Source organism: Neisseria sp. CP9 (genome assembly GCF_047758525.1).
Classification (GTDB): domain Bacteria; phylum Pseudomonadota; class Gammaproteobacteria; order Burkholderiales; family Neisseriaceae; genus Neisseria.
On record NZ_CP180502.1, the window covers coordinates 2,298,722 to 2,355,317 of the forward strand.

General features: G+C 49.1%; 56 protein-coding genes, 2 tRNA genes and 4 pseudogenes (2 of these 62 cut by a window edge). 34 read left to right on the plus strand and 28 right to left on the minus strand.

Annotated features, from left to right (window positions below):
- Positions 1-11, minus strand: the 5' end (the start) of a protein-coding gene (locus tag ACMYUL_RS11095; RefSeq protein ID WP_415770555.1) for a GlxA family transcriptional regulator. The gene continues 976 nt to the left of window position 1, outside the view; only the first 11 of its 987 coding nucleotides appear in the window; its start codon is at positions 9-11; its stop codon lies off the left edge, out of view.
- A gap of 97 nt (positions 12-108) precedes the next feature.
- Between ACMYUL_RS11095 and ACMYUL_RS11100 the strand changes: the two genes are divergently transcribed.
- Positions 109-960, plus strand: coding sequence for an MBL fold metallo-hydrolase (locus tag ACMYUL_RS11100; protein WP_415770557.1), 852 nt, complete (start codon positions 109-111; stop codon positions 958-960).
- A 120-nt stretch (positions 961-1,080) separates the two neighbouring features.
- On the opposite strand, the gene ACMYUL_RS11105 is transcribed toward ACMYUL_RS11100, so the two are convergent.
- The 5 genes from ACMYUL_RS11105 to ACMYUL_RS11125 form a co-directional block, all read right to left on the minus strand.
- The gene (locus tag ACMYUL_RS11105; RefSeq protein WP_070513808.1) at positions 1,081-2,160 is read right to left on the minus strand and encodes a hypothetical protein; all 1,080 of its coding nucleotides are present in this window, start codon (positions 2,158-2,160) and stop codon (positions 1,081-1,083) included.
- A gap of 21 nt (positions 2,161-2,181) precedes the next feature.
- Positions 2,182-2,628, minus strand: coding sequence for a hypothetical protein (locus ACMYUL_RS11110; RefSeq protein ID WP_019271077.1), 447 nt, complete (start codon positions 2,626-2,628; stop codon positions 2,182-2,184).
- Positions 2,629-2,719: 91 nt separating this feature from the next.
- Positions 2,720-3,661 carry a dicarboxylate transporter/tellurite-resistance protein TehA gene (gene tehA, locus ACMYUL_RS11115; RefSeq protein ID WP_415770560.1) on the minus strand — a complete coding sequence of 314 codons (942 nt, stop codon included), beginning with the start codon at positions 3,659-3,661 and terminating at the stop codon, positions 2,720-2,722.
- Between the two features lie 208 nt (positions 3,662-3,869).
- Positions 3,870-4,097 carry a hypothetical protein gene (locus tag ACMYUL_RS11120; protein ID WP_308021591.1) on the minus strand — a complete coding sequence of 76 codons (228 nt, stop codon included), beginning with the start codon at positions 4,095-4,097 and terminating at the stop codon, positions 3,870-3,872.
- A gap of 185 nt (positions 4,098-4,282) precedes the next feature.
- Positions 4,283-5,761 (minus strand): Lsa family ABC-F type ribosomal protection protein, encoded by a 1,479-nt coding sequence (locus tag ACMYUL_RS11125; RefSeq protein WP_415770562.1) that lies wholly within the window; start codon positions 5,759-5,761, stop codon positions 4,283-4,285.
- 89 nt (positions 5,762-5,850) lie between these two features.
- Here ACMYUL_RS11125 and ACMYUL_RS11130 point away from each other — a divergent pair.
- A pseudogene (locus ACMYUL_RS11130) lies at positions 5,851-5,928 on the plus strand (IS1595 family transposase); the annotation flags it as partial.
- 93 nt (positions 5,929-6,021) lie between these two features.
- Here ACMYUL_RS11130 and ACMYUL_RS11135 read toward each other — a convergent pair.
- From ACMYUL_RS11135 to tgt, 10 genes and pseudogenes are all read right to left on the minus strand, one after another.
- Positions 6,022-6,771: a class I SAM-dependent methyltransferase gene (locus ACMYUL_RS11135; protein ID WP_415770564.1), complete on the minus strand. Its 750-nt coding sequence runs from the start codon at positions 6,769-6,771 to the stop codon at positions 6,022-6,024.
- A gap of 218 nt (positions 6,772-6,989) precedes the next feature.
- On the minus strand, positions 6,990-7,238 hold the full coding sequence (locus tag ACMYUL_RS11140; RefSeq protein WP_101810656.1) for a CsbD family protein: 249 nt from the start codon (positions 7,236-7,238) through the stop codon (positions 6,990-6,992).
- Positions 7,239-7,365: 127 nt separating this feature from the next.
- Entirely contained in the window at positions 7,366-8,895 is a 1,530-nt protein-coding gene (locus ACMYUL_RS11145; RefSeq protein WP_415770566.1) for an ABC transporter permease/substrate-binding protein, read from the minus strand.
- A gap of 140 nt (positions 8,896-9,035) precedes the next feature.
- Positions 9,036-9,231 (minus strand): annotated as a pseudogene (locus ACMYUL_RS11150) (glycine betaine ABC transporter substrate-binding protein); the annotation flags it as partial.
- A gap of 138 nt (positions 9,232-9,369) precedes the next feature.
- On the minus strand, positions 9,370-9,849 hold the full coding sequence (locus tag ACMYUL_RS11155; RefSeq protein WP_415770568.1) for a hypothetical protein: 480 nt from the start codon (positions 9,847-9,849) through the stop codon (positions 9,370-9,372).
- Positions 9,850-9,964: 115 nt separating this feature from the next.
- Complete coding sequence (argS, locus tag ACMYUL_RS11160; RefSeq protein ID WP_415770570.1) at positions 9,965-11,683, minus strand: arginine--tRNA ligase; 1,719 nt, start codon at positions 11,681-11,683, stop codon at positions 9,965-9,967.
- Between the two features lie 141 nt (positions 11,684-11,824).
- The gene (locus ACMYUL_RS11165; protein ID WP_415770572.1) at positions 11,825-12,505 is read right to left on the minus strand and encodes an excalibur calcium-binding domain-containing protein; all 681 of its coding nucleotides are present in this window, start codon (positions 12,503-12,505) and stop codon (positions 11,825-11,827) included.
- 206 nt (positions 12,506-12,711) lie between these two features.
- Positions 12,712-13,449: a toxin-antitoxin system YwqK family antitoxin gene (locus ACMYUL_RS11170; protein ID WP_003757777.1), complete on the minus strand. Its 738-nt coding sequence runs from the start codon at positions 13,447-13,449 to the stop codon at positions 12,712-12,714.
- Positions 13,450-13,954: 505 nt separating this feature from the next.
- Positions 13,955-14,854, minus strand: a complete 900-nt coding sequence (prmB, locus tag ACMYUL_RS11175) for a 50S ribosomal protein L3 N(5)-glutamine methyltransferase (RefSeq protein ID WP_415770574.1) — start codon at positions 14,852-14,854, stop codon at positions 13,955-13,957.
- A 115-nt stretch (positions 14,855-14,969) separates the two neighbouring features.
- On the minus strand, positions 14,970-16,085 hold the full coding sequence (gene tgt, locus ACMYUL_RS11180; protein WP_415770576.1) for a tRNA guanosine(34) transglycosylase Tgt: 1,116 nt from the start codon (positions 16,083-16,085) through the stop codon (positions 14,970-14,972).
- A 255-nt stretch (positions 16,086-16,340) separates the two neighbouring features.
- Here tgt and ACMYUL_RS11185 point away from each other — a divergent pair.
- The 10 genes from ACMYUL_RS11185 to ACMYUL_RS11230 all read left to right on the plus strand — a co-directional run bounded on the left by ACMYUL_RS11185 (position 16,341) and on the right by ACMYUL_RS11230 (position 24,409).
- Positions 16,341-16,417 (plus strand) — tRNA-Val (locus tag ACMYUL_RS11185).
- Between the two features lie 53 nt (positions 16,418-16,470).
- A complete protein-coding gene (thrS, locus tag ACMYUL_RS11190) occupies positions 16,471-18,384 on the plus strand; it encodes a threonine--tRNA ligase (protein WP_415770578.1) in 1,914 nt (637 codons plus the stop codon).
- A 17-nt stretch (positions 18,385-18,401) separates the two neighbouring features.
- Positions 18,402-18,923: a translation initiation factor IF-3 gene (gene infC, locus ACMYUL_RS11195; protein WP_074895063.1), complete on the plus strand. Its 522-nt coding sequence runs from the start codon at positions 18,402-18,404 to the stop codon at positions 18,921-18,923.
- Between the two features lie 146 nt (positions 18,924-19,069).
- The gene (gene rpmI, locus ACMYUL_RS11200) at positions 19,070-19,267 is read left to right on the plus strand and encodes a 50S ribosomal protein L35 (protein ID WP_002232040.1); all 198 of its coding nucleotides are present in this window, start codon (positions 19,070-19,072) and stop codon (positions 19,265-19,267) included.
- A 12-nt stretch (positions 19,268-19,279) separates the two neighbouring features.
- Positions 19,280-19,639 (plus strand): 50S ribosomal protein L20, encoded by a 360-nt coding sequence (gene rplT / locus ACMYUL_RS11205; protein ID WP_002214103.1) that lies wholly within the window; start codon positions 19,280-19,282, stop codon positions 19,637-19,639.
- 246 nt (positions 19,640-19,885) lie between these two features.
- The gene (pheS, locus tag ACMYUL_RS11210) at positions 19,886-20,878 is read left to right on the plus strand and encodes a phenylalanine--tRNA ligase subunit alpha (RefSeq protein WP_415770580.1); all 993 of its coding nucleotides are present in this window, start codon (positions 19,886-19,888) and stop codon (positions 20,876-20,878) included.
- A 52-nt stretch (positions 20,879-20,930) separates the two neighbouring features.
- The gene (locus tag ACMYUL_RS11215; protein ID WP_342030980.1) at positions 20,931-21,212 is read left to right on the plus strand and encodes a hypothetical protein; all 282 of its coding nucleotides are present in this window, start codon (positions 20,931-20,933) and stop codon (positions 21,210-21,212) included.
- A gap of 159 nt (positions 21,213-21,371) precedes the next feature.
- Positions 21,372-23,735, plus strand: coding sequence for a phenylalanine--tRNA ligase subunit beta (pheT, locus tag ACMYUL_RS11220; protein WP_415770582.1), 2,364 nt, complete (start codon positions 21,372-21,374; stop codon positions 23,733-23,735).
- Positions 23,736-23,808: 73 nt separating this feature from the next.
- On the plus strand, positions 23,809-24,111 hold the full coding sequence (locus ACMYUL_RS11225; RefSeq protein ID WP_003675494.1) for an integration host factor subunit alpha: 303 nt from the start codon (positions 23,809-23,811) through the stop codon (positions 24,109-24,111).
- Entirely contained in the window at positions 24,095-24,409 is a 315-nt protein-coding gene (locus ACMYUL_RS11230; protein WP_003757803.1) for a hypothetical protein, read from the plus strand. The genes ACMYUL_RS11225 and ACMYUL_RS11230 overlap by 17 nt, the downstream gene beginning before the upstream one ends.
- Positions 24,410-24,958: 549 nt before the next feature.
- Here ACMYUL_RS11230 and ACMYUL_RS11235 read toward each other — a convergent pair.
- From ACMYUL_RS11235 to ACMYUL_RS11255, 5 genes are all read right to left on the minus strand, one after another.
- The gene (locus tag ACMYUL_RS11235) at positions 24,959-25,345 is read right to left on the minus strand and encodes a hypothetical protein (protein ID WP_415770584.1); all 387 of its coding nucleotides are present in this window, start codon (positions 25,343-25,345) and stop codon (positions 24,959-24,961) included.
- Between the two features lie 226 nt (positions 25,346-25,571).
- Complete coding sequence (locus tag ACMYUL_RS11240; RefSeq protein ID WP_415770586.1) at positions 25,572-25,904, minus strand: hypothetical protein; 333 nt, start codon at positions 25,902-25,904, stop codon at positions 25,572-25,574.
- Positions 25,905-26,103: 199 nt separating this feature from the next.
- Positions 26,104-26,475 carry a hypothetical protein gene (locus tag ACMYUL_RS11245; protein WP_036529395.1) on the minus strand — a complete coding sequence of 124 codons (372 nt, stop codon included), beginning with the start codon at positions 26,473-26,475 and terminating at the stop codon, positions 26,104-26,106.
- 400 nt (positions 26,476-26,875) lie between these two features.
- On the minus strand, positions 26,876-28,312 hold the full coding sequence (locus ACMYUL_RS11250; RefSeq protein WP_415770588.1) for an NAD-dependent succinate-semialdehyde dehydrogenase: 1,437 nt from the start codon (positions 28,310-28,312) through the stop codon (positions 26,876-26,878).
- Between the two features lie 246 nt (positions 28,313-28,558).
- Positions 28,559-29,354, minus strand: a protein-coding gene (locus ACMYUL_RS11255; RefSeq protein ID WP_415769999.1) for an IS5 family transposase whose coding sequence is annotated in 2 segments (ribosomal slippage) — positions 28,559-28,987 and positions 28,989-29,354 — 795 coding nt in all. Because the reading frame shifts where the segments join, the coding sequence is not laid out codon by codon here.
- A 304-nt stretch (positions 29,355-29,658) separates the two neighbouring features.
- Between ACMYUL_RS11255 and ACMYUL_RS11260 the strand changes: the two genes are divergently transcribed.
- The 6 genes from ACMYUL_RS11260 to rpoD all read left to right on the plus strand — a co-directional run bounded on the left by ACMYUL_RS11260 (position 29,659) and on the right by rpoD (position 39,804).
- Complete coding sequence (locus tag ACMYUL_RS11260) at positions 29,659-32,841, plus strand: TonB-dependent receptor domain-containing protein (protein ID WP_415770590.1); 3,183 nt, start codon at positions 29,659-29,661, stop codon at positions 32,839-32,841.
- A gap of 132 nt (positions 32,842-32,973) precedes the next feature.
- Entirely contained in the window at positions 32,974-33,837 is an 864-nt protein-coding gene (locus ACMYUL_RS11265) for a Slam-dependent surface lipoprotein (RefSeq protein WP_415770592.1), read from the plus strand.
- Between the two features lie 329 nt (positions 33,838-34,166).
- On the plus strand, positions 34,167-35,633 hold the full coding sequence (locus ACMYUL_RS11270; protein ID WP_415770594.1) for a surface lipoprotein assembly modifier: 1,467 nt from the start codon (positions 34,167-34,169) through the stop codon (positions 35,631-35,633).
- 225 nt (positions 35,634-35,858) lie between these two features.
- A complete protein-coding gene (gene dnaG, locus ACMYUL_RS11275; protein WP_049229715.1) occupies positions 35,859-37,631 on the plus strand; it encodes a DNA primase in 1,773 nt (590 codons plus the stop codon).
- Positions 37,632-37,701: 70 nt separating this feature from the next.
- Positions 37,702-37,851 carry an endonuclease gene (locus ACMYUL_RS11280; protein WP_234396172.1) on the plus strand — a complete coding sequence of 50 codons (150 nt, stop codon included), beginning with the start codon at positions 37,702-37,704 and terminating at the stop codon, positions 37,849-37,851.
- A gap of 3 nt (positions 37,852-37,854) precedes the next feature.
- Positions 37,855-39,804: an RNA polymerase sigma factor RpoD gene (rpoD, locus tag ACMYUL_RS11285; RefSeq protein ID WP_070513851.1), complete on the plus strand. Its 1,950-nt coding sequence runs from the start codon at positions 37,855-37,857 to the stop codon at positions 39,802-39,804.
- Positions 39,805-40,331: 527 nt separating this feature from the next.
- Here the strand turns inward: rpoD and truB are convergent.
- The 3 genes from truB to rbfA all read right to left on the minus strand — a co-directional run bounded on the left by truB (position 40,332) and on the right by rbfA (position 42,217).
- Entirely contained in the window at positions 40,332-41,246 is a 915-nt protein-coding gene (truB, locus tag ACMYUL_RS11290) for a tRNA pseudouridine(55) synthase TruB (RefSeq protein ID WP_415770600.1), read from the minus strand.
- A gap of 247 nt (positions 41,247-41,493) precedes the next feature.
- Complete coding sequence (locus tag ACMYUL_RS11295; protein WP_415770602.1) at positions 41,494-41,763, minus strand: hypothetical protein; 270 nt, start codon at positions 41,761-41,763, stop codon at positions 41,494-41,496.
- 82 nt (positions 41,764-41,845) lie between these two features.
- A complete protein-coding gene (gene rbfA, locus ACMYUL_RS11300) occupies positions 41,846-42,217 on the minus strand; it encodes a 30S ribosome-binding factor RbfA (RefSeq protein WP_003685554.1) in 372 nt (123 codons plus the stop codon).
- Positions 42,218-42,335: 118 nt separating this feature from the next.
- Here rbfA and ACMYUL_RS11305 point away from each other — a divergent pair, with 118 nt between their 5' ends.
- The 4 genes and pseudogenes from ACMYUL_RS11305 (at position 42,336) to ACMYUL_RS11320 (ending at position 45,679) form a co-directional block, all read left to right on the plus strand.
- Entirely contained in the window at positions 42,336-43,388 is a 1,053-nt protein-coding gene (locus tag ACMYUL_RS11305; protein WP_415770604.1) for a Gfo/Idh/MocA family oxidoreductase, read from the plus strand.
- 150 nt (positions 43,389-43,538) lie between these two features.
- Positions 43,539-44,165 (plus strand): uracil phosphoribosyltransferase, encoded by a 627-nt coding sequence (gene upp / locus ACMYUL_RS11310; RefSeq protein ID WP_003744890.1) that lies wholly within the window; start codon positions 43,539-43,541, stop codon positions 44,163-44,165.
- A 252-nt stretch (positions 44,166-44,417) separates the two neighbouring features.
- Positions 44,418-44,735, plus strand: a pseudogene (locus ACMYUL_RS11315) (DUF2322 family protein).
- Positions 44,736-44,872: 137 nt separating this feature from the next.
- Positions 44,873-45,679 carry a DUF4198 domain-containing protein gene (locus ACMYUL_RS11320; protein ID WP_415770606.1) on the plus strand — a complete coding sequence of 269 codons (807 nt, stop codon included), beginning with the start codon at positions 44,873-44,875 and terminating at the stop codon, positions 45,677-45,679.
- Positions 45,680-45,773: 94 nt separating this feature from the next.
- On the opposite strand, the gene ACMYUL_RS11325 is transcribed toward ACMYUL_RS11320, so the two are convergent.
- Entirely contained in the window at positions 45,774-46,334 is a 561-nt protein-coding gene (locus ACMYUL_RS11325) for a pseudouridine synthase (protein ID WP_415770608.1), read from the minus strand.
- Positions 46,335-46,499: 165 nt separating this feature from the next.
- On the opposite strand from ACMYUL_RS11325, the gene ACMYUL_RS11330 reads away from it, so the two are divergent.
- Positions 46,500-46,592, plus strand: a tRNA-Ser gene (locus ACMYUL_RS11330).
- A 234-nt stretch (positions 46,593-46,826) separates the two neighbouring features.
- On the opposite strand, the gene ACMYUL_RS11335 is transcribed toward ACMYUL_RS11330, so the two are convergent.
- From ACMYUL_RS11335 to ACMYUL_RS11345, 3 genes are all read right to left on the minus strand, one after another.
- Entirely contained in the window at positions 46,827-47,723 is an 897-nt protein-coding gene (locus ACMYUL_RS11335; RefSeq protein ID WP_415770610.1) for an IS3 family transposase, read from the minus strand.
- Positions 47,627-47,977: a helix-turn-helix domain-containing protein gene (locus ACMYUL_RS11340; RefSeq protein WP_234396225.1), complete on the minus strand. Its 351-nt coding sequence runs from the start codon at positions 47,975-47,977 to the stop codon at positions 47,627-47,629. The genes ACMYUL_RS11335 and ACMYUL_RS11340 overlap by 97 nt, the downstream gene beginning before the upstream one ends.
- A gap of 97 nt (positions 47,978-48,074) precedes the next feature.
- The gene (locus tag ACMYUL_RS11345) at positions 48,075-48,533 is read right to left on the minus strand and encodes a c-type cytochrome (protein WP_415770611.1); all 459 of its coding nucleotides are present in this window, start codon (positions 48,531-48,533) and stop codon (positions 48,075-48,077) included.
- Positions 48,534-48,659: 126 nt separating this feature from the next.
- Between ACMYUL_RS11345 and ACMYUL_RS11350 the strand changes: the two genes are divergently transcribed.
- The 11 genes and pseudogenes from ACMYUL_RS11350 to ACMYUL_RS11400 form a co-directional block, all read left to right on the plus strand.
- Positions 48,660-49,487: an SDR family oxidoreductase gene (locus ACMYUL_RS11350; RefSeq protein WP_415770613.1), complete on the plus strand. Its 828-nt coding sequence runs from the start codon at positions 48,660-48,662 to the stop codon at positions 49,485-49,487.
- Between the two features lie 134 nt (positions 49,488-49,621).
- Complete coding sequence (locus tag ACMYUL_RS11355; protein WP_003744587.1) at positions 49,622-50,098, plus strand: Fur family transcriptional regulator; 477 nt, start codon at positions 49,622-49,624, stop codon at positions 50,096-50,098.
- Positions 50,086-51,015 carry a CobW family GTP-binding protein gene (locus ACMYUL_RS11360; protein WP_019271481.1) on the plus strand — a complete coding sequence of 310 codons (930 nt, stop codon included), beginning with the start codon at positions 50,086-50,088 and terminating at the stop codon, positions 51,013-51,015. Before ACMYUL_RS11355 ends, ACMYUL_RS11360 begins: the two co-directional genes overlap by 13 nt.
- Before the next feature lie 152 nt (positions 51,016-51,167).
- Positions 51,168-51,362 (plus strand): hypothetical protein, encoded by a 195-nt coding sequence (locus tag ACMYUL_RS11365; protein ID WP_415770616.1) that lies wholly within the window; start codon positions 51,168-51,170, stop codon positions 51,360-51,362.
- Positions 51,332-51,508 (plus strand): annotated as a pseudogene (locus ACMYUL_RS11370) (deaminase domain-containing protein); the annotation flags it as partial. The gene ACMYUL_RS11365 and the pseudogene ACMYUL_RS11370, both read left to right, overlap by 31 nt.
- A gap of 4 nt (positions 51,509-51,512) precedes the next feature.
- The gene (locus ACMYUL_RS11375) at positions 51,513-51,896 is read left to right on the plus strand and encodes a hypothetical protein (protein ID WP_039405281.1); all 384 of its coding nucleotides are present in this window, start codon (positions 51,513-51,515) and stop codon (positions 51,894-51,896) included.
- Between the two features lie 146 nt (positions 51,897-52,042).
- Positions 52,043-52,693, plus strand: coding sequence for a DNA repair protein (locus ACMYUL_RS11380; RefSeq protein WP_415770618.1), 651 nt, complete (start codon positions 52,043-52,045; stop codon positions 52,691-52,693).
- A gap of 91 nt (positions 52,694-52,784) precedes the next feature.
- Complete coding sequence (locus ACMYUL_RS11385; protein WP_016687013.1) at positions 52,785-53,837, plus strand: ABC transporter permease subunit; 1,053 nt, start codon at positions 52,785-52,787, stop codon at positions 53,835-53,837.
- A 35-nt stretch (positions 53,838-53,872) separates the two neighbouring features.
- Positions 53,873-54,049: a hypothetical protein gene (locus tag ACMYUL_RS11390; RefSeq protein ID WP_415770621.1), complete on the plus strand. Its 177-nt coding sequence runs from the start codon at positions 53,873-53,875 to the stop codon at positions 54,047-54,049.
- Positions 54,050-54,092: 43 nt separating this feature from the next.
- Complete coding sequence (locus ACMYUL_RS11395) at positions 54,093-55,115, plus strand: ABC transporter permease (RefSeq protein WP_070689051.1); 1,023 nt, start codon at positions 54,093-54,095, stop codon at positions 55,113-55,115.
- A 107-nt stretch (positions 55,116-55,222) separates the two neighbouring features.
- A protein-coding gene (locus ACMYUL_RS11400; protein WP_415770623.1) for a fatty acid--CoA ligase crosses the window boundary here: on the plus strand, positions 55,223-56,596 show its 5' portion. Its footprint extends 168 nt past the window's final position; only the first 1,374 of its 1,542 coding nucleotides appear in the window; it begins with the start codon at positions 55,223-55,225; its stop codon lies off the right edge, out of view.

The window sequence follows — 56,596 nt, forward strand, 5'->3', positions numbered from 1 at the left end:
TCAGACGACATTTTGGCACTATCCTTGCGTTTGTTGGCAATATTGCCTATTTTAGCCGATACACCTGCTGCTTAAAATACGCTCCATGATTTTTTAAGGAGCAACATAATGAAATCCAAGCAATTTATTCTTGCCACTGTTTTGAGCGCGACAGCCTTTTCCGCTTGGGCAGACGATTCATACCAACATATCCGTAACGCTACCGCCAAAGTCGAATATGCGGGGCAGACGTTTTTAATTGACCCGTTTTTCGCCCCCAAGCATTCCATGAACGGCTTTGCCGGCACATTCAATAACCAAGCCAAAATGCCGCTGGTCGGGCTGCCGATGAGCGTGAATAAAATTTTGGACGGTGTGGATGCAGTTATCGTTACCCATACTCACGAAGACCATTGGGACGAAACCGCCGCACGTTCCATTCCGAAAAACCTGCCCGTATATGTGCAGCACCAAGCCGACGCGGCAAAAATCCGCAGCCAAGGCTTTACTGATGTACGCGTGTTGAACGGCAGCACTGTCTTCAACGGCGTAACCATCAGCAAAACCGGCGGCGTACACGGTACCGAAGCCATGTATGCCAACCCGCAGCTAGCCGAAATCTTAGGTGATGCAATGGGTGTGGTATTCCAAAGCAGCGGACATAAAACCGCTTATATTATGGGTGATACTGTGTGGACGGCAGATGTAAACAAAGCATTGAACCGCTACAAACCCGATTATCTGATTATGAACACGGGCTACGCGCTGATTTCAGGCATTTCAGACGGCATTATTATGGGGACGGCTGATGTATTAAAAGCCAGCCAAGTCATGCCTAAAGCCAAAATCATCACCGTACACATGGATACCGTGAATCATACCGCCGTCAGCCGCGCCGATATGCGTAAATTTATACGCGGTCAAGGCATTGAAAGCCGTGTGAACGTTCCGGAAGACGGAGAAATCGTTAAGCTGGATTGATAAACGGCTCATTACCCTAAGCAGCCTGCACCTTGTTTTCAAAGTGCAGGCTGCTTTTGGCTTTCAGGTAGCCTTTTGGCTGTGCAGAAACTTCGTTTTAACTTCGTTGAAGCTGCGCTTTCAGACGACCCCAAAAGCGGCTACCCGTTTCATCGGCCATGATTCGGTTGTCCAAACGCGTTCAAATTCTTCGGCGAAACCGTGTTGCGCGGCGTAGGTTTGCAGTTGTTGCAGCCAGGTTTTCGGGGCGATGTCGGCGGCGGCGCGGGTGGTGTGCAGCAGGTAGGGGCGGGTATCGAAAGCGTGGACGATGTGCTGGCTGACGGCGTTTAAGGCTTGGGGATTGTTGTTGGTTTGTTGGGCGATTTTTTCGTATTGCGACAGGGCGGCGGCTTTTGCGGTTTCACGTTCGGCGGCGGTTTGCCGGCTGTGTCGGGCGGTGGTGGCTTGAATGGCGATGATGGGCGGTAGTTGCCCTTCGGTGAGCGCGGCGGCGAGGCGCAGGTGTCCGTCTAAAATCAGCTGGCGGTTGGATAGGGCAGGGAGTTCGTACACCAAGACGGGCGGCAGTTGGTTTTGCCGTGCGCGTTTGCGCCAATATTTCAGACGACCGTCTTCGGCGTGGTGGGTTTTCAGGGTGATGAAGCGTTCGGCTTGGATGTAGAAATTGTTGTCCAGCGCGTCGAAACGGCTACCTGAAAACAGCCATTGGGCGTAGTTTTTGTCGGTTTCGGGTTGTACTACGGTGGTGTCGTGTCGGCATTCGCCCCATCGCTGCGGCAGGGTTTGGGCAGGGCGGTAGTTGAAATGCCATTCGCCGATGCCGAGCAGCCCTGTGTCGTGGGCGGCGAGTTGTTCGATGAAATATTTGTTCCACAACAGGCCTTGCTCTGCGGCGGGCAGGCGGGCGATATGTTCGTTTACGCGGCTGCCGATGTACCCGACGGGCTGGTATGCCTGCCAGCTTTCGGCGTAGCTGCGGACGAGGTAAACGTCGTATAAATCGTGGCTGAAGAACGACCAGAACACGGGTTCGTCGTGGCAAGTCAGGCTGAGGCTGATACCGTCGGGTGTGTGGAGTTTCAGGCAGCCTTGCGTTTGACGGTCGATATGCAGGGCGAGGCTGTCGGGGGAGGCGGGATTCTGGGTCAGGCTGCTGCTATATTGTTCCAGCGCGGCGGTTAGCGATTGGTAGTGCATGGGGCATCCTTTGAAAGGCGCTCAGCGATAACTGATGACGATCATCGTACTGCCGTCTTTATTGTGGTAGTACGCGCTCGCATTGCCCCATGCAAATCGACGGCATTTGCCTGCTGCCGATGTTTCAATGGAGCAAGGGGCATCGCCCAGCTGCTTATCCAGCCATCGATCAAATTGTTTTCTGCGTTGCAATTCGCGCTCCTCCGACCATGCTGCCCAGCTGTTGTCCTCGCCTATCGGGCAGAAGAATATGGATAAGCGCTCCAGCCGTTGCTGCTCGAACCGGGCGGTAAGGGTGTATTGTTCGGACTGTTTGGTAAATGACAAACCGAAAAATGTTATTCCCGCTTGCAGATGATTCGGGCTGGATTTTGGGAAGCATGCAATCCAGTCATCAAGCGTGGTGCGTGCGCCAATAATATTGCCGTCTGGCAGGATGATGCTGCCGTTTTCAGGGTTTATCTTCATCGGTTTGAATTTCCAAATGTAGTTTTCAGACGACCTAAAACCATGTTCGTATCCATGTCCGTTTTATAACGCCTTTAAGCCGCATGATTTTTTATTTCACCAACAACCGTCCCTGTCTCGCCAAATTCAAAGTAGCCAGCAACAGCAACATAACCAAGCCGGAGCCTGTGGTGGCGAGGAAATAACCTAAAAACAGTAAACGCTCTTCGGCGATCAAATGGAAACCGCAGCCCGTCATTGCCGCCAAACCGAATGAGAAACCCCAAAAACTGGGGCTGAATCCCTGTTCCAGCATCCAAGGCAGAAGGCGCAGCAGTAGCAGGAATTGCAGGCAGCCGTAGCCGATTAAAAGCAGCGAGAAGGTATCGATGTGCCCGCCCGATACGGCAAAATAGGTGCCACAGCCGACAAAAGCGGGCGCAAGTTGAATGCCGACAATACCGCGCACAGGGGCGTTGACGGGTGTACCGGTGCGCAAACGGCTCAATATGGCGGCTTCCAAGCTAAGCCATGAAAACAGTCCCGCGCCCAAAAACAGCCAAGCGTAATCCGATAAACCCAATGCCGCCATTGCGGTCGCGCTGACAAAATTGGTGGCAACGGTGGGCAGGTACACAATCGGCGTGGTGGCATCAAGGGTATGGACACCGCGCCACAAGCCGCCTGTGCGGTACATGGCAAATGCCAACTGCCCCGCTGTTCCCAGAAAAATCAACCCTTTTGCCGGTAGCGTTTGATAGGGTAAGGCTGCCAAACCTGCCAGCATCGTGGTAATCGGAATCGCGCTGATGAAACAGCATTGCACCAAATCCTGCAAATCCTGCAAAAATTCGGGGCGGAAAAAACGGATTTTGATGATGTAGGCAATGACCAGCAGCAGCCAAAGCACAAATGCTGCGGCTAACAGCGTTTCCGCAGCCCAATGCGGCAAAAGCCCGATACGCGCGCCGTAACGCCAAGACAAACCGAGCGCGAAAAGCCCCAACGGCATGCTGAAATAGCTGAGGGGGACGGGAAATTTTCGGGTACTCATGACAATGTGTGTTTTAAGGAAAGGCGGTAGTATAGCCGATTCAAATCGGTAAATGCAGCTTGGGTTGAATCATAATAAAGACGCTAAATCTGTCCGGAGTATCGGATTTCAGCATGAGCCGTATTGGGCATTGATATTCGGATGTTTGAGTTTATAAATGTGGTTTTCAGACGACCTTTTCAGATTTCGAGGTCGTCTGAAAAATATTTCAAACAGGTTTGCGGAAGGTGATGCAGTAAAAGCGGTTGCTCCACAGCAGCCGCGTTTTCTTTTCCTGTACGGTTTCGGGGATGCAGTTTTCAATTTGTGTCAGATCGAAATCGGTGTCTTGGAAATAGCTCCGCGTGAATAGGCTTTTTTTGTATTGTTTCTGGATAAAGTCGGTGGTTTCGTCTGCGATCATGATTTTGGTGTCGAGCTTGGCAACGAGCAGCATTTCGTTGATGGCTTTTTGTTTTGTAACTGCTTGATTTCTTCTTCTGCCATTAAAATTTTTTCATCTATGTTTTTCATTTTCTGTTTTCCTTTCTTTCTGTTTTTTAGCAAAGAAAAAACAGTAAACCTTTTTTGATTTATTGTTTCTGTGTTAGTCTTTTCCTAAACTTTAATTGCTTATTTTATTTATAATTGTATGATTTTATTGACTATATTTTCTACAAATCGCTTATCGTGTTCCACAAATATAAGTGTAGGCTTTGCTTCTCTTATGATTTCCTCAATCTGTATTCTTGATATTACATCTATATAATTTAATGGTTCGTCCCAAACAAATAAATGAGCCGGCTTTGACAAACTTACGGCAATTAAAACTTTCTTTTTTTGTCCATCACTATAATTCTTCATATCCATTTCAAATAATTCTCTTGAAAAATCTAATTTTATAAGAATTGTTTTACACAATGTTTCATCAACATCTTGCTTATGAATATACTCATTTAGGCTACCCGTTAAATCAGATGTATCTTGAGGGATGTACGATATTTCCAAATTACTTGCTAATTTTATCTCACCTGTATAATCGTGATTCAGACCTAATAAAATTTTAATCAAGGTCGATTTTCCACTTCCGTTACTACCATATATGGCTACTATATCGCCTTGTTTTATTTCAAAGCTCACATTACTTAATATCTGTTTTTCCCCATAATATGATGATAAATCACTAACCGATATTAGAGGATTTTTGCGATGATGTAACGGATGCAATAATAGATTTTCCTTTATTTCAATATCTTTTAGTAAATTCTGTTTTTCTTCTATTGCCTGATTTTGTCTATTCTCCAAATTCTTGGATCTTTTCATCATTTTGGCTGCTTTATGACCTATATATCCTTTGTCCGGTTTTACGCCTGATATTTTCACACCATTTTTAGTCTTTTCAATTTTATCAGACCAAATTTTACATTGCCTTGCAGCTTCTTTTAATCGTTTAATATCTTTTCTTAATTTCTCGTTTTTACTGATTTCAAATTGGTCTTTCATCAATTTGTTTTCATACCATGATGTAAAATTTCCTGATTGGACATCAATAGAATTCCTGTTAATAGAAATAACATGATTGATGCAGCCGTCTAAAAAATCCCTATCATGAGATATGAGCAAAAACCCTTTTTTACTTTTCAGATATTCACTTACAATTTTTCTGCCGTGCATATCCAAATGGTTTGTCGGTTCATCAATAAGTAAAAAGCCATCTTCTCTTGTAAACAAAATAGCTAAAAGGATTTTTGTTTGTTCTCCTTTAGAAAGTGTTCCAAATTCCCTATAAACAAGGTTCTCATCTACATTGAGCAAACTAAGTTCTCTAAATAATTTCCATTCTTCCCCATCTGGTATGAGTTCTTTATATAACTCAATCCCTGATTTTAAAGTATCAGTTATATTTGGTGGAAATTTAATGAATTCAATATCCTTGATTATCTTACCCTGATGAGTTTCTTGGTTTAAAAGTAACTTAAATAGCGTTGATTTGCCAATTCCATTTCTTCCTATCAATCCTATTTTCCAGTTTGTCTCAAAGGAAAACGATACATTTTCAAATATAGGTTTTACATAGCCATGATATGAGAAACTGAGGTTTTCAATTTTAATTGTCGACATAAAAATACCTCCTTACATTCCTATTTTATTTAATATTATACAAATTTAAGCCATTTTCTATATCAGCTTTCTATGGCACTTGACAGTTGCCTATAAAATTAAAATGCGAATGTCGGTTTAACTTCGGCACACCGTCCCAACAGCTTAAAATCCTGCGGGATTGGTGTGAATTTAGGGCTAATCCACGTCAGCCCCTTTTATTTTTCAGACGACCTTTTCAGATTTCGAGGTCGTCTGAAAAAGCAAATGCGGCGGCTGTATCAAACAGGTTTGCGGAAGGTAATGCAGTAAAAGCGGTTGTTCCACAGCAGCCGCGTTTTCTTTTCCTGCACGGTTTCGGGGATGCAGTTTTCGATTTGTGTCAGATCGAAATCGGTGTCTTGGAAGTAGTTCCGCGTGAATAGGCTTTTTTTGTATTGTTGTTGGATGAAGTCGGTGGTTTCGTCTGCAATCATGATTTTGGTGCCGGGCTTGGCGACGCGCAGCATTTCGTTGATGGCTTTTTGCTTGTCGCTGAAAAAATTGATGCCGCCCACATGGAATACGACGTCGAACATATTGTCGGCAAAGGGTAAATCTTCAGCGTTGCAGTGTACCAAGTCCAAGCCTGCCGCTTTTTTCTGCCATACGTTGCGGCAGCGTTCCAACATGCCGAGCGACAGGTCGGCACCGGTTAAATCCAGCGCGGCGGGGTCGATGTCGGCGGGCAGGTGGTTTAAATCGGTACCTGTGCCGATGGAGACGTAGAGCGCGGTGCAATCCTGCCGCCATTCCAGTTCGCCCATCAGGCTGCGCCGCATTTCGTTGATGCTGTTGCCGTATCTGAGGCGCGCTATCCAGCGTTCGCCGAAATCGTACCAACGGGCGAGGCGGTTGTACATTTTCATGTATTTGGCGTTTTCGCCCGTTACGTTGTCGGAATCGAGGCACAACAAGATGCCGTCTTGTTCGGGCGGAAGCTGATTTTGCAGGGTGGGTTTGAGTTTTTGGATGAGTTTGGCGGAAGGCATGGTGCTTCTCCTGTCGATGATTAAACTATGCGTATTTCGAGTCGGTTTCGGCAAAAGCGTTAAAGCATTGGATTCATTCATCCAATTTATCCGGCGGGGTCGTCTGAAAGTCTGATGATGGGGAACAAGCGATTTTGGGTGGCTGCGCTGCCTGAAATAAAGGCCGTCTGAAATCGTGTTTCAAACGGCCTTTTGACATAGTTTAAGACAAGGATGGATTAGAACTTGCTTTTGATGTCGTCAATCAGGTGCTCGGCTTTTTCTTTTGCCTCGTCAACCAGATGTCCTGCTTCTTCTTTGCCTTTTTTCAATACGTCGCTTGCTTTTTCCTCAATGTCGGCGGCAACTTCTTTGACTTTGCCGATGCCTTGTTGGATCACGCCTTCTGCTTGGAGTTTGGGATCGTCTAAGAGTTCTCCGGCTTTCTCTTTTACATTACCGCTGATTTGGTCTAATTTACCGCTCATGGTTTATTTCCTTGATGTTTATGTTGATCGAGAAATCACTATAGTCTAATTGGTAGCTTGTTGCAACTCGGAGGTCGTCTGAAAACCCGCTTCAATAAAATGAAAACCGTTTTTCAGACGACCTGAATCATTTGCCCTTATCGTTTATCAAACCGTTTTTCTGCAAATAATCCCGCGCTACGTCCGCCGGTTTTTCTCCGCCCACTTTCACGCGGTAGTTCATTTCGGTCATTTCGGCTTCGCTGATTTTGCCTGTCAGTTTGTTCAATGCGTTCACGATGTCGGGATGCTGTTCGGCAAACTCGGTTTTCATCAGCGGTGCGCCTTGGTAGGAAGGGAAAAGGGCGATGTCGTCTGAAAGGACAGCGAGGCGGTATTGTTTGAGGTCGCTGTCAGTGGAATAGGCTTCAACGAGGTCGATTTTGCCGTTTAGGAGGGCGGTGTAGCGCAGGGCGGGTTCGAGCGTCGAGAGGTGGCTAAACTGTATGCCGTGTTGTTGCAGGCCTTTGTAGCCGTCGGCGCGGTCGGTAAATTCGAGGGTAAAGCCGGCGCGGATTTGGTTTTGCACGCGTTTGAGGTCGGAGATTTTGTGCAGGTTGTGCGCGGCGGCGTAGTCTTGGCTGACGGCGAGGGCGTAGGTGTTTTGGTATGCCATCGGCGGCAGAAAGGTCAGCCGGTGTTGTCGAGCGAGCAGGTCTTTGGCAGTTTGGTAGGTCTGTTCGGGCGAAAGGCGGCGGTTTTGCTGTGCGGCAGGGACTTTGACCAGACTTTCGAGGACGGTACCGGTAAATTCGGGATAAATATCAATTTCGCCGCTGTTTAAGGCGTTGAACAGGAATGAAGTTTTGCCGAAATTGGGTTTAAGCATCACCTGCGCGCGCGGATTATTTTCTTCAATCAACTGTTTGTACATATTGATGAGGATGTCGGGTTCGCTGCCGAGTTTGCCTGCGATGGTGATTTTTTGTGCGGATTGGTTCGTTTGAAAAATCGGTGTCAAACCGATGGCGATAAGGATGGCAAGCAGGGCGGCGGTAATCGGCATTTTGTGCTTGGACTTTTGCAGCATGCCGATGCCGCCGCTGACCAATACGGCGAGCAGGGCGGACAGCAGCGCGCCGGTAAACGTCATCGCCATGTTGTTGCGGTCGATGCCGAGCAAAATCAGGTTGCCCAAGCCGCCCGCACCGATGAGCGCGGCGAGTGTTGCCGTGCCGATAATCAATACGGACGCGGTGCGGATGCCGGAAATCATGGCAGGCAACGCCATCGGCAATTCAATGCGCCACAACGCCTGCCAACGGGACAAGCCGAACGCGGTGTGCGCTTCTTTAATGGCAGGATCGATTTGGCTCAAACCGAGATAGGTGTTCTGAAAAATCGGTAATAGGGCGTAGAGCGTCAGCGCGATCAAAACCGGCGGCGAACCGATGCCGACAAAGGGAATCAGCAAGCCGAGCAGCGCGAGGGACGGGATAGTTTGCAGGATATTGGTTACCTGCAAAACACCTTCCGCCCAACGCCGTTTATTTGCCAGCCACACGGCCAGCGGCACGGCAAGCGCAACGGCGCAAAGCAGGGCAATCAGGGAGAGGCGGAGGTGTTCAAGCGTCGCCTGCCAAAGTTCGGCTGGCGGGACGGGAAGAAAATCAGGCATAAAGAATTGTCGGAATTGAAAATATTTCCAACAGTATAGCCTAAAGGACAAAGAAGATAAAAAGGTCGTCTGAAAACCGGTTTTCATTTTGTTGAAACGGGCTTTCAGACGACCTCAGATGTTATTCCCCGCTCTGTTATCTAGTCGTTTTTCCTTAAATAATCCCGTGCTACGTCCGTCGGTTTTTCTCCGCCTACTTTCACGGTAGTTTATTTCAATCATTTCGATTTTGCTGATTTTGCCTGCCAGTTTGTCTAATGAGTTGACTATGTCGGGATGCTGTTCGGCAAACTCGGTTTTCATCGGCTGCACACCTTGATAGGAGGTAAAGAGGGCTTTTGACCTTTCTTATTCAAACGAAACGGTAATGGAAGACGACGGCTGACAGTATGTTCGTATAAAACGGCATACTCCTGTTGTCGAATAGGTTTGCTCCATACACTGTTGCAGCCATTCCCTGCATTACCCACAAACCTAATTTGGCTGACGGCCTTCACCGGCTTTGGCATCCCAATAGTCGGCCTCCCGTTTATTCTTGGGCGTTTGTTCCGCAGAGAGACTGTAATATTGCCAAAGCCGCTTGGCGGCAGCCGTGTCGCCGTTTTTCGCTTTCTCCCGAAGCAGGTTGATTTGCTGCGGCCGGAGATGGTAGATGCTGCCGGTAGATACGGGGGTATCGGGATTGTAGCGTTCTTCGTCCAATACTTGTTGTAGGCGGGGAGAGAGGGCGATACCCTGCCGTTTCAGTTTATATGCCCACGCGGCGGCATCGTGATAACGGTAAGCGGCCAGGTGTTCTTCGGCATAGGTCAACAATTCTTCATTGGTCGGCACGGTATCGGATGCCGTTTGCGGATGTTCTTGGGAAGCGGGTCGGTTATCGGGCATGGTGGGATTTTCCCGGCAGGAGGTAATGAGTAATAAGGCGACGAGGAGAGCCGGTAGGCGTTTCATGATTTTTCGCTCCGATAAAAAGTTTGGAAAGACAACCTGCAGGCGGAAAGGAAGCCGATAAACGGAGGTCGTCTGAAAATCCGTTTTCAGACGACCTTTGCTTATGGGAAATGATTTACATCACATCCAACACATCAATGCCCAGCAAGCCCAAGCCTTGTTTCAGCGTGTCGCCAGTGAGTTTCGCCAGTTGCAGGCGGCTGTTGCGGGTTGCGCCTTCGGCTTTGAGTATCGGGCAGGCTTCGTAGAAGCGGCTGAACAGGGTGGCGGTTTGGTAGAGATAGGCGGCGAGGTAGTGCGGATACGCGGTATCTGCCACGCTTTGCAGCACGTCTTCGAATTTCAGCAGCTCGGCGGCAAGCTGTTTTTCCAGCGGTTCGGTCAAAACGGTTGGCGCGGCCACGTCCCATTCGCCTGCTTTGCGGAACACGCTTTGCACGCGGGTGTAGGCGTATTGCAGGTAGGGGGCGGTGTTGCCTTCAAACGAGAGCATGGCGTCCCAGTCGAACACATAATCGCTGGTGCGGTTTTTGCTCAAATCGGCGTATTTGACCGCGCCGATGCCGACGGTTTTGCCGATTTTAGCGGCTTCATCCGCGCCCAATTCGGGGTTTTTCTCTTTCACCAAAGCCGTGGCGCGCTCGACGGCTTCGGTCAGCAGGTCAACCAGTTTTACAGTGTCGCCGCTGCGCGTTTTGAACGGTTTGCCGTCTTTGCCCATCATGGTGCCGAAGCCGATAAACTCGGCTTTTGCATCTTCCGGCAGATAGCCTGCTTTGCGGGAAGTGGTGAAAAGTTGTTCGAAGTGCAAGGCTTGGCGGTGGTCGACGACGTACAGCAGGCGGTCGGCTTTCAGACGACCTATGCGGTAGCGCAGGCACGCCAAATCAGTGGAGGCGTAGAGGAAGCCGCCGCCTTGTTTTTGCACGATAAATGCGGCGGGTTCGCCTTCTTTATTTTTAAACTCGTCCAAGAACACGACTTTCGCGCCGTCGTCTTCAACAGCCAGACCTTTTTGAACCAAATCATCGACAACGGGCTGCAAATCGTCGTTGTATTTCGATTCGCCCGCCACGTCCTCAGGACGCAGCTTCAAGCCCAACGTGTCATAAACGGCTTGGGCGTGCGAGAGCGAAATATCGACAAACTGTTTCCACAACGCCAACACGGTTTCATCGCCGCCTTGCAGCTTCACAACGTATTCACGTGCGGTGTCGGCAAAGGCGGGGTCTTCGTCAAAGCGCACTTTGGCTGCGCGGTAAAACTGCTCCAAGTCCGCCAGCTCGAACGCGGCGTTGTCTTTTTGCTGCTCGACCAGATAAGCGACCAACATGCCGAACTGCGTACCCCAGTCGCCGACGTGGTTTTGGCGGATGACGGTGTTGCCCATGAATTCCAATACGCGCGAAATGCTGTCGCCGATGATGCTGGAACGCAGATGACCGACGTGCATCTCTTTCGCCAGATTGGGCGAGGAATAGTCGATGACGACAGTTTGCGGTTTGTCGGTTTTTGCCACGCCGAAACGCGCGTCATTCAAGGCCGCATGAATATTTTGGGCGAGAAATTCAGGACGCAGGCGCAGGTTGATAAAGCCGGGGCCGGCCACTTCCGCGCTTTCAATCACGGCGTTGTCCGCCAATGTTTCGGCAACCTTTTGCGCCAATTCGCGCGGATTTTGTTTGGCTTTTTTCGCCGCACCCATCACGCCGTTGATTTGGAAATCGCCGTGTTCGGCGTTTTTGGTCGGCTGCAAAACAACGGGGCTGTCGGCGATACCTGCGGCGGCAAAGGCGGCGGCGGCTTCGCGTTCGACGGTTTGATGTAGGTTCATGAAGTTCGGTCTCTTGGTTAAATTCAAATCAGGCGGTATTTTAAAAGAATTTGGGGTGTTGAAACAGGGCTAAGGTGAAAGGTCGTCTGAAAACCTTGGATTTGGGTTTTCAGACGACCTTTTGCGCAGAAAAGAGATAGGTTAATGCCAGCGGCTGTCGTTTTCACATGGAATACCGTCATGATCGCCGTCCATTTTGGTATTCGGACAGAATTTAACGAAGAATTCTGCCTCACTTAAGGAAGTCATTTGGGAACAATATTGACGACCATCGCATTTGAATTCGTTTTTTGATGTTGAAGAGACAGAGGAGTGATCAGATTTTTGGGTGTCCGTAGATTTATGTTTAGCATTTGTACGACCACGGCTGTTTACTGCATCCAACCACTCTTCGCGTTCGGCTTTTATTTTGGCTGCAACTTCTTCCACCATCGTCTTCGGCGGTGCGGCCGCTGCCGCTTGCGCCTGTTGCTGGTATTTCTGCCAGTAATCCCAGCCAAACCATCCGCCGGCGGCAAGCAGGGCGATGATGGGGATAATCAGCAAGAGCTTGGAAAAGGTTTTTTTATACGGTTCGGGTTCGGTGTCGAAAAAGTCGAATTCATCGACACAGTCAAGGGAGAAGCAGATATTTTCGGCTTCGTCGCGTCCGCGTCTGCCTTTGACGATGTCGAATGAGACGCGTTGGCCTTCGGCAGGCGGACGTGTCAGTGTGGTAAAGGCGGAAAGTGGGGCGAATACTTCTGTACCCATGCTTTCTTCGCGGATAGCTCCAAATTGGCGGGTGTCATTCCAGCGTGTAATCGTACCGTAATAGCGCATAGTTTTATGTAATTTGAATAGTTGTTGTTTGGGTTGTATTTTAAACGAAATCTGCAAAGGAGCAAGGGGGAGCTGTTGATATTTAAATGTAAATTCTGTGGCATTGGGAACGGCAGGTTTCAGACGACCTTTGTCGGGCCGGCATGATTCGGTGGGGAGAGTGATGTTTTAAACAAAAAAAGGAAACATATCGTTTCCCTTTTCTGTTATTCAATAACGTAACCTTCTTTGTCCCAATTTGTCTTTTTCACTATTTGATCATTGGCGTAAACTGTTTCAGACTTTTTGGCTCCGTCGTCATACCATTCCAGAACAACGCCGTTGCGTTTGCCGTTGGTAATGGTAATTTCAGAAAGGGCGCGGCCGTTTTCGTCCCAACTCATGATTTCGGTCGGTTTGTCGTTGACCATGGTCATTTCGGTTTTCGGGCTGCCGTTGGGATACCATTGCTTCCAGTAGCCGTTTGCCTTGTCATGTTTGAACTGGATTTCGCTTTCTTTCGTGCCGTTGCGGTAATAGCGTGAGCCGACGCCTTCGCTCAAGCCGTTCAGATAGGGCATGACCGCCGATTTTTTACCGTTGGGGTACCAGTTGGTCCATTCGCCGTTCGGCTTGCCGTTGCGGTAGCTGCCGATCATTTTCTTTTGCCCGTTGAAATGCCAGAGCGTCAAAGTACCGTTGTTGAGGACGGGAACGAAGGTTTTGATCTGCGCCGCCGGTATTTCATACGGGTCGGAATATTTTTTCATGGACGGATAGTAAAAGTCCTGCACTTGCGCTACGCCGGATTCGACGGTGTATTGGCGGACGTAAGCTACCGATGACATTGTGGCGGTAATTTTGCCGTTTTGATTGAAATAAACGGAGTGGGTTTGTGCCGAAGCTTGAAGCGACGCGCCAAGCAGGATGCAGGCGGTCAGGCTGTTTGTCCAAAAGTGGTTCATTGTCTGATTGTTCCGATGTGGCGGAGGTGTAAATAATAGGTATTTAGTTGAGTCGTCAAGTCGATAATATTTGAATAAAGCATATTCCGGCTGTTATTCGTCATTATAATCCATCAGGTCATGCGGGTTAAATATAATATTTTTATGAATGCTTATTGAAATACAGACAATAAATATAAGAAATGGTTCCGATTGGAATATTGAATTTGTGTATAGGGAGGTCGTCTGAAAACAGATTAAACGGATATGTTCAACGTTAATAATATAGTGGATTAACTTTAAACCAGTACGGCGTTGCCTTGCCTTAGCTCAAAGAGAACGATTCTCTAAGGTGCTGAAGCACCAAGTGAATCGGTTCCGTACTATCTGTACTGTCTGCGGCTTCGTCGCCTTGTCCTGATTTAAAGTTAATCCACTATAATGGTTTGGGGCGAGCGCAATCATGAAAATACGGCCGAAAACCTATATGCAGAAGATTTTCGACCGTATCAAAATCAGCAAGGGATTATTCCAATCCCAACAATTGCTCGCGGGTCAGCAAGAATACGAATCCGTCGCCGCCGCTGGTTTCCAGCCAAGTGAACGGCAATTCGGGATAGGCGGCTTCCAATACGTCGCGGTTGTGTCCGATTTCGATCAGCAATACGCCTTTGGGGTTCAGGTATTTGGCGGCGTGCAGCAGGATTTGGCGGGTGGCGTCCAAACCGTCTTCGCCGCTGCCCAAGGCGAGTTCGGGTTCGTGCAGGTATTCGTCGGGCAACATATCGACCGATTCGGCATCGACATAAGGCGGGTTGGAAACGATCAGGTCGTATGTGCCTTCCAAACCTTCGAACAAATCGGTGTGAATCAGGTTGATACGGTCTTCCAATCCATAATCTTCGATGTTGATGGCGGCTACTTCCAGCGCATCCAAGCTCAAATCGACGGCGTCAATTTCAGCGGCGGGGTAGTGGTGTGCCATTTGAATGGCGAGGCAGCCGCTGCCGGTACACAAATCCAATGCGCGGTGAACCAATTCGGGGTGTTCTATCCAAGGGGTAAGGTTGTCGCCGAGTAGTTCGTAAATAAACGAACGCGGTACGATGACGCGTTCGTCAACATAAAAATCGAAATCGCCTTGCCATGCCTGATGGGTGAGGTAGGCGGCGGGAATGTGTTCGACTGCGCGGCGTTCCAGCACTGCCAACACTTCTTCTTTCTCGCTTTGCAACAGCTTGGCGTCGAGGTAAGGCTCCAGCGTGTCCAGCGGCAGGTTGAGGGTATGTAGGATTAGGTAGGCGGCTTCGTCGTGCGCGTTGTCCGAGCCGTGCCCGAAAAACAAACCGGCATCGTTGAAACGGCTGACGGCAAAACGCAGGATGTCGCGGACGGTGGTCAATTCTTGGGCTGCTTGGGTAAACATATCGCACTCTCAAATAATGTAAATTAATGTTTGCATTATAACAGCAAGGTCGTCTGAAAACGGTGTTTGCTTGAATATAACGTTTTCAGACGACCTCGATAAGCATAGTTCAATCTCAATCCACCCCGCGGGCGCGGTTTTCATGGAATTGTGCCTGCCAATCGGCAAATTTTCCTTGCTCGATGGCTTCGCGCATTTCCGCCATGATGACTTGGTAGAAATGCAGGTTGTGGATGGTGTTGAGTTGCGCGCCCAAGATTTCGCCGACGCGGTGCAGATGGTGCAGGTAGGCGCGGCTGAAGTTTTGGCAGGCGTAGCAGGTACAGCTTTTGTCTATAGGGCGTTTGTCGAGCTTGTGTTTGGCGTTTTTGATTTTCAAATCGCCGAAACGGGTGAACAGCCAGCCGTTGCGGGCATTGCGGGTGGGCATGACGCAGTCGAACATGTCCACGCCGTGCGCCACGCCGTAAACGAGGTCTTCGGGTGTGCCGACGCCCATCAGGTAATGCGGTTTATGTTCGGGCAGCATCGGTCCGACGGCGCGCAACATGCGGTACATTTCGGGTTTGGGTTCGCCGACGGACAGTCCGCCGATGGCAAGGCCGGGAAAGTCGAATTGTTCCAAGCCGCGCAGTGATTCTTCGCGCAAATCTTCATACATCGCGCCTTGCACGATGCCGAACAGGGCATTCGGGTTCTTCAAATCTTCAAAGGCTTTTTTGCTGCGTTCTGCCCAACGCAGGCTCATTTGCAGGGATTTTTGCGCCTGTTCGTGCGTTGCTTCGCCGGGTGTGCATTCGTCCAACTGCATCACGATGTCGGAATTGAGTACGGTTTGGATTTTCATGGAGATTTCGGGCGAGAGGAAGAGTCTGTCGCCGTTAATCGGGCTTTGGAAGGTGCAGCCTTCTTCGGTAAGTTTGCGCATATCGGAGAGCGAGAAAACCTGAAAACCGCCCGAGTCGGTCAAGATGGGTTTGTCCCAGCCGATAAAGTCGTGCAGGCCGCCGAATTGTTCGATAACTTCCAAACCGGGGCGCAGCCATAAATGGTAAGTGTTGCCCAAAATAATTTGTGCCTTGATGTCGTGCAGGTTTTGCGGATTCATCGCTTTGACCGAGCCGTAAGTGCCGACCGGCATAAATACGGGCGTTTCGATTTTGCCGTGGTTCAGTTCCAACGTGCCGCGTCGGGCATGGCCGTCTTTTTTATGTAAGGTAAATTTGAGCATAGGTTGTATCTATAATGTCGAAAACGGCGTGTGAAGCCGCCGTGCAGTCAAACGATTGAGGTAAAAACGCGATTATAAAGGATTTTCATCGCAATAGCGGTGTTTGAATATTTCAGACGACCTTATTCGTATCGAGATGTTCACTGTTGAAAATGTTTCAAAAAAATCACAATGTTCCGACAATGTCGTCTGAAACCTCATTTTCATGCTTGCCATCGCGTCAAAGTATCGTCTATAATCCGAACCCTGTTAAACAGGCACGTAGCTCAGTTGGTTAGAGCACCACCTTGACATGGTGGGGGTCGTTGGTTCGAATCCAATCGTGCCTACCAAATTTCCCAAACGGCATTTATGCCGTTATTTTTTAATGTTTTGGAGCTTTTTGATGTTAAACATTACCTTGCCGGACGGCTCAGTCCGCCAGTACGAATCGCCCGTTACCGTGGCACAGATTGCCGCGTCTATCGGAGCAGGTTTGGCGAAGGCGACAGTGGCGGGTAAGGTAAACGGCAAATTGGTCGATGCGTGCGATCCGATTACCGAAGATTCAACCGTCCAAATTATTACCCCGAAAGACCAAGAAGGCGTCGAAATCATCCGCCACTCTTGCGCCCACCTTGTCGGTCATGCGGTCAAGCAACTCTATCCCAACGCAAAAATGGTTATCGGCCCCGTCATTGAAGAGGGCTTTTATTACGATATCGCAACGGAAAAACCGTTTACGCCTGAAGATGTCGCTGCCATCGAAGCGCGCATGAAAGAATTGATTGCTCAGGATTATGATGTAGTCAAAATTATGACTCCGCGCGCCGAAACCATCAAAATTTTCCAAGATCGCGGTGAAGAATACAAGCTGCGCTTGATTGACGATATGCCCGAAGTTGAAGCAATGGGTATGTATCATCATCAGGAATATGTCGATATGTGCCGCGGTCCGCACGTTCCGAACACCCGTTTCCTGAAAAACTTCAAGCTGACCAAGTTGGCAGGTGCATACTGGCGTGGAGACAGTAATAATGAAATGCTGCAACGTATTTACGGTACGGCTTGGGCGACAAAAGACGAATTAAAAGCCTATATCCAGCGTATCGAAGAAGCAGAAAAACGCGATCATCGCAAATTGGGCAAACAACTGGATTTGTTCCACTTGCAAGACGAAGCGCCGGGTATGGTGTTTTGGCATCCCAAAGGTTGGGCTTTGTGGCAGACTATCGAGCAGCATATGCGTAAAGAGCTGAATGCCGCCGGCTATAAAGAAGTCAAAACTCCCCAAATCATGGATAAAACCTTTTGGGAAAAATCCGGTCACTGGGATAACTACAAAGACAATATGTTCGTAACCAGTTCGGAAAAACGCGAATATGCGGTTAAACCAATGAATTGCCCCGGACATGTTCAGATTTTCAATAACGGCTTGCGCTCGTACCGTGATTTGCCGATGCGTTTGGCAGAGTTTGGCTCTTGCCATCGCAACGAGCCGAGTGGTGCATTGCATGGACTGATGCGTGTTCGCGGTTTTGTACAAGACGATGCGCATATTTTCTGCACCGAAGATCAAATTGTCAGCGAAGCGCGGGCATTTAATGAATTGCTGGTTCGTATTTACAAGCAATTCGGTTTCCACGATGTATCCGTCAAGCTTTCACTGCGTCCTGAAAAGCGCGCAGGTTCAGACGACGTGTGGGATAAGGCAGAACAAGGTCTGCGCGAAGCATTGACTGCTTGCGGCGTGAAATGGGACGAGTTGCCGGGTGAAGGCGCGTTCTACGGACCTAAAATCGAATATCACGTCAAAGACGCATTGGGACGTTCTTGGCAGTGTGGTACGCTGCAACTGGATTTTGTGTTACCGGAACGCTTAGATGCAGAATATGTAACCGAAAACAATGACCGCGCCCGTCCGGTAATGTTGCACCGCGCCATTTTGGGTTCTTTGGAGCGATTTATCGGTATTCTGATTGAAAACCACGCAGGTTCTTTCCCGTTGTGGTTGGCTCCGGTTCAAATGGTGATTATGAATATCACCGAAAATCAAGCGGATTACTGCCGTGAAGTGGCTGCTAAATTGCAAGCCGCTGGCTTCCGTGTAGAGCTGGATTTGCGTAACGAAAAAATCGGTTACAAAATCCGCGATAACAGCCAATACCGCTTCCCTTATCAAATCGTTGTCGGCGATAAAGAGAAGCAGGAAAACAAAGTGGCCGTGCGCCGCAAAGCAGAAGACTTGGGTTCTTTGGATTTGGATGATTTCATTGCACAACTGCAGCAAGAAATCGCAGACGCCCTCGTCAACCATTAATTTTTATAGGAGTATTCATCATCGCTCAAGAACGCGAAGCACGAATCAATGGCGAAATTACCGCTAAAGAAGTGCGTTTAATCAGTGAGTCAGGCGAACAGCTTGGTGTCGTATCGGTTCGTGAAGCTTTGGCTATGGCCGAAGAGCAGGATGTGGATTTGGTAGAGATTTCCCCTACTGCCAAACCGCCTGTATGCAAACTGATGGATTACGGTAAATATAAATACCAACAAGCCAAGAAACGCGACGAAGCCAAGAAAAATCAGAAGCAGGTGCAAATTAAGGAAATCAAATTCCGTCCGGGTACCGATGAAGGCGATTATCAAATCAAAATGCGCAACATCAACCGCTTCTTGGCTGACGGCGATAAAGTCAAAGTAACGCTTCGTTTCCGCGGTCGTGAAATGGCTCACCAGCAACTCGGTGCGCAACTTTTAGAGCGCGTAAAAGAGGATTTGGCGGAAGTAGCCCAAATCGAATCCTTCCCTAAAATGGAAGGCCGTCAAATGGTGATGATGATTGCACCAAAGAAAAAATAAAGTTATAATTTCCAGCTTACTCCGATTGCCGCTTCGGGGTAAGCTTTTGATTGGCGGCAAAAACCGTGGCATTTTGGGTTCAAGTGTTTGAAATCGATGTTTTAAAACCCCCTAATGCCTTATCTAATAACGAATGGAGTTTTCCCATGCCTAAAATGAAAACCAAGTCTAGCGCGAAAAAACGCTTCAAAGTACTGGGTAACGGCGGTGTAAAACGCGCTCATGCGTTCAAACGCCACATCTTGACTAAAAAGACCACTAAAAACAAACGCCAACTGCGCGGTACCTCTATGGTAAACGATCGCGATTTGGCTTCTGTTGCTAAAATGTTACCCTACGCTTAAGGAGTTTAGAATATGCCACGCGTAAAACGCGGTGTAACCGCTCGTGCCCGTCACCAAAAAATCTTCGCGTTAGCCAAAGGCTACCGCGGTCGTCGTAAAAACGTATACCGCGTTGCCAAGCAAGCGGTAATGAAAGCCGGTCAGTACGCATACCGCGACCGTCGTCAACGCAAACGCCAATTCCGTCAATTGTGGATTGTCCGTATCAATGCAGGTGCCCGTGAAAATGGTCTGTCTTACAGCAAATTCATGAACGGTCTGAAACGCGCCTCTATCGAAATCGACCGAAAAGTATTGGCTGATCTGGCTGTATTTGATAAAGCCGCTTTTGCACAATTGGTTGAGAAAGCTAAAGCTGCTTTGGCTGCTTAATCCAAAAAATTTGAAAAGGAAGCTACGGCTTCCTTTTTTCTTTGTCTGAAGAAAGTCTATGTAATTGATTTTCTTTCTTTAAAGTCTATTTTTTTGAATTGATTTGCGCTAAAATACGCCGATTCTATCAAACGGATTGGCCGTAAACGATAAAAGGTCGTCTGAAAAGTTTGGCAACACCAAACCATACAGGCGGCCTCATTGTTTCAGACGACCCATCATCAACCGACAGATGATAAAACCACTATGGAAAATGTAAACCGTATCGTTGCAGAAGGCATTGCCGCAGTAGAAGCCGCGCAAGACTTCAACGCTCTAGAACAAATCAAAGCCCGTTATCTTGGTAAAACCGGCGAGTTGACCGGACTTCTGAAAACCTTAGGTCAAATGTCGCCTGAGGAGCGCAAAACCATAGGTGCGCATATCAATGAATGCAAAATCCAGTTTCAGACGGCCTTTAACAATAAACGCGATGTGCTCAACGAAGCCAAACTCCAAGCCCAGCTTGCCGCCGAAGCACTCGATATTACCCTGCCCGGACGCGCGCAGGAAAATGGCGGTCTGCATCCCGTAACCCTGACTTTGCAGCGCGTGGTTGAACTCTTTCACGGCATGGGTTTTGAAGTGGCAGACGGCCCGGAAATCGAAGACGATTTCCACAACTTCCAAGCCCTGAATATCCCCGCAAATCATCCCGCCCGCGCTATGCAGGATACGTTCTACGTTGAAAACGGCGATGTTTTGCGCACGCACACTTCCCCGATTCAAGTCCGCTACATGCTCGATAAAAAAGAGCCGCCCATCCGCATTATCGCCCCCGGTCGCGTTTACCGTGTGGACAGTGATGCAACGCACTCACCCATGTTCCACCAAGCTGAAGGTTTGTGGGTAGAAGAGGGCGTAACTTTTGCCGATTTGAAAGCCGTGTTCACCGATTTTATCCGCCGCTTTTTCGAACGCAATGATTTGCAAGTACGTTTCCGTCCGTCTTTCTTCCCGTTCACCGAACCGTCCGCCGAAATCGACATCATGGGCGAAAACGGCAAATGGCTAGAAGTCGGCGGCTGCGGTATGGTGCATCCCAACGTGTTGAAAAACGTGAATATCGACCCTGAAAAATACACCGGTTTCGCCTTCGGCATCGGCCTCGACCGTTTTGCTATGTTGCGTTACAACGTGAACGATTTGCGGCTGTTTTTTGATAACGATTTGAACTTTTTGAAACAGTTTGCGAAATGATTGTGCAGGCTGCTTGAATGGAAAAGCAGCCTGCACCGCAGAAAGCTGAATCATGAAACGCTATGTTACCCCATTCGTTTGCTATGCGTTTGCTGTTGCACTGTGGTTGCTGTCTATCTATTGCGAAAACCGCTCTTTGGCGTTGGCCGATTTGAAAACTCTGACCGGCGACGATGTGGAAGGTGCAATAAGGTGGTCGAATTACGGATTTACCGCATTTACTGTGTCCTGTTTTGTCACCGCGATCGGTAGTTGGTTGATGCCGTGGTTTAAAAGCTGGGAACGTGTAGCGTTTACAGTGAGTGTCACCTTAGGCTGTGCCTTGCTAGCGTAGTTTGTAACAATATTTATTGTTTTGATTGCTTAAGGTTTGAAAAGGCTACCTGAAAGCAACAGCCCCAACAAAGTTAAAAACCAGCCTGCGCCCTAAACAAACAGGTCGTCTGAAAACAAAATCTGATAAAAAAGTTAATTAGTTGATTGAGAACATAACATGCAATTCTCCTACTCATGGCTGAAAACCCAAGCCGATACCGAACTTTCCGCCGATAAGCTGGAACATCTGTTAACCATGTCCGGCTTGGAAGTGGAAGAAGCCGAGACTGCCGCGCCTGCGTTTACGGGCGTGGTGATTGCCGAAGTGAAATCCGTTGAAAAACATCCAGATGCCGACCATTTGAACGTTACCCAAGTCGATGCGGGTACGGGCGAGTTGGTGCAGATTGTGTGTGGTGCGCCGAATGTGAAAGCGGGCATCAAAGTGCCGTGTTCGCTACCGGGTGCGGTGTTGCCGGGCAATTTCAAAATCAAGCCGACCAAGATGCGTGGGGTGGTGTCGAATGGGATGTTGTGTTCCACCGATGAACTCGGTCTGCCTGACGACGGCGTGAACGGCCTGCACATTCTGCCGCAAGACGCTCCTGTCGGTGCAAACATCCGCGAATATCTGGATTTGGACGATACGGTGTTCACGCTGAAAATCACGCCGAACCGTGCCGACTGCCTGAGCATCAAAGGCATTGCGCGCGAAGTGTCCGCGCTGACGGGTTGCGCGTTTAAGCAGCCTGCAATCCATGCCGCGCCAATCACGGGCAGCCGCAAACAGCCCGTGCAGATTGATGCGCCTGCCGATTGCGGCCGCTTTATCAGCCGCGTGATTGAAAACGTGAACGCGCGCGCCGCTACGCCGGATTGGATGAGGCAGCGTTTGGAGCGCAGCGGTATCCGCAGCCTTTCCGCACTGGTGGACATTGGCAATTATGTGATGCTGGAAATCGGTCAGCCGATGCATGTTTTCGATGCTGACAAACTTTCAGGTAGCCTGCACATCCGCCGTGCGAGCGAAGGTGAAACGCTGGAATGCCTGAACGAGAAAACCGTCTCTCTGTCTGAAAACACGCTGGTAGTGGCCGACGAAAAAGGCGCGTTGAGTTTGGCAGGGCTGATGGGCGGCGCAGCGAGCGCGGTTTCAGACGACACGCAAAATATCGTGCTGGAAGCGGCTTGGTTTGCGCCTGAAATCATCGCCGGCAAATCGCGCCAATATGGTTTTGGTTCGGATTCGTCGTTCCGCTTTGAGCGCGGCGTGGATTACCGTTTGCAGGCTGACGCCATCGAACGCGCTACCGAATTGGTTTTGCAAATTTGTGGCGGTGAGGCAGGCGAAATGGTGGAAGCGCAGGGCGAATTGCCTGAAGCGAAGCAGGTCGAATTGCGTTTGGGTTGTCTGAAAACCGTGTTGGGCGTGGACATTCCTGCCGAACAGGTGGAAACCATTTTGCAGCACTTGGGCTTGCAGCCTGAAAAAACGGCGGAAGGTTTCCGTGTTACCGCGCCGAGTTTCCGTTTCGACATCGAAATCGAAGCCGATTTGATTGAAGAAATCGGTCGCGTTTACGGCTATGAAAATATCCCCGACGATTACACATCAGGTCGTCTGAAAATGCTGGCGTTGCCTGAGACCCGCCGTCCGCGTTTTGCCGTTTATAACGAAATGGCGGCGCGCGGCTACCGCGAAGTGGTCAGCTATGCCTTCGTTGACGAGCAGTGGGAACTCGATTTTGCCGCCAACGCGAACCCGATCCGCCTGCAAAACCCGCTGGCGGCGCAGTATGCCGTGATGCGTTCCACGCTCATCGGCGGCTTGGTGGAAATTCTGCAAAACAATCTGAACCGCAAGCAAAACCGCGTGCGCGTGTTTGAAATCGCCCGCGTGTTCAGCAAAGGTTCAGACGGCCTGTTTGTACAAAACGAACGCATCGGCGGCTTGTGGTACGGCGCGGTCATGCCCGAACAATGGGGCGAGAAAACGCGCAACGCGGATTTTTACGACATCAAGGCCGATGTAGAAAATCTGTTGAAAAACAAAGCGGCTGAGTTCGTCAAAACCGAACATCCCGCTTTACATCCTGGCCGCGCCGCCAATATCGTTTCAGACGGCCAAGTCATCGGCTTTGTCGGCGAATTGCACCCGAAATGGCTGCAAAAATACGACTTGCCGCAAGCGCCGCTGGTATTTGAAATCGATATGGCAGCGGTGTTGGAACGCGAAAAAACGCGCTATCAGGCCGTATCGAAATTCCAGCCGGTGCGCAGGGATTTGGCGTTTGTGATGCCTGAAACCATGACCCATGATGATTTGTTGGCCGCCTTGAAAGGCGCGGCAAATAAGTTGGTACAGGAAATCAGCGTATTTGACGTGTATCGTGGTACGGGTCTGCCTGAAGGGATGAAGAGCATGGCGGTCAAAGTGATTTTGCAGGATATGGAAAACACGCTGACGGATGAAACAGTCGAGCCGGTTATCGGAAAACTGATTGACGCCGCAACTGCTGCGGGAGCGCAACTGCGCAGCTAAAAAATAAATATTCGCTTGAATTTTAAATAGAAATTGGTAATAATCTGCACCTGTTACAACAGAAGGTAATAATATGACATTAACTAAAGCCGAATTGGCCGATATTTTGGTAGATAAAGTCAGCAATGTAACCAAAAACGATGCCAAAGAAATCGTCGAACTCTTTTTTGAAGAAATCCGCAGCACTTTGGCACGCGGCGAAGAAATCAAAATTTCCGGTTTCGGTAATTTCCAGTTGCGCGACAAACCGCAACGTCCCGGCCGTAATCCGAAAACCGGCGAAGAAGTACCGATTACCGCCCGCCGCGTAGTAACTTTCCATGCCAGCCAAAAACTTAAAGGCATGGTGGAGCATTACTATGACAAACAACGCTAATCCCGTTATTCCTGCAAAACGTTATTTTTCGCTGGATGAAATGTGCGAACTGGTGCAAATCAGCCCGTCACAATTTGCCCAGTGGCAACATGAGAACGGTATCGTTGTCGGTTACGGCGGCGATCGTTACACCCGTTCCGATGTGGTGAAACTGCTGAAGCTGAAAGATACCTTTGCGCCTTATGTCGACCGCTTCAGCCGTGATTCTTTGGATGCAAACGGTCATCCTGCTGCAAAGGCAGAAGAGGTTAGGGATAGCCTGAATCAAATTTTGGCAGATTTGGAAGCGCATTCATAATCGCCATTTCGTATTTCTACGAAAAATAAAAAAACCGACCTTTGAAAGGTCGGTTTTTTTATTGATGACGAAAAGATTAACAATACATTTTTATGCCAATTTGTCAGCCGAAGAAGGCGCAAGTGATACGAAGCCGGTCGCGGCTTCAGGAAATTGTTTTTCCAGAGTTTATACTCGATATATAGTGGATTAACTTTAAATCAGGACAAGGCGACGAAGCCGCAGACAGTACAGATAGTACGGAACCGATTCACTTGGTGCTTCAGCACCTTAGAGAATCGTTCTCTTTGAGCTAAGGCGAGGCAACGCCGTACTGGTTTAAAGTTAATCCACTATATCATCTTCCGTTTTTTCTGTTGCATGAACAATCGAACGGGACGACTGCCATTAGTAAAAAGGTCGTCTGAAAACTTTCAGACGACCTTTGAGAAAGTTAGGTGTCCAATTCAAACTACGCCTGTTATGTAAATAACACAGTGCTTTCTTGAAATATGAACAATCCTTTCTTTGAGAAAAGCCATCTAAACTAAACCTTCAGATAACCTTAACTCATTCTTTAACTTTTATCTGATAAAATTCTTTCTGGTCCATACTTTCAAACCAACCTACTGCTCCTCTTACATAATAAGATATTTCAATCTTAATATCCTGCTTAGTTATTGGAGTTCCAGAAATATTCAATTTGTTATACCACATATTGGTAGGTGTTACAGTCAACCCCGAATTCGGAGGATCCATTTCCACATTGAAATGATTGGGATAAGCAGCATATTTAGTTCTTAATTCTACGAAATATGGCTTATTAAATTCTGCATCCGGTAATGCCTGAACTTTATGTTTACCGGCAAAACAACCGGATAATGCTATTGCAGCCGAAAAGATAAATACTTTCCTTATCATACTTAAAATATGCTCCATAATTTGCTGATATTTCACAGAATTCTAAAATCGATTGCTCCAAAGCTGGCTTTTAGAAATTTTTCAGACGACCTTTGAGAAAGTTAGGCTTCCAATTCAACCTACGCCTGTTATGTAAACAACGCGGTGTTTTCTTGGAATATGAACAATCCTTTCTTAGAGAAAAGCTATCTAAACTAAACCTTCAGATAACCTTGACTTATTCTTTAACTTTTATCTGATAAAATTTCTTATGATCCTTCTTTCACAATCCCAAAAATCCTCCTGGCCCTCTTATATAATAAGAGATTTCAATCGTAATATCCTGTTTGGTTTGTGGAGTTCCAGAAATATGAACCGTATCATACCACTCGTCGATGGGCTTTACAGTCAACCCCGAATTCAGAGGATTCATTTTTACCTTGAAATAATCAGGATAAGTAGCTTGGTTAGCCACATTAAATTCTATGAAATATGGCTTATTTAATTCTGCATCCGGTAATACCTGAACTTTATGTTTACCGGCAAAACAACCGGATAATGCTATTACAGCCGAAAAGATAAATACTTTCCTTATCATACTTAAAATAAGCTCCATAATTTACTGATATTTCAAAAAATTCTAAAATCGATTGCTCCAAAGCTGGCTTTGGGAAATTTTTCAGACGACCTCTGAGAAAGTTAGGTTTTCAATTCAATCTACGTCTGTTATGTAAACAACACAGTACTTTCTTGAAATATGAACAATCCTTTCTTAGGGGAAAGCTGTCTAAACTAAACTTTCAGATAACCTTAACTTATTCTTTAACTTTTATCTGATAAAATTTCTTCTGAGCCTTACTTTCAAACCATCCTACTTCACCTCTTACATAATAAGATATTTCAATCGTAATATTCTGCTTGGTTATTGGAGTTCCAGAAATATGAACCGTATCATACCACTCATCGGTGGGTTTTACAGTCAACCCTGAATTTAGAGGATCCATTTTCACCCTGAAATTATCGGGATAAGCAGCATATTTAGTTACATTTAATTCTGTGAAATATGGCTTATTTAATTCTGCGTCCGGTAATACCTGAACTTTATGTTTACCGGCAAAACAACCGGATAATGCTATTACAGCCGAAAAGATAAATACTTTCCTTATCATACTTAAAATAAGCTCCATAATTTACTGATATTTCACAAAATTCTAAAATCGATTGCTCCAAAGCTGGCTTTGGGAAATTTTTCAGACGACCTTATGAGAAAGTTAGGTTTTCAATTTACGTTTATTTTCTCTAAGTAAACAGATTTTAAATTTACTATTTCTTTTAACTTGTTGTATTGGTTAATTATCCTGCCCATTCGCGGGCTACATAAAAGACTTTCCCATACTATCCAGTGAACCTTAAAGTTTGGTGTCGTTGCCCCAGCAAAATATTTGGCGAACTTATCAGTTGCACGATACGTTAGTCTTATATCGCGTATTTGTTGATTTCCGCCAATTTTTTCAGAGTGCTGCTGCAAAGATAGGGGGAGATTATCTTGCTGAAGTTACGTTTTCAGACGACCTCCTGAGACCAAACTCAATCCGCCACATCGATACACAAATATTTCAATTCCAAATATTCGTCCGCACCGTATTTGCTGCCTTCGCGTCCCAGCCCGCTGCGTTTCACGCCGCCGAACGGTGCCGCTTCATTGCTGATTAAGCCGGTATTGATGCCGACCATGCCGTATTCCAAAGCTTCGCCGACGCGCCATTGTCGGGCAGCGTCGGAGGTGAAGAGGTAAGCCGCCAAACCGTATTCCGTATCGTTGGCGGCCGCGATGACTTCGGCTTCGGTTTCAAAGCGGAATACGGGGCACAACGGCCCGAAGGTTTCTTCGCGCGCCACCGCCATTTGCGCCGTTACGCCGCTTAAGACGGTCGGTTCGAAAAACGTTCCGCCCAATACGCTGCGTTTGCCACCGGTTAGGCAGACCGCGCCTTTGGAGAGCGCGTCGGCGATGTGTTGCTCGACTTTCTCCACCGCTTTTTCCTCAATCAGCGGCCCTTGGTTCACGCCTTCATCCAAGCCGTTTCCCAATTTGAGCGCGGCTACTTTTTCACTTAATTTGCGGCAAAATTCGTCGTAAATGCCGGATTGAGCGTAAACGCGGTTGGTGCAGACGCAGGTCTGGCCGCTGTTGCGGAACTTGCTGGCCAGCGCGCCTTCGACGGCTTTGTCCAAATCGGCATCGTCAAACACGATAAACGGCGCGTTGCCGCCCAGTTCCAAACTGAGTTTTTTAATGTCCGCCGCGCTGTCGGCAAAAATTTTCGCGCCGACTTCGGTCGAACCGGTGAAGCTGATTTTGCGCACGGTCGGGTTCGTGGCAAATTCATGGCTGATTTCCGAAGCGCTACCACTGACGACGGGAAGCAAATCCTGCGGCACGCCCGCTTCGTAAGCCAGCAAGGCCAGCGCATACGCGCTCAGGGGCGTGAACGACGCGGGCTTGACTATCATCGCGCAGCCCACCGCCAAAGCAGGCGCGGCCTTGCGCGCAATCATCGCGGACGGGAAGTTCCACGGCGTAATCGCAGCGGTAACGCCGACGGGCTGTTTCAACACGACCAGTTTTTGCGACGCTTTCACGCTTGTCAGCACATCGCCGTCAATCCGCCGCGCCTCTTCGGCAAACCAGCGCACAAACGAAGCCGCATAATCAATCTCGCCGCGCGCCTCGGTCAGGCTTTTGCCCTGTTCCATCGTCATGATGCGCGCCAGTTCTTCTTTGTTTTCCTTGATCAAAAAATACCAACGCCACAACACATCGGCGCGTTCCAACGCGGTTTTTGCCGCCCATAATTTTTGTGCAGCCTCCGCCTTTTGAATCAGTAGTTTGAGGTCGTCTGAACGAGTCGTGCGGACAAACGCCAAAGTCTCGCCCGTCGCCGGATTATCGACTTTGATGCTGGCTGGAATCGGAAGAAAAGAAATATCGGGATGGTTTAACAATGATGCAAAAGAGTTCATGCCTGCCCTCGTGTGTATAGATGATGGATGGAGGTCATTATTCTCTTCATAGGGGAAAAGCGCAAACTGATTGGGTAGTTTGAGCCACATGAGAAGAAGAACCAAAAATAGGTAGCTAAAAAGGTCGTCTGAAAATGCCTTATGGGCTTGGTTAGGACTTTCTCATTTGAATTGTGAGAAATTGTTTTAACCGACTGATAAGACATATTCAGGCGACTTTTTTTATTAGACCTCTTGCGAAAATATTCATCCCATCGCATTAACCAGTCCTGCAATCAGATTTACCCTTAACCCGAACCGTTTCCGCCTGTTGCGGTAAGGCAGCGACAAGATTTTGAATATCTTCAGTTTCCTGTTGATGTGCTCGATGACGGTTCTGAGTTTGCCTAACCGCCTGTTCGCCTCTTTATCCTGTTTGTTCAGCGGATGATGTTTGGATTTCTTTTTCGGGGTCTGTAATCCGGTTTTAGCCAATCCTTGATAACCCTTATCCGCAATGACTATTTTGTAGGGATAAAGCTCTGCAAGGTGCCTCTTGGCTAAACGCATGTCATGCTGAGCACCCATCCCCGTCCGGATGCTGATGATTTTTTCAGTTTCTCTGCCGTATATGACCTGGATTTTAACCGTGTGCCGCTTTTTCTTGCCGCTGTAATACTGCCGCTGTTTTTTTGGGACGTTCAATCGGGCTTTCGGTAACGTCAATGATGACCGTTTGATCGCCCGGATTCTTGTGTTTTGGCAGGGAAAAGCGTTTGCAACGGATGAGGGCGTCCTCGGTTTTACGGATGGTGCGGCAGACATTACTTTCAGAAAGGCCGTAGATGGCGGCCAATTCGAGTTGGGTATGGTAATGACGCAGATAGCTCAGGGTAAGCAGCAGTTGGTCTGCCAAGCTGAGCGTATGCGGCCTGCCTGACTTGACCTTCCGGCTTTCTGCTTCTGTGGTGACTTTCAGCATTTCGTGAAAAAGGACGGGCGTTACACCTGTGAGCCGTTTGAATTCCCTGTCGCTTCTTTGGATGAGGTTTTCGTATTTCATTTGGGAATTGTAAATCTTCAGGATACTTTCGCAAAAGGTCTATTTGGATTATTTATATAGAAATTAAATATTTTTATGTTGAAACAATAGAATAGGTTTTAAAAATATTTTAGCTGTTGAATGTGAATATATCGAATAAATGTTTCCATATTATTAAAAGCTTGTTAAAATCATCAAAAATTATACAAATAATAATCAAAATCATTAAACCTATCTTCAATTGATTTGCGGCAAAACCTTCCCGAGGTCGTCTGAAAATTTTCAGACGACGCTGTCTGACATTCCGCCACACAAGGAATCCGTTATGAAGCCAGTCAAAGTCAACACCCTTGCCGCCTGCATCGCAGCCATCGGTTTTTCTCCCATCATTTATGCTGCCGATAATACGCCGACCGTCATTCTCGATACCGTTACCGTCAAAGGCTCGCGCAATAAAGACGAAATCGGTAAAAACCGCGTCTATACCCGCGAAATCGTCAATCTTTACAAAGGCAAAAACGAAGTCGAAACCTTCAAGGGCAACACCGTATCCGACCTTTTAAGCGGTATGTCCGGCGTGTACAGCGGCGACGCGCGCAACAGCGGCGCGTTGGATCCCAATATACGCGGCGTACAGGGGCAGGGACGGATTCCCGTTACCATCGACGGCACTGAGCAGGCGATTACCGTCTGGCGCGGCTACGCAGGCGCAAATAACCGCAACTACGTCGACCCCAACATCATCAGCAGCGTTTCCATCGAAAAAGGCCCCTCGTTCAGCCGCGATATGAAAAGCGGCATAGGCGGCTCCATCGCCCTGAAGACCATCGATGCCGACGATATTGTCCCTGAAGGGCAGAAATACGGCTTTGAAGTGAAGGCGGAAGCTTCCAATAATTCCATCAAACAACGTGCCAATGTCTATGAAAAATCAGTCGATTATCGGACATTGGATGCGCCTGATGCCGCGCTTGGCGGTATTTGGCGGGCGATGTTGGACGATACCGACCGAATCGACCAGCGTTTCAACGGACGCAATAAATTTGGGAAGGATAAAGCCTACCGCATTGCCGCCGCCACCAAGCAGGACAATTTCGATGCCATGCTCGCCTACGCCTACCGCAGTAAAGGCAATTATTTTTCCGGTAAAAAAGGTGCGGAGCGCTACGGTTACATCGGTCCTTGGACGATGGAAACGGTCAATGAATTAAACAGGCGGGTTGCGGATGCCGCTGCAAGAGGCGAAAAATTTTACGGTAGTGAAAATATGTTAGGTTCACCTGACATTGCCAAGATCGGACTTTTTTATCATCCGGGCGGAGAGGTAACCAATACTTCGCTCGAAACCAAATCATGGGTAGGTAAAACCACCTTCCGTCTGCCGAACCATCAGACTCTTAAATTTGGCCTACGCCATACTGATGCGATTTTTGGCGAAATTATGCCTTCCCGCGTTATCGGTCCGATTTATGCCACGCCGGAAAACTTGAATAAGATTGCAGAATGGCCGAGGGCATGGGTCAAGCAGCGTTCCTACAATATCGATTATGCGTGGAAGCCCGAGGGCAGCCGCTGGATAGATTTGAACGCATCATTGTGGACAACCCGTACCAAATCCAAAACCAATACAGCAGGCGGTTCACCCGGCGATGCCCTGTATGAAGACAGGGTAGATAATCTGTCTTCATGGAAAACCGCTATGAATCGATGGCATACCTATGACGAAGAAACCAAGAGAATAATTGAAGAAGCAGGTTACACAAAAAAACCGGATGTTGTCGAACAGCTTCCGAATACAAACGGACGCTTCAATACCATAGAGGGCAATGCCTACTATGCCAACAATACCCGTAACGGTTTCAATTTTTCCAACCGTATGAAATTGCACGATAAGCTGACGCTGACCTTAATGGGTGATTTCCAAAATGAAAAATTGAGATCCCGTAATGAGTTTGCCGAAGAGTTGCGTAATGAGGGAAGGGACAAATACCCCGAAGAAGTGGAAGAAGGCAAGATCCGAGCCAATTATGAGTTGACCAATTTCGGAGAACCGCGCAACGGTAGGCGTAGGGAATGGAATTTCGGTTTCAATTTCCGGTATCAGCCGCTGAACTGGCTGACACTGACGGCAGGTGCGCGCTATACCAACTTCAAAATACAAGATCACAGTGAGCGTTTGAAAACGGGAATAGACAGTTGGGGGCAGCCTTTGATGATGAATCGTGGGATGGCTTACAAGCTGACACGTGTGGCTACCGAGCAGGAATATCGTGATTATCTGAATGCGATTAACAATGACGAATTCAATGACAGTATCGAAATAGATGAAAGAGGGGTGGCAATATTAAATCCCACCGCCCATGATGATGTAAACAGACCAAAGCTGGACAAGCTGGAATACTATTGGCTTAAGGACGATAAAGGACGTTTGAATCCGAGTACAAATCCGATTTTCTCTACACCTAGTTTGGTTACACCTGTGGTCAACCCCGCATACGATCCAAATAACCCTGACAGTCCCCGTATGGTGTTGCCATATAAAGTGCTTGCAAGAGACAGGGATAATTATCTGACTCCGATTACACCTGCGGAGTTGCAGCGCGCCCGAAAACAGGGCGGTAGCGGGTGGGCTCCAGCTTTTTCCGCGACCGTCAATTTTACCGATTATGCCCGCGCCTATCTGCGCTATACCGAAACCCTGCGCTTTCCCAGCATTTTTGAGGGGACATACGGCTTCTCGACAGCGGCAGGCTCATTCGCCCGTTACGGCTACGGCTGGAAGCCCGAACACGCAAAAAACTGGGAGATCGGCTATATTCATGATTTGACAGGGTTGTTTCCGAAAATGAAAAGTGCGGATTTCCGCATCAACTACTTCCACAACAAAACAAAAAACGTCATCGACCGCGACTACAATCTCGAGTTTGAGCAGTTCGACAAATTATTGAGGACAGGCGTGGAATTGCAGACGCGTTTCGATACTGGAAAATTTTTTGGCGGATTGGGCGTGCTGAGGACATTGAAAAACTGGATGTGTGATGATTCTTATGCATACAGGGATATTGATGTTGTATCAAGATATCTTCAAGAAGGAAAATTAATCAAACATCCAACCTGTAATCATGGCAGCATCACTGGCGGTTATCTTGCTACGGCGATTCAACCCCGCTGGTCTATCGATGCAGATCTGGGCGGGCGATTCTTTCGCAACAAACTGGAAAGCGGCGTCCGTTTCCATTTCCACAGTAGGGTTTATCAAAACCGCAGGGCGATTTTTCAGGCATATTACGACCAAGCAGGTAATGGAAAACAGGCAGACCCCGACTATATGAGATGGCAGCCTGTCGCTACATGGGATGCCTATCTGCGCTACAAAATCGGCAAGAACCTAACCGCCGAACTGGTTGGAACGAATTTGGGCAATCGCTATTATCTTGATCCAATCAATCCTACCCATATGCCCGCGCCGGGTAGGACAATCAGGATAGGGATTACGGGTAAGTTCTAATATAAAAAGAAACTATTATCATTACGAATATTTGTGGTATAATAGTTTTGCCTGAAAAAGAAATCTTTCATATAGCTTATTTAGTGATTATTTCTTAGGTGAATTTTTAATTATTTGACAAAGGATTTCAAAATGAAAATGAATTCATTTGCAATTGCTATCTTTGCATTGTCTTCTGTTTCTGTTGCGTATGCTGCTAATCCGGCAAGTGGTAAAACTGTTGCGAATAATGCGGCAAATGTACGTCATCTGGAAACAACAGTAGAAAATTCGGGTAAATATGTCGGTAAGGCTGCTATCAATATTGTCGATAATACCCTTAAGGATACAGCGAAGAAGGAATATGCGAACAATAAACCAGTATCATTTGAACAGGTTAATGCAGTTCGTAACAATCGGTTAGTGAAGTTATTTTATTCTTCGATTGCTTCTAAGGATAGAAATGGCGTAACAGTGGCAAACCTACACCGTATGAGTGGCGGTATATGGGAACGCATTCCTATGCCTGATCACTCCCATTTAGGCCGCCTGTCTTACGCACAAGTCGGCAATTTAGATGTCTATTTCGGTGATTGGTCTAATGTTGCACCTGGTGCGGCTGTCGGTACCAAAGGTACGAATTACACCGCCTTCTACAGCGGCACGGGTCGAACCACCAATCTGCCGACTACGGGTACTGCCACTTATACGGTTAAGGGTATCAACCAATATCATACGCAAAATACAGCCCTCTTAAACGGTACGCTGAAAGCCGATTTCGGTAAACGGACGCTGAACGGCGAAATGAAACGTACGGGTCTGACAGTTGCTGTTAACAATGCCGCCATCAATACGGCTCAGGCTTCATTTAAAGGTAAAGCTACGGCAAACAAAGTGGCCGGTACGGCCCACGGTCATTTCTTCGGCAACCAAGGCGCGGCGATTGCTGGTGTGGCTGATTTTGGCCGAAACCATGCCTATAACACTGCCTTTGGCGGTACGAAAACCGGTAAATAATGAATCATAATGCGATAAGGCGGACGGTTTTTGTCGTTCACCATTCCGTCCGCCTATAAAACACAAATCATCCGACACACAATGCACATCGTACAGGGCCGTTCGGAAATATCGGGCTTCGCAATGCGTTTAAGCCGGTATTTTCCGAACGGCCCGTGAGTTTGAAGGCGTGCTGTTTCGATGGGCTTGAGAAACTCATTTTTCAGACGACCCGGCTGGGGCTTCCATGCAAATAAACAATGCTCTTGCCCGGTAAAGATGAAATATAAGTTTTTCTTTGAAAAGGTCGTCTGAAAAACAAAGCCGTCCGACACACAGGAAAGAATTTTATGAAACGCCTTTTGCTCCTTCCTTTTTTTATCAGCCTGCTGCCCTACGCGTTTGCCGACGACAGGGAAGACCGCTTCATGCAGCTCAAACAGGGGACGGAACTCCGCCGCGCGCAGCAGGAAAGGAACGAAGCGGACAATACGGCGATTGAGTTCGGCGCGGGGAAAATGCAGGACGGCGAAGATTTGGCGTTGTCGCTGATGAAGGCGATCAATGCGCAAAACGAAGAGGAAACGGCGCGGCTGTTGGACATTTACCGCAGTCAGGATGATTACGACCCCGATATAGTGCTGTTTGCCGAGGCCAATCAGGCGGTGTTCCGCGACGATTTGAAGACCGCGCTGGCGAAATACCGCGAGCTTTACCGCAAGAATCCCGAATTTCTGCGCGGCCGCCTGGATTTGGCGCGGCTGCTGTTTATAGACAAACAAAACAAAGAATCGGCGGCATTGTTCGACGGCATCGATATTCCCGAAGTACCCGCCGTCAATGAGAAAATCAAAGTGTTTGCCGACGCTTTGAAGAAACGCGATGCGTGGAGCGGCTCGGTTTCGTTCGGCACGGGTTACGATACCAACTTAAACCAGTCGTCGGGCGCGACGGTCGTCCGCAATCAGACAAGCTGCGGTTTCGATTCGAACGGGCAACCGATTCTGGACGATGCCGGAATGCTGTCCTGCCGCAACGAACAGCTTGACGCCTACGCGCCCGATGCGTTGAAAAACCGGATGTGGGTATATGAAGCCAACTTGAGCAGACGCATTTCGCTCAACGGCCACCACGGCCTGCAACTGGGCGGCTACGCATGGGGCCGGCTCTATCCCGGCAACAAGGAATACGGCGAACACAATATCAACGTCAGCCCCGCTTACAGTTTTCAGAGCAAAGACCATTCCTTCAGTATCGGCCCGCAGGTGCAATACGAATGGTCGGGCGGCAAACTGCGCGACAGTAGCGCCGGCATCAGCACGGCATACAGCCGCACCTTTTCCGACCAAGCCTCGCTGGGCGTGCAGCTCGACCACAAATACGACCGCTACCGCGGCGAATTAAAACATTTCAACGGCCCGCAAACGCTTCTGTTCACCACCGCCATCTACGCCCTGCCGAAAGACTGGCTGGTATTCGGCGGCTACGACTACCTGCGCAAAAACAGCCGTGAAAAAGTGGATTCCTACCGCCGGCATGGCCTGCGCGCGGGCGTCAACAAACGTTTCGAATCCGGCATCGACGCCACCTTTCAGGCAATCTGGCGCAAAACAGCCTATCAGGACTACCATGCCTGGCTGGAAACCCGCCGCCATGATTTCGAACGCACCTATCAGTTGGACATCAAATTTGACCGTCCGTCCTTCCACGGCATCACGCCCGTTTTCAGTATCAAACACACCGACAACAAAAGCTCGTCCTGGCTGAACCGCTACAAACGCAACGAATTTACCGTCAAAGCAGAATACAGGTTTTAAGCCCTCGAGGTCGTCTGAAAACGAATTTTCAGACGACCTCGAAGGTTTATGTTGTATAAGCTGTCAGCTAAGGAGTCGGTTTTGTAAGAGTGCTATTTTTATCCTGAATACACGTTATAATACGAACCTTATTCCCAAACCTATTCGAGATTCTGTTTTCAGACGACCTTTAAGATAAAAGGTCGTCTGAAAACGTTTGTCCCGTCCATACGCATCCGCCGAACTATGATTCCATCCGATTTCATTGACGAGCTTCTGGCCAAAGTCGATATTGTCGATATTATCGACGAGCAGGTTCCGCTGAAGAAGGGCGGGGCGAACTATATGGCTTGTTGTCCGTTCCACAAGGAAAAGACACCGTCGTTTTCGGTCAGTCCGACCAAGCAGTTTTATCATTGTTTCAGTTGCGGGGCGCATGGTTCGGCGATTGGTTTTGTGATGGAGCATCAGGGGTTGTCGTTTCCGGAGGCAGTGCAGTTTCTTGCCGACCGCGTGGGCATGGTCGTGCCTAAAGTGCGCGGGCAGAACGATAATCCTGAAGTCCGTGCCGAACGTAAGAAAAAGCAGCAGACGCTGGAGGAAACGACGGCAGCGGCGGCGGATTTTTATGCGCAACAGTTGAAATTCAATCCGGCGGCGAAGGCTTATTTGGACAAGCGCGGTTTGAGTGCGGAAGTCATCGCGCACTATGGTTTGGGCTACGCGCCCGACGGCTGGCAGCCTTTGGCGCAAGTGTTCCAACCGTACCCGAATACCGCGTTGGTGGATACGGGTATGGTGATTGACAATGAGGGGCGGCATTATGACCGATTCCGTCATCGGATTATGTTCCCCATCCGCAATCCGCGCGGGCAGGTAATCGGTTTCGGCGGCAGGGTGTTGGACGACTCGAAGCCGAAATATTTGAATTCGCCTGATACGCCTTTGTTTGACAAGGGGAAAAACCTTTACGGATTGTATGAAGGACGTGCTGCGGTCAAGGAAGCAGGGCGGATTTTGGTGGTCGAAGGCTATATGGACGTGGTCGCGCTGGCGCAGTTCGGCGTGGGCTACGGCGTGGCGGCTTTGGGCACGGCGACGACGGCGGAACACGTCAAAATCCTGATGCGACAGGCGGACAGTATTTATTTCTGTTTCGACGGTGACAGCGCGGGGCGAAAAGCGGCTTGGCGTGCGCTGGAAAATGCGTTGCCGCAGTTGAAAGACGACAAATCGCTGCATTTTTTATTCTTACCCGAAGAACACGACCCCGACAGCTACATCCGCGCTTACGGCAAAGCGCAATTTGAAGATGCGCTGTTGAATCAAAGCAAGCCTTTGTCGGAATATTTCTGGGAACATCTTTCAGACGACCTCAATCTCAATACGCAGGAAGGTAAGGCGGAATTGGTGAAAACCAGTTCGCCGCTTTTGGCACAAATTACCGCGCCGGCATTGGCTTATTTGTTGAAACAACGACTTAGCGAGCTGGTTGGTATTGATCCCGACAATCTCGCCCAACTGCTGGGGCAGGAAGCACCGAAGCGGCACGTCAAACAAAAAAGCTACAAACTGCCTCCGATTTCCGTCAAACAACCCGTCATGCTGACGCTGGTGCAACGGCAAATCCGCAGCCTCTTGATAAATCCGGATTGGGCTGCATATATAGACCTGCCCGATTATTTGGCGTTGGACGGCGATTTCGCCTGCCTTGCCAATCTCGCCGAAACCATTAAAAGCCATGCCGCCGTGCCTGCTACAGCGCAGGTTTTAGAGTATATGCGCGGTTCTCCTTACGAAGAAACCGTGAACCAAATCTTCCAATCGACACTCTATTCTGAAGAAATGGAAGGCGGAGGCGAAGAAGACCGCGAAAACTTCCAAATCGGCATGAAGAAACTCCTTAACGAGTTAAAATACCAACAAATCGAAACCCTCAAGCAGAAAAGCCTGCAATCGGGTTTGAATGAAAATGAAAAAAAACTCTTGCTGTCGCTTTTGACCGCAAAGCAAAATTGAACGAACGGCAATCCCTGCCGAATCCAGCAACCTTCAGGCCGTCAGAAAAGCATTGTCCCAAGCTGCGAACATGATGATCCCGCAGAACACCCGTTCCAAAGAGCTTTCAGACGACCTCAGCGTTACAACCCGGCAGATTGAATTTAAATCGGTTGTAACTCTGTTCCGCCTTCAGGTGCATCATGCAAACCGTCGGCACACCATCAGATCAAGAAAGTAATCCATGTCTAAAGACCAAAATCACGAAGACTATCAAGAACAGGACGATAATCGTCCGCTGACTCTCGAAGAGCAGCGCGCCCGCCTGCGCCAGCTCATCATCATGGGTAAGGAACGCGGCTACATCACTTATTCCGAAATCAACGACGCCTTGCCCGACGATATGTCCGATGCGGATCAAATCGACAACATCGTCAGCATGATTTCCGGCTTGGGTATCCAAGTGACCGAGCAGGCGCCTGATGCGGAAGACATTTTGTTGAGCGACAACGCCGCCGCCGTAACCGACGACGATGCCGTTGCCGAAGCCGAAGCCGCCTTGTCCAGCGCGGACTCCGAGTTCGGCAGAACCACCGATCCCGTGCGTATGTATATGCGCGAAATGGGGCAGGTTGACCTGCTGACCCGCGAAGACGAAATCATCATCGCCAAAAAAATCGAAAACGCCCTGAAAAACATGGTGCAGGCGATTTCCGCCTGTCCGGGTTCCATTGCCGAAATCCTCGCGCTGATTGAGCAAATCCGCAAGGATGAAATCCGCGTGGACGAAGTGGTTGAAGCCATCATCGACCCGAACGAAGTGTTGCTCAACGAATTGGGCTTGGGACACTTGGAAAGCGCGTCAAACGACGACGATTCCGGCAGCAGCGATGAAGATGAAGCGGATGAAGACGAAGATGACGACGATTCCGGCAGCGATTCCGAAGCCATGTCCGCCGCCCATCTTGCCGAATTGAAGCAAAAAGTGCTGGATCATTTCGCCTTCATCGAAAGCGAATACGGCAAGATGATCAAAAAGCTGGAAAAACACGACAGCCGTCACCCCGATTATCTGGCACACCGCGACGCCATCGCCAACAAGCTCTTGGAAGTCCGCTTCGCCACCCGCCAAATCGAAAGCCTCAGCGGCAACCTGCGCAGCCGTGTCGAAAACATCCGCAAGCTCGAACGCGAAATCCGCGACATCTGCCTTGACCGCGCCCATATGGAACGCGACTACTTCATCCAAAACTTCCTGCCCGAAATCACCAATCTGAAATGGGTGGAAGAAGAAGTCGCCAAAGGCAGAGTCTGGAGCGACGCGCTCGACCGCTTCCGCCACGCCATCCTCGAAAAACAAACCGAGTTGGCGAACATGGAAAAAGAAACCCGCATTTCCATCGAAGAGCTGAAAGACATCAACAAAAATATGGTGTCGAGCGAAAAAGAAACCGCAGCCGCCAAGCAGGAAATGATTCAGGCAAACTTGCGCCTGGTGATTTCCATCGCTAAAAAATACACCAACCGCGGTTTGCAATTCCTTGATTTGATTCAGGAAGGCAACATCGGCTTGATGAAGGCAGTCGATAAATTCGAATACCGCCGCGGCTACAAATTCTCCACCTACGCAACATGGTGGATCCGCCAAGCAATTACCCGCTCGATTGCCGACCAGGCGCGCACCATCCGTATTCCGGTGCACATGATTGAAACCATCAACAAGATGAACCGCATCTCCCGCCAGTATCTGCAAGAAACCGGCGAAGAGCCCGATTCCGCCAAACTTGCCGAGTTGATGGAAATGCCGGAAGACAAAATCCGCAAAATCATGAAAATCGCCAAAGAGCCGATTTCGATGGAAACCCCGATTGGCGACGACGACGATTCGCACTTGGGCGACTTCATCGAGGATGCCAACAACGTTGCTCCAGCAGACGCCGCGATGTACACCAGCCTGCACGAAGTCACCAAAGAAATCCTCGAAAGCCTGACCCCGCGCGAAGCCAAAGTTCTGCGTATGCGCTTCGGTATCGACATGAATACCGACCACACGCTCGAAGAAGTCGGCAAACAGTTTGACGTAACCCGCGAACGTATCCGTCAAATCGAAGCCAAAGCCCTGCGCAAACTGCGCCATCCGACCCGCAGTGACCGCCTCAGAAGCTTCCTCGACAGCGAAGACAGCAAACTGTAAAACAGCAAACCGCAGGTTTATCCCTGCGGTTTTTTATGGGTAAGAGGTCGTCTGAAACAGAAGTTGTACGTTTTCAGACGACCTGTTTTGCATTCATTACACTATGGTTGTTTAAAACCTGTAGGATAATAGAGAAAGTTTCAGCAGTTTTTTTGCTCATAAATCCTCGTGGGCAAAGCCCACGCTACAACTGTAAAACAGCAATTTGAAGGTTTTATCCCTGCGGTTTTTTTATATGCCACAGGTCGTCTGAAATAGTGATTGTACGTTTTCAGACGACCTGTTTTGCATTCATTGCGCTATGGTTGGTTAAAGCCCGTAGCATGGGCTTTGCCTGTGAATAATAGAGAAAATCTCAACAGCCTTTTCACTCATAATCTTCGTGGGCAAAGCCCACGCTACATCGAATTATCTCTCCTGAAACGGCTGGCAATCAAAATATGGTTGTAAAAAAGGTCGTCTGAAAAACCGTTTTCCCGTTTTTTCAGACGACCTATTTCTATATTTTCAATTCAAAATCAAACCATTCAGTCTTTCGCCGTGTTCATCAGCCGCAGGGCTTTGAGGCGGCCGATTTCTTTTTGGTATTCCACCAAGCCGATAAATGTTCCGCTTCTGTCGTAAACGCGGATGGGCTGTTCGGCGGAGATGTTTTCGGTAAATTGCGGGCGTTGGCCGCATTTGAGCATGGCTACGGCGCGGTCGTTCAGTTCGATTTTGGGGAGGTGCCGCACTAAAGCGTCGCAGGGCAGGAGCAGGGCATCGCGGTCGGTTTCGTTTAATTCTGCCAAGGCGTCGAGCGTGTAGCTTTCGCGGATGGTGAAACCGGCGGTTTCGGTGCGGCGCAGGGCGGTCAGGTGGGCGAACGTGCCGATGTGTTTGGCGATGTCTTCGCTGAGGGTGCGGATGTAGGTGCCTTTGCTGCAACGTACGTCGATAACGGCTTTGGGCGCGTCAAACTCGGTAATATCAATAGCGTAAATGGTGATGTCGCGCGGTTTGCGTTCGATGACGATGCCTTTGCGGGCGTATTCGTACAGCGGTTTGCCTTCGTGTTTGAGGGCGGAAAACATCGGCGGCACTTGGCGGATGTCGCCCGTCAGGGCTTGGCATGCCGTCTGAAATTCGGTTAAGGAAATATCGGCACGGGCGGTAGCGATGATTTCGCCTTCGGCATCGCCCGTGCTGCTGGCTTCGCCGAGTTTCAGCGTGGCGGTGTAGGCTTTGTCGGCATCCAGCAGGTATTGGGCGAACTTGGTCGCTTCGCCGAAGCAGACGGGCAAAAGTCCGGTTGCCAAAGGGTCGAGCACGCCGGTATGCCCCGCTTTCTCGGCGTTGTAGAGGCGGCGGGCTTTTTGCAGGGCGGTGTTGCTGGAAAGTCCTTCGGGCTTGTCGAGCAGGAGGACGCCGTTGACGGGGCGTTTGGCGGGTTTGGCGGTCATGTCAGTGGAGAAGGAAGGAAAGGGATAAGATGTAAGTGCCGAGTAGGATGATCGGCGTTTCCGATATTGTTTTTCTGAGGATGATGTGGCTGTGCGGATTTGGTGTTTCTACTGTGTAGCTGCCTTTTTTCAGACGGCCTTGCTTTATAGTGGATTAAATTTAAATCAGGACAAGGCGACGAAGCCGCAGACAGTACAGATAGTACGGCAAGGAGAGGCAACGCCGTACTGGTTTAAAGTTAATCCACTATAAAAGCGTGATGCGGCCGCCGGTACGGCGGAAACTGGCATGAAACAGCGGTTTGGAGAGAGGTACTTCCCGCCCGTTTAGGTCGGTGATGCGGAAGGGGATTTGTCCGTCTCCATCATGCCAAACCGAGTAATGCCCGTTTTTACCTATGTGGATTTCGTTGCCCGATGCGGTATTAAAGACAGTTGTCCCTTTGCGCAAACTGAAAGCGTAGCAGGCACAATAGGAGAAAAAGACTAAAAACAATAGAAATTCGGGAAAGGTCATGGATATATCCTAAAGCAGAGCAAGGAGGCCGTCTGAAACAGATCTTCGGTTTTAATACCGGGTGTTCAGAAGAGCTTTATTTTTAATCTTCCACCGGCTTTTCCGCCGCCACTTGGTCGATGAGGCTGGAAATGCTCATGCCGCGTTCGAGCGATTCGTCGTATTTGAAGTGCAGTTCCGGCGTTTTGAAGAGTTTGATGCGTTTCGCCAGCTCGCTGCGCAAATGACCTTTGGCGTGTTCCAAGGCTTCTTCGGTGATGTCGCGGGTGCTGTCGTCGAGGACGGTGTAGAACACGGTGGCGTGGCTGTAATCGCGGGTGACTTCGACTTCGTTGATGGTGATGAAGCCTGCGCGCGGGTCTTTCAGGCCGGTGCGGACCAGCTCGGCCAGTTCGCGCATGATTTGTTCTTTGACACGGTCTTGGCGGGCATAGCCGCGTTGCGGTTTTCTCATGGTTTTCCTTAAACGGCGGCGGCCGTTTCAACTTTGTTTTCAGACCGCCTGTGTGAAATAAGTGCGGTATTATAACGGATATACGGCAATTTGAGGTCGTCTGAAAAGGAGTTTGGCTATGCGGAAAATCAAAATCGGATTGGCGGGGTTCGGCATGTCAGCGCAGGTGTTCCATCTGCCGTTTTGTCGTGCGGATTCGCGGTTTGAAGTCGTGCGCGTGTTTGAACGCAGCGGCAACAAAGCTCAGGCAGTCTTGCCTCAGGCGCAGACCGTGCGCTCGTTTGAGGAGTTGCTTAGCGACGATGTCGATTTGGTGGTCATTACCACGCCAAACCAGACGCATTTCGATTTTGCCGCTCAGGCTTTGCGTGCAGGTAAAAATGTAGTGGTGGAAAAACCATTGTGCGCCACGGCGGCGCAAGCCTTGGAACTGGCGGAACTCGCCGAGCGGCAGGGCGTATTGCTGACCGTTTACCAAAACCGCCGCTGGGACAGCGCGCCGCTGACTGCCAAAAAGCTGCTTTCAGACGACCTTTTGGGCGAAATTGTGGATGCGGAGTTTCGTTTCGAGCGTTATGCGGCTGCCTTGAACAAAAAACGCTGGAAGGAAACCGGCGAGGCGGGCGTGGGGCTGGTGTACGATTTGGGTTCGCACCTCATGGATATGGCGGTCGATATTTTCGGGATGCCCGATGAGCTTTATGCCGACGTGCGTTATCAACATGAAGGAGCGGCTAGCGACGACAATTTCTATATCGCACTTTATTACGCCGACGGCAAAAAAGTCGCCCTGACCGCAAGCAAATATGCCCGCGAACCTTTGCCGTTCATGACCTTGCACGGCAAACGCGGTTCATACGTCAAACAAAATGCCGACAACCAAGAAGCCCTACTGCTCGGCGGCGCGCAACCCGTCGGAGTGTGGAACCGTGAACCGGAAGACGAATGGGGCATCCTGCATATCGAAATAGACGGTGCGGTCGTCCGCAAGAAAATTGAAAGCGTCAGCGGAAATTATGCAGCGTTTTATGAAAACCTTTATGACGCGCTGCAAGGCAAATCTCCCGCAGCGGTACAGCCGCGCCAAGTGGCAGAAGTGATTGGTTTGTTAGAAAAAGTGCACGAAAGCGCAGAGTCGGGTAGGCGGGTGAAGGTGTCGGGAGCGGTTTAAACCGCCGGATAGAAGGGTCGGGCAAAACCATTGGGGAAACGTAAGCCTGAAGATCGCAGAAAATAAGCCACCGTTGCGTATCCTTTATTTTGTTTCGTTATAAAAAAAAGTATAATCACACCCATTCAAAAACAATCCGAGGCCTGCCAAATGAACGTAACCGTTATCAATCACCCCCTTGTCCGCCACAAACTCACGCTCATGCGCGAGGCCGATTGCAGCACTTACAAATTCCGCACCCTCACTACCGAGCTGGCGCGCCTGATGGCTTATGAAGCCAGCCGTGATTTTGAAATTGAAAAATACATTATCGACGGCTGGTGCGGTCAAATCGAAGGCGACCGCATCAAGGGCAAAACCTTGACCGTCGTGCCGATTTTGCGCGCCGGTTTGGGTATGCTCGACGGCGTGCTCGACCTGATTCCGACTGCCAAAATCAGCGTGGTCGGATTGCAGCGCGACGAAGAAACGCTCAAACCCGTTTCCTATTTTGAAAAATTCGTGGACAGCATGGACGAACGCCCCGCGCTGATTATCGACCCCATGCTCGCTACCGGCGGCTCTATGGTGGCCACCATTGACCTGTTGAAGGCGAAAGGCTGCAAAAATATCAAAGCGTTGGTACTCGTTGCCGCGCCCGAAGGCGTCAAAGCCGTCAATGAAGCGCATCCCGACGTTACCATCTACACCGCCGCCCTCGACAGCCATCTGAACGAAAACGGCTACATCATCCCTGGCTTGGGCGATGCGGGTGATAAGATTTTCGGTACGCGCTGATTCGTGATTTGAGGTCGTCTGAAACTGAATGTATGGGTTTCAGACGACCTTTTTATAGTGGATTAACAAAAATCAGGACAAGGCGACGAAGCCGCAGACAGTACAGATAGTACGGAACCGATTCACTTGGTGCTTCAGCACCTTAGAGAATCGTTCTCTTTGAGCTAAGGCGAGGCAACGCCGTACTGGTTTAAAGTTAATCCACTATACAAGGTATTTTTCGTTGAAAATCCCATGTTAGAAAGGACAACCATGAGCTTCCAAGACAACCTCGCCGCCATGCCCGACATCGGTCATTTGAGCGGACTCGACATCCTCGACGCACAAGGCAAAGCCGTCCATCACATCCCCAACGCGCCCGGCAAACAAGGCTCGCTGAAACTCTACAACGCTTTGGCATTGAATTTCGGCGGCAAACTTGATGCCGCCGCCGCTGCGCAGGGCTTGGATTAGTTTGCCGAACACGTTGCCGACGCGCAAGTCAATCCGGGCAAACATCCCAATATCGATTTACTGTTGCAAGTGAAAAACGAAAACCTCAGATTGCTTCTAAAGCCGGTTAACGCTTAAACATCAGTTAAGCGAAAGGTCGTCTGAAAACAGAAATCCTGTTTCAGACGACCTTTTTTCATGAAACCGTTTCGTTATAAATAAAATTGTTATATTATAACCAATCAAATTTTCTACCCGATACATTTGGAGAACCCATGAAAAAAACCGCATTGTTCATCGCATCCGCGCTTCTGTTCAGTACAGCCGCCCACGCACACCGCGTCTGGGTTGAAACCGCCCATACGCACGGCGGCGAATACCTTCAAGCCGAGTTGGGCTACGGCGAGTTTCCCGAACTCGAACCCATCGCCAAAGACCGCCTGCACATTTTCAGCAAACCCATGCAGCTCGTTACCGAAAAAGGCAAAGAAAATCTGATTCAAAAAGGGACGTTCAACTACCAATACCGTAGCAAACAGCCGGTTAAAGACGGCAGCTATCTCGTTATCGCCGAATACCAGCCGACCTTCTGGTCCAAAAACAGCGCAGGCTGGAAACAGGCGAGCATCAAAGAAATGCCTGATGCCAGCTATTGCGAACAAACCCGAATGTTCGGTAAAAACATCGTCAATGTCGGACACGAAAGCGCAGACACCGCCGTCATCACCAAGCAAGTCGGACAACATTTAGAAATTGTCCCGCTGGATAATCCCGCCAACGTCCACGTCGGTGAACGTTTCAAAGTCCGCGTCCTTTTCAACGGCGAGCCGCTGCCGAACGCCACCGTGACCGCTACATTTGACGGTTTCGACACCAGTGACCGCAGCAAAAACCACAAAACCGAAGCCCAAGCCTTCTCCGACACCACGGACGATAAAGGCGAAGTCAGCATCATTCCCCTGCGTCAAGGCTTCTGGAAAGCAAGCGTAGAACACAAAGCCGATTTCCCCGATCAAAGCGTGTGCCAAAAACAGGCGAACTACACCACCATGACCTTCCAAATCGGTCATACGCATCATTAATATCCAATAACAAAGGTCGTCTGAAAACCGTATCACAAGGTTTTCAGACGACCTTTCTTGTTATCAGCCAATCAATTTAATGGGCAGCCATTCATCAAGGCTTATGCGGCGCAAACGTCCATTGACCAAGCTCTAAGCCCAAATCAAACAGGTTCAGACGACCTATCGCCACCCTGACCAAACGCAGGCACGGAAAACCAGCCTTAGCCGTCATCCGCCTGACTTGTCGGTTTTTCCCTTCCGAAATCCGAATCTCCACCCAAAAATCAGGCACGGATTTGCGCACACGGATAGGCGGCACGCGCGGCCACAAAACATCCGCTTCGCCCGCCTCTAATACGCGAACCTTTGCCGGACGCGTGACAAAATCCCCCAAATCCACCCCGCGCCGCAGCATATCCAGCCTCGCTTCGTCGGGCGCGCCTTCCACCTGCGCCCAATAAGTTTTCTCCAGCTTAAACTTAGGATCCGCAATCCGCGCCTGCAAACGCCCGTCGTTCGTCAACAGCAGCAAACCCTCGCTGTCCGTATCCAAACGCCCCGCCGGATAAAAGTCCGGCAGCGCCACATAATCTTTCAAACAGCCATACTTTTCATGCGCTGAAAACTGGCAAATCACGCCATAAGGCTTGTTTAATACAATCAAATCATTCATTTTCATCACATCCTGAAACCAAGCATAAATTGTACCAGCCGCCGCATACGGGCTACAATTTCACGCTTCTTTATATTTTATACAAATGATTTCATACGGTTAAAAAATACACTCAGGCTCGGCTTGACACGTCCGAGCCAAACCAGTATATTACGCACTTCCTTAGGAGTAATGGCTGAGAGGCTGAAGGCACTTCCCTGCTAAGGAAGCATGTGGGGTCAACCTGCATCGAGGGTTCGAATCCCTCTTACTCCGCCACCATACGAAAACCCGTCGATTATTCGACGGGTTTTCTTTTTATCGTTTTTGTGAAAACAAGGATAACGGACAGGCAACCGTCAAACTTGACATTTACGGAACATGAAAGCGTTTGCACGAAGGCTGGATTGCCGTTGAAACCGGTTATTTAAGTGTCGCAATCATCAAAAATCAAAAAGGTCGTCTGAAACCATTGAACTGGCCCCCAAATCTTGGACACTCATAAAAGCCTTTTCAGGCGCTCTGTGCAAGCTGGGTTCTGTATGCGACAGGACTCAGCTTTTTCAATTTCAGACTGCAACGCTCCCGGTTGTAGTAATCCATATAGTCATCTATCTGTTTCATCAATTCGTCCACCGTCAATTCCCCTGCACGGTAGAAACACTCCGTCTTCAATACCGCAAAGAAGCTTTCCATCGGCGCATTGTCCCAACAGTTCGCCTTACGCGACATGCTTTGAACCATGGAACGTTGTGCAAGCAATTCCCTATACCCCGCCGTACGGTACAGCACACCTTGGTCGGAATGAAGCATCGTTCCTTTATCAGTCAGACGGGGTGCGGCTTTTTCGAGCATTTCCTTCACCATTTCGCTGTCGGCTCTGCGGCTCATGGCGTAGGCGACGATTTCTCGGTTGAACAAGTCCAAGATTGGCGAGAGGTACAGTTTGCCGTCCTTTCCTTTGAGTTCGGTCACGTCGGTCAGCCATTTTTCGTTGGGCTTTCGGGCTTTGAACCGGCGTTTGAGGAGGTGTTCCGATATTTCGCCCATGGCGGGATGGCGGTAGGCTTTTTTCGCCCGTATTTTGGCTTTCAGCCCCATCTGCGTCATCAACCGCGCCGCTTTTTTGCGGTTCCAATCCAATGCTGCGGCAATGCGCCTTTGCCCGTAGCGTCCTTTATGCCGTTTGTAGGTTTCGACAAGGAGGGCTTTGTCGGCTTCATCGGGGTCGGGCCGGTCTTGATGGTGGTAGTAAAAGCTGCTTTTGGGCAGGTTCGCGATGTGCAGCAGGTATTTGAGCGGGTGTTGCGCCCTCAGTGTTTGGACGGTTTGGCTTTGTCCTTTTCGGTCTGCTTTTGGCTGAGGGCTTTTAACTCCTTTAGGTAGGCAACCTCTGCGCGCATATAGCACAACTCTTCGATAAGCTCCGCCTGTGTTTTTTCGTGGTCGGGTTTGTCGGCGATGAAGGGGTTTTTGCGGTGTTCGGTCATGGTTTTGGATTGTGGATGTTCGAGTGCGCCGATGCCGCCTTCTTGATAGGCGCGTATCCATCGTCTCAGGTGGGTTCGGGAAATGCCGTAGTGGTCTGCGGTACGCTGTTGGCTGCGTATATGCAGGTAGTGGAGTACGGCTTGGTATTTGAAGTGTAATGTATATTTGCTCATAAAAAAACTGCACCTTGTGAGTTGGAGGGGGGATGTCCAACTTTTGGGGTGCAGTTCACATATTTCAGACGACCTTTTTATGTTTCTGCGCAGCGGTTTATTCTTCCGGAGCGCGGAAGGTGTCGTGGCAGGATTTGCAGCTTGCGCCGGTTTCGCTGTAAGCGGCTTTGATTTCTTCCAGCTTGCCGGTTTGTGCGGCGGCATTCAGTTTCTCAACGGCAGCGGCGAATTTGTCTTCTTCGGCTTTGAATTTAGCCGCATCAGACCAAACCGCAGGCAGGGCGCGGCCGTTGCCTTTGTCGTCAGATTGGAAGAAGGTGAAAGGTTTTTTGCTGGTTTCGGCAAAGGTTGCCGCAGCCTGCTTGAATTTCTCTACGTCGTAAGGCTCTTCGCCTTTTACCATTTTGCCCATGCTGGAGAACTCGGGCATCATGGCTTTGAACGCAGTGGTACGGTCTTCGGAGATCGGACCTTTGGGTTGCGCGGGTGCGCCGCCACCGCAGGCGGCAAGGGTCAGGGCAGCGAGCAGGGCTGCTGAGAAGAGTTTGGTATTCATGGCTTTTGTGTCCTGTGATAGTATTTTGTTATTCATATTTTTCAGACGACGTCCGAAGAGGTCGTCTGAAAAGTTGCAATCATACCTGAAATGGGTTTACAAAACGAGAAAAGAAAGGAAATAGTTATGGCGATTTTGGTTACCGGCGCTTCGGCAGGTTTCGGTGAGGCGATGTGCCGCACGTTTGCGCAGGCCGGTTATTTTGTTATCGGTGCGGCGCGGCGCGGCGAGAAACTGCAGGCATTGGCGGCTGAGTTGGGCGAGCGGTTTTATCCTTTGGAAATGGACGTTTCGCGTACCAAGTCGATACGCAACGCGCTCGACAGCTTGCCTGAAAATTTTGCTGAAATCGATTGCCTGATCAATAACGCCGGGTTGGCTTTGGGTTTGGAAACAGCAGACAAAGCAGATTTCAGCGATTGGGAAACCATGATTCAAACGAACATCGTCGGTTTGACTTTCCTGACGCGTCAAATCCTGCCGCAAATGGCGGAGCGCAAACAAGGCTATATCATGAATCTGGGTTCGATTGCCGGCAGCTATGCCTACGAGGGTAGTAATGTGTACGGCGCGACCAAAGCGTTTGTGCGCCAGTTCAGCATGAACCTGCGCGCGGAATTGGCGGATAAAAACATCCGCGTCACCAACATTGAGCCGGGTTTGTGCGGCGGTACTGAGTTTTCCAACGTCCGCTTTAAGGGCGATGACGAGCGGGCGGAAAAGGTTTATGAAAATGTTGAATCCATTCAGCCGCAAGACATCGCGGATACGGCTTTGTGGCTCTATCAGCGTCCGGCGCACATGAATGTCAACTCCATCGAAATCATGCCTGTTGCCCAAACGTTTGCCGGTATGAAAGTGATCCGCAATGCGCTGCCCGTGCCTGTGTTAACCGAGAATTTCGAGAAACAAAGTATGTCTTTGTTTGCAAAGATTAAGTCGTGGTTTAAATAGGCAGATTGGATAGGATGGGGTCGTCTGAACAGGGATACTCGGTTTCAGACGACCTCAGAATATCTGCATCTTACATAAACACGTTATAATGTAATCCTTTCCGTTCAGAATATTAAGGTCGTCTGAAAGCCTTTATGAAACACGCAATCAAACAAAAAATCCTCGAACAGGCACGCCGTGACGGCGTACAGGTAACCGCTTTGCGCGAGCAGGTGCTCGATATCGTTTTGCAGCAAAGCGGCGTGATTAAAGCCTACAACGTCTTGTCGCAGATGCAGCAGCAAAGCGAGGGCGTGGTTGCGCCGCCGACGGCCTACCGCGCCCTTGATTTTTGGGCGGAGCAGGGCGTTTTGCACAAAGTGGCGGCGGTCAACGGCTATATTTTGTGCAGCCATGCGCAGCACGAGTGCGACGACCATTGCCACGACCACGAAGAAGCCGAAGCGCACCATAGCGCGTTTATTTTGGTCTGCACCGAATGCGGCACGGCGGACGAGCAAACCCTGAGCCACGAATGGGCGGCACTGCGCGCAGGCGTTGCCGAAAGCGGCTTTGCGCTGAAAGAAGAACACGTTGTTTTAACTGGAATCTGTAAAAAATGTCAGAAGTGAAAAAAACCAAAGTCCACCTGATTTCAGGTTTTCTGGGAACAGGCAAAACCACCGCGCTTAAAAGCCTGATGGAACAGAAAGACCCGAACGAAAAATGGGTCATCATCGTTAATGAGTTCGGCGAAATCGGCATTGACGGCGCCGTATTGAGCGACAACGGCATCCCTGTGGCAGAAATCGCCGGCGGCTGTTTGTGTTGCACCGCCGGCCCGCAAATGGGCGTAACCGTGCAGAAAATGCTGCGCGACGCCAAGCCCGACCGCCTGATGATTGAGGCCAGCGGACTGGCGCACGCCGCCAGCGTCATCGACGAATTGAAAGCCAAACCGCTGGACAGCCTTTTGGAAATCGGCGCTGTCTTTACCGTCGTCGATCCGCGCCAGTTCATCAACCCCGATTACGCGCAGCAGGCATTGTATAAAGACCAAATCGGCATCTGCGACGTATTGGTCGCCAGCAAAACCGATTTATGTACCCCCGAACAGCTTGCCGAATTTCACGACAAAGCGGCAAAACTGTTCCCGCCCAAAGCCAAAGTGGTTGAAGTCCAAAACGCACAACTCGACATCCAATGGCTCGACATTCCCGTCATCGAAAAATCACGCTACCGCCTCAAAGCCCTGCCGGACAACACCATGGGCTTCCAGTCGCAAGGTTTCACTTTCCCCGCCGGACGCGATTTCGACGGCGAAAAGCTGACCAACTTCTTCAACGACCTGCCCAAATTCACAGACGACCTCGTCCGCGCCAAAGGCGTGTTCCAAGTGCTTGGCACATGGGTGTGGCTCAACTGGGTGGACGGGCAGTGGGGCGCGAACCAAGTCTCATGGCGGCGTGACTCGCGCTTCGAGCTGATTGCCAAATCGTTTGACGCGGATTTGATTGAAAAGAAACTGCAAGAGGCTTTGGAGAAATAAGGAAGGTCGTCTGAAAGTTTGTCGCAGCAATTTTCAGACGACCTAAACGATAGTGAAGTCTATTGTTTCAACTGTCAGAATAATATAAAGCAACTGCGTAGCGTGGGCTCTGCCCGCGAATAAATCAAATAAACATTGCAGGAAAGAAGAAAATGGCAAAATTTTTAAATACCAGCGGTACAACGTATTACTTGGAGGAGTTAATTAAAAATGCACAGGAACGGCTTTATTTGATTAGCCCTTATCTAAAATTAAACGATGGGGTAAAAGAGCTTTTAGAAGACAAAGACCGCATGAAAATCGATGTGCGGATTGTAATGGAGAATATAAATTACTTGAAACTATAGCACAGCAACTCGGAAATAATCGTAATGTATCAGGTAGAATTGATCTATTTACAGAATTAAAGGCCTGTCAATCTTGCAGCAATGTTATTTTAGAGTTTAGAAATCGCTATCCAAATATTCAATTAAATATTTTTACAGGAAAATAGAATCATGGGAAAAATAAAAAATTATATAGAATTCAAGAAATTATTTAAAAATATAACGGAAAAATTTGTCAGAGATTTAGATATAACATTAATTGAAGCAGCTGAATATTCTATAATTGAATTCGAAATTTATTTATCTGAATATCCGGAAGATAGTACATTTATTTTTACAGCATGGGCAATCTATCTGTTAGAAAATAACTGTCTCAATGAAAGAGGAAAAGATAATTTTTTCATCGCGGAAATGAAAAAATGTTATCAACAAACTAATTTGGATAGAATAAAATCTATCTATTCTTCGAGTGACTATCATATTTTTGCTAAGGATGTAAACAAGATTCAACAAACATTTAAATTAAATCTTGCCAATATCATGCAGCAAGAGTAGCAACTGTATTTTTAACCCCGTCGGGCAAAAATACCAAAAACGGTAAATCACTAAAAATACTTTTATACCGCCGCAGCAGCAAGCTGTAGCCTGCATGAAACCTAAAATCCATGCGTAAGGTGTGTGCTCCAGCACACACGCGTTCCATGATTTACGGCTCAATGCCGTCTGAAAAGCTCACAATTTTTCAGTATGGTAAAAGTGAATTGCAGCCATCAGAGGCAGCTTGGTTGAAAAATTTAAATTATGTTCGTACAAGCTATTGTCCGAATCTTCATGCAAAATGTTACGTCAGCGAAGATGCTTGCATTATTACAAGCCTGAATTTATATGAATTCAGCCAAGTAAATAATAATGAAATGGGTATCTTGCTGAAGCGTAGTGAAGATGGAGAAGTCTATCAAGATGCTTATAGCGAAGCGCAGCGTATTATCCGTATTAGCGATGAAGTTAAAATTTCAGTTGACGTAGTAGAAAAAGAACAAGTTTTGCAGAAAAATCAGAATATAGAAATTGCTAAAAAATACGATACATTGACTGTCTCTAAGCTGGCAGAAAAATGGGGAGTAACGACGGAAGAATGCAATGCGAAACTGTGTCATGCAGGCTTGCAGGAAATAGACGGTAAGTTCTACCGTTTGACAGATACAGGCAAGAAAGCCGGTGCACTTATCAAAAAAGGGCGTTACGGATATTTTATTGTGTGGCCGGATAGTTTGACATTGGAAATGGTTGAAGCGGCTGGCAATAATCAGAAAGATTTGCTGGATAGGTTTATTAGCTGGCTTATCAGTTAAATTTTTTACAAGTATTCAAAGTATAGGTCGTCTGAAAGCAATCCGTACTTTTCAGACGACCTTAAAACCCAAATAGAGGAATACCCCAAGCATGTACCGTTACATCCTCCACCGCCTATTACTCTTAATCCCCACGCTGTTGGGGATTTTGGCGATTACTTTTGCCGTTATCCAATTCGTGCCGGGCGGGCCGGTGGAGCAGATGGTGCAGCAGTTGACGCATGGTGCGGTCAGCGGCGAGACGGCGAATGCGACGGCGGGCAATATCATGAAAAACGGCAACCGCATCAGCCCGGAAGATTTGGCGGCGTTGAATGCGCTGTACGGTTTCGACAAGCCACCGCTGACGCGGTTTGCGGATATGGTGTGGCGGTTTGCCCGTTTTGATTTGGGCAAGAGTTTTTTCCATCATGAAACCGTGTTCGAGCTGGTCAAACAGAAAATGCCGGTGTCGATGAGTTTGGGCTTGTGGACGTTTTTCCTGACTTATCTGATTTGTATCCCGTTGGGCATTGCCAAGGCGGTGCGCGACGGCAGCCGTTTTGATGCGGTAACGGGGATGGTGGTGCTGGTCGGTTATACCATACCGCCGTTTGTGTTGGGTTTGGTGCTGCTGGTGTTGTTCGGCGGTGGCAGCTTTTTTGCGTGGTTCCCGCAGGGCGGTTTGGTCGGCGATGATTTCGACACGTTGTCGTGGGCGGGCAAAATCAAGGATTATCTGTGGCACATGGCGCTGCCGATTACGGCTTCGGTGGCGGGCAGTCTGGCGGTAACGACGGTGTTGACGAAAAACGTGTTTCTTGAAGAAATCCGCCGCCAATATGTCTATACCGCCCGCGCCAAGGGCTTGCCGGAAAAACAGATTTTGTGGAAACACGTTTTCCGCAACGCGATGATTCCGCTGATTACCGGCTTTCCCGCTGCCTTTATCGGCGCGTTTTTCACCGGCAGCCTGCTGATTGAAACCTTGTTCTCGCTCGACGGGCTGGGGCTGCTTTCCTACGAGGCGGTGATGAAGCGCGATTATCCGGTGGTGATGGGAACGCTGTATGTGTTCACGCTGATGGGTTTGCTGGCGAAATTGGTGTCGGATATTTCTTATTCGTGGGTCGATCCGCGCATTCATTTCGGCGGACAGAAATAGGTCGTCTGAAAACTTAAAGAATTTTGGAGTTAAATATGATTAAACGTTTAAAAGCTATTTCTGAAGAAAGCCGCGAACATAAAAACGATGGTGCAAAAGTAGTCCGTATGGAATTGCAGGATGATGAAGCAACCAAACGGTTGGTCATGCATAGCGCAAAGCGCGTAATTGCCGCGCATAAGTCAGAATTGGAAAAGTTGGCTTATAAGTAATCTCCATGGTTGAATATTCAGACGACCTTTGTGCAACCCAATTATGAAAACACACACCTCAAACCCCACTTGGCAGGCCTTCAAGCAACACAAACGCGGCTGGTTCGCGTTGCGGGTTTTAGCCGTTTTGTTCGCCGTTGCGCTGCTTGCGCCTTTGTGGAGCAACGACAAGCCGTTGTGGATACGTTATCAGGGAGAATATTATTTTCCGTTGGTAAACGAATACAACGAAACCGTGTTTGGAGGCGACTTCGACACGCCTGCCGATTACCTCGACCCGCTGATACGCGGCAACATCACGTCAAACGGCAATTACGCCGTTTATCTGCCTAATCCCTACGATGCCGATACGCTCAATGATTTCGACACGCAGCCCGACCCTGCAAGCCCGTCTGAAAGGCACTTGCTCGGCACGGACGACCGTGGTCGTGACGTATTGGCGCGTTTGGTTTACGGATTCCGCGATTCTCTATTATTCGCCCTTGCGCTGACTTTGGTAACGACCGTAATCGGCGTGATTACCGGCGCGGTGCAGGGTTATTTCGGCGGTAAGACCGACCTCTTGATGCAACGCTTTATCGAAATCTGGGGCGGGATGCCGGAGCTTTATCTCTTGATTATCCTGTCTTCGTTTTTCAATCCCAGTCTGCTGATATTGCTGGTGTTGCTGTCGTTGTTCGGCTGGATGGGGCTGTCGGACTATGTCCGCGCCGAGTTTTTGAAAAACCGGCAGGCGGATTACGTTTTGGCGGCGCGTTCGATGGGCGTGGGCAACCGCGCGATTATGTGGCGGCACATCCTGCCCAACAGCCTGACGCCCGTATTGGCGTTTCTGCCCTTCCGTATCTCCGGCGCGGTGCTTGCGCTGACCAGCTTGGATTTTCTCGGTTTGGGCGTTCCCGCGTCGCAGGCGAGTTTGGGCGAACTCTTGGCACAGGGCAAGGACAACTTGGACGCTTGGTGGATAGGCTTGTCCACCGTCGGTACGCTGACGGTTATGCTGCTTTTGCTGGTGATGATAGGCGAGGGTTTGCGTCAGGCGTTTGACGTGCGCGCTAGGGGATAGTATAAGCACGGAGTCTTTGCGGGCGTACATCAATGCGCGACCCGCGCCTTTGGAAGTTTCAGACGACCTCTATAATATTTTACTCACTTAATTTTTGAAGAATTACAATGAATCAAACACACAACACAAATTTCTACGAAATGCTGGCCGCTGCCTGCCGTAAAAACGGCAAAGGTACTGCGGTGTTCAATGACAAAGAAAAAACCACCTACCACGCGCTCAGGCAAGAAGTCGATGCCGTAGCCGCATATCTGCAAAATATGGGTGTCAAATTCGGGGACAAAGTGGCTTTAGCGGTGTCCAATTCGCCGGAGTTTATCAGCGCCTATTTTGCCGTCTCCGCCATCGGCGCGGTTGCCGTACCGATGAATACGTTTTTGAAAAACAACGAATACGCGTATATTTTGAACGACTGCAAAGCGCGGTTTATGTTTGCTTCGGCAGGTTTGCAGAAAGAATTGAAGGGGCTGAAAAAACAGACCCGCGTCGAGAAAATCATTTGGATAGGCGAGGCGAAAGCGGCGGACGAAGTCGATGTTCGTTTTGAAGAAGCGCGCCGTTTCTCGGGCACGCCCGATTTGAGCCGCCAGCCGAAAATCGATGATTTGGCGCATATTATTTACACTTCCGGCACGACAGGTCACCCAAAAGGCGCATTAATCAGCTATGGCAACCTGTTTTCCAACCTCGAAGGCATAGAGCGCATCTTTAAGATTACCAAACGCGACCGTTTCGTCGTGTTCCTGCCGATGTTCCACAGCTTTACGCTGACGGCTATGGTGTTGCTGCCGATTTATATGGCGTGTTCGATTATTTTGGTGAAATCCGTTTTCCCGTTCTCCAACGTTTTGAAACAGGTTTTATTCAAACGCGCGACCGTGTTTTTGGGCGTGCCCGCGATTTACACCGCCATGAGCAAAGCGAAAATCCCTTGGTATTTCAGATGGTTCAACCGCGTCCGTCTGTTTATCAGCGGCGGCGCGCCTTTGGCGGAACAAACCATCCTTGATTTTAAAGCGAAGTTCCCGCGCGCCAAGCTTTTGGAAGGCTACGGCTTGAGCGAATGCTCGCCCGTCGTCGCCGTTAATACGCCCGAAAGGCAAAAAGCCCGCAGCGTCGGCATCGCCTTGCCCGGATTGGAAGTCAAAGCCGTCAACGACGAATTGGTCGAAGTGCCGACGGGCGAAGTGGGCGAACTCATCGTCAAAGGCGGTTCGGTCATGCAGGGCTACCTGAATATGCGCGATGCCACGGACGAAGCCATCGTCAACGGCTGGCTGAAAACAGGCGATTTTGTCACGATAGACGAAGATGGCTTTATCTTTATCGTCGACCGCAAAAAAGACCTGATTATTTCCAAAGGGCAAAACGTTTATCCGCGCGAAATCGAAGAGGCGATTTACAAACTCGACGCCGTCGAAGCCGCAGCCGTCATCGGTGTGAAAGACCAATACGCCGACGAAGAAATTATCGCCTTTATC

Excerpts from the sequence above, each read along its gene's own strand:
- ACMYUL_RS11100 (WP_415770557.1), top strand. The coding sequence starts at position 109 with ATGAAATCCAAGCAATTTATTCTTGCCACTGTTTTGAGCGCGACAGCC.
- ACMYUL_RS11105 (WP_070513808.1), bottom strand. The coding sequence starts at position 2,160 with ATGCACTACCAATCGCTAACCGCCGCGCTGGAACAATATAGCAGCAGC.
- ACMYUL_RS11110 (WP_019271077.1), bottom strand. The coding sequence starts at position 2,628 with ATGAAGATAAACCCTGAAAACGGCAGCATCATCCTGCCAGACGGCAAT.
- tehA (WP_415770560.1), bottom strand. The coding sequence starts at position 3,661 with ATGAGTACCCGAAAATTTCCCGTCCCCCTCAGCTATTTCAGCATGCCG.
- ACMYUL_RS11120 (WP_308021591.1), bottom strand. The coding sequence starts at position 4,097 with ATGCTGCTCGTTGCCAAGCTCGACACCAAAATCATGATCGCAGACGAA.
- ACMYUL_RS11125 (WP_415770562.1), bottom strand. The coding sequence starts at position 5,761 with ATGTCGACAATTAAAATTGAAAACCTCAGTTTCTCATATCATGGCTAT.
- ACMYUL_RS11135 (WP_415770564.1), bottom strand. The coding sequence starts at position 6,771 with ATGCCTTCCGCCAAACTCATCCAAAAACTCAAACCCACCCTGCAAAAT.
- ACMYUL_RS11140 (WP_101810656.1), bottom strand. The coding sequence starts at position 7,238 with ATGAGCGGTAAATTAGACCAAATCAGCGGTAATGTAAAAGAGAAAGCC.
- ACMYUL_RS11145 (WP_415770566.1), bottom strand. The coding sequence starts at position 8,895 with ATGCCTGATTTTCTTCCCGTCCCGCCAGCCGAACTTTGGCAGGCGACG.
- ACMYUL_RS11155 (WP_415770568.1), bottom strand. The coding sequence starts at position 9,849 with ATGAAACGCCTACCGGCTCTCCTCGTCGCCTTATTACTCATTACCTCC.
- argS (WP_415770570.1), bottom strand. The coding sequence starts at position 11,683 with ATGAACCTACATCAAACCGTCGAACGCGAAGCCGCCGCCGCCTTTGCC.
- ACMYUL_RS11165 (WP_415770572.1), bottom strand. The coding sequence starts at position 12,505 with ATGCGCTATTACGGTACGATTACACGCTGGAATGACACCCGCCAATTT.
- ACMYUL_RS11170 (WP_003757777.1), bottom strand. The coding sequence starts at position 13,449 with ATGAACCACTTTTGGACAAACAGCCTGACCGCCTGCATCCTGCTTGGC.
- prmB (WP_415770574.1), bottom strand. The coding sequence starts at position 14,854 with ATGTTTACCCAAGCAGCCCAAGAATTGACCACCGTCCGCGACATCCTG.
- tgt (WP_415770576.1), bottom strand. The coding sequence starts at position 16,085 with ATGCTCAAATTTACCTTACATAAAAAAGACGGCCATGCCCGACGCGGC.
- thrS (WP_415770578.1), top strand. The coding sequence starts at position 16,471 with ATGTTAAACATTACCTTGCCGGACGGCTCAGTCCGCCAGTACGAATCG.
- rpmI (WP_002232040.1), top strand. The coding sequence starts at position 19,070 with ATGCCTAAAATGAAAACCAAGTCTAGCGCGAAAAAACGCTTCAAAGTA.
- rplT (WP_002214103.1), top strand. The coding sequence starts at position 19,280 with ATGCCACGCGTAAAACGCGGTGTAACCGCTCGTGCCCGTCACCAAAAA.
- pheS (WP_415770580.1), top strand. The coding sequence starts at position 19,886 with ATGGAAAATGTAAACCGTATCGTTGCAGAAGGCATTGCCGCAGTAGAA.
- ACMYUL_RS11215 (WP_342030980.1), top strand. The coding sequence starts at position 20,931 with ATGAAACGCTATGTTACCCCATTCGTTTGCTATGCGTTTGCTGTTGCA.
- pheT (WP_415770582.1), top strand. The coding sequence starts at position 21,372 with ATGCAATTCTCCTACTCATGGCTGAAAACCCAAGCCGATACCGAACTT.
- ACMYUL_RS11225 (WP_003675494.1), top strand. The coding sequence starts at position 23,809 with ATGACATTAACTAAAGCCGAATTGGCCGATATTTTGGTAGATAAAGTC.
- ACMYUL_RS11230 (WP_003757803.1), top strand. The coding sequence starts at position 24,095 with ATGACAAACAACGCTAATCCCGTTATTCCTGCAAAACGTTATTTTTCG.
- ACMYUL_RS11240 (WP_415770586.1), bottom strand. The coding sequence starts at position 25,904 with ATGGAGCTTATTTTAAGTATGATAAGGAAAGTATTTATCTTTTCGGCT.
- ACMYUL_RS11245 (WP_036529395.1), bottom strand. The coding sequence starts at position 26,475 with ATGGAGCTTATTTTAAGTATGATAAGGAAAGTATTTATCTTTTCGGCT.
- ACMYUL_RS11250 (WP_415770588.1), bottom strand. The coding sequence starts at position 28,312 with ATGAACTCTTTTGCATCATTGTTAAACCATCCCGATATTTCTTTTCTT.
- ACMYUL_RS11260 (WP_415770590.1), top strand. The coding sequence starts at position 29,659 with ATGAAGCCAGTCAAAGTCAACACCCTTGCCGCCTGCATCGCAGCCATC.
- ACMYUL_RS11265 (WP_415770592.1), top strand. The coding sequence starts at position 32,974 with ATGAAAATGAATTCATTTGCAATTGCTATCTTTGCATTGTCTTCTGTT.
- ACMYUL_RS11270 (WP_415770594.1), top strand. The coding sequence starts at position 34,167 with ATGAAACGCCTTTTGCTCCTTCCTTTTTTTATCAGCCTGCTGCCCTAC.
- dnaG (WP_049229715.1), top strand. The coding sequence starts at position 35,859 with ATGATTCCATCCGATTTCATTGACGAGCTTCTGGCCAAAGTCGATATT.
- ACMYUL_RS11280 (WP_234396172.1), top strand. The coding sequence starts at position 37,702 with ATGATGATCCCGCAGAACACCCGTTCCAAAGAGCTTTCAGACGACCTC.
- rpoD (WP_070513851.1), top strand. The coding sequence starts at position 37,855 with ATGTCTAAAGACCAAAATCACGAAGACTATCAAGAACAGGACGATAAT.
- truB (WP_415770600.1), bottom strand. The coding sequence starts at position 41,246 with ATGACCGCCAAACCCGCCAAACGCCCCGTCAACGGCGTCCTCCTGCTC.
- ACMYUL_RS11295 (WP_415770602.1), bottom strand. The coding sequence starts at position 41,763 with ATGACCTTTCCCGAATTTCTATTGTTTTTAGTCTTTTTCTCCTATTGT.
- rbfA (WP_003685554.1), bottom strand. The coding sequence starts at position 42,217 with ATGAGAAAACCGCAACGCGGCTATGCCCGCCAAGACCGTGTCAAAGAA.
- ACMYUL_RS11305 (WP_415770604.1), top strand. The coding sequence starts at position 42,336 with ATGCGGAAAATCAAAATCGGATTGGCGGGGTTCGGCATGTCAGCGCAG.
- upp (WP_003744890.1), top strand. The coding sequence starts at position 43,539 with ATGAACGTAACCGTTATCAATCACCCCCTTGTCCGCCACAAACTCACG.
- ACMYUL_RS11320 (WP_415770606.1), top strand. The coding sequence starts at position 44,873 with ATGAAAAAAACCGCATTGTTCATCGCATCCGCGCTTCTGTTCAGTACA.
- ACMYUL_RS11325 (WP_415770608.1), bottom strand. The coding sequence starts at position 46,334 with ATGAATGATTTGATTGTATTAAACAAGCCTTATGGCGTGATTTGCCAG.
- ACMYUL_RS11340 (WP_234396225.1), bottom strand. The coding sequence starts at position 47,977 with ATGAGCAAATATACATTACACTTCAAATACCAAGCCGTACTCCACTAC.
- ACMYUL_RS11345 (WP_415770611.1), bottom strand. The coding sequence starts at position 48,533 with ATGAATACCAAACTCTTCTCAGCAGCCCTGCTCGCTGCCCTGACCCTT.
- ACMYUL_RS11350 (WP_415770613.1), top strand. The coding sequence starts at position 48,660 with ATGGCGATTTTGGTTACCGGCGCTTCGGCAGGTTTCGGTGAGGCGATG.
- ACMYUL_RS11355 (WP_003744587.1), top strand. The coding sequence starts at position 49,622 with ATGAAACACGCAATCAAACAAAAAATCCTCGAACAGGCACGCCGTGAC.
- ACMYUL_RS11360 (WP_019271481.1), top strand. The coding sequence starts at position 50,086 with ATGTCAGAAGTGAAAAAAACCAAAGTCCACCTGATTTCAGGTTTTCTG.
- ACMYUL_RS11365 (WP_415770616.1), top strand. The coding sequence starts at position 51,168 with ATGGCAAAATTTTTAAATACCAGCGGTACAACGTATTACTTGGAGGAG.
- ACMYUL_RS11375 (WP_039405281.1), top strand. The coding sequence starts at position 51,513 with ATGGGAAAAATAAAAAATTATATAGAATTCAAGAAATTATTTAAAAAT.
- ACMYUL_RS11380 (WP_415770618.1), top strand. The coding sequence starts at position 52,043 with ATGATTTACGGCTCAATGCCGTCTGAAAAGCTCACAATTTTTCAGTAT.
- ACMYUL_RS11385 (WP_016687013.1), top strand. The coding sequence starts at position 52,785 with ATGTACCGTTACATCCTCCACCGCCTATTACTCTTAATCCCCACGCTG.
- ACMYUL_RS11390 (WP_415770621.1), top strand. The coding sequence starts at position 53,873 with ATGATTAAACGTTTAAAAGCTATTTCTGAAGAAAGCCGCGAACATAAA.
- ACMYUL_RS11395 (WP_070689051.1), top strand. The coding sequence starts at position 54,093 with ATGAAAACACACACCTCAAACCCCACTTGGCAGGCCTTCAAGCAACAC.